The 56,081-nt window shown below is 42.0% G+C and carries 63 protein-coding genes and 1 tRNA gene (2 of these 64 running past the window's edge); 27 read left to right on the forward strand and 37 right to left on the reverse strand.

Annotation, left to right across the window (positions count from 1 at the left end):
- Window positions 1-142: the 3' portion of a sulfate/molybdate ABC transporter ATP-binding protein gene (locus BMX50_RS09315; RefSeq protein ID WP_091210215.1), read on the forward strand. It extends 485 nt beyond the left edge of the window; 142 of the gene's 627 nt are visible here — the last part of the coding sequence; its start codon lies beyond the left edge, outside the window; it ends in the stop codon at window positions 140-142.
- Between the two features lie 311 nt (window positions 143-453).
- Here the strand turns inward: BMX50_RS09315 and BMX50_RS09320 are convergent, their stop codons facing one another.
- The 3 genes from BMX50_RS09320 to BMX50_RS09330 all read right to left on the reverse strand — a co-directional run bounded on the left by BMX50_RS09320 (window position 454) and on the right by BMX50_RS09330 (window position 2,605).
- Complete coding sequence (locus BMX50_RS09320) at window positions 454-1,086, reverse strand: hypothetical protein (RefSeq protein WP_091210216.1); 633 nt, start codon at window positions 1,084-1,086, stop codon at window positions 454-456.
- 120 nt (window positions 1,087-1,206) lie between these two features.
- Window positions 1,207-1,485, reverse strand: coding sequence for a NifU family protein (locus BMX50_RS09325; RefSeq protein ID WP_091210217.1), 279 nt, complete (start codon window positions 1,483-1,485; stop codon window positions 1,207-1,209).
- Between the two features lie 31 nt (window positions 1,486-1,516).
- Complete coding sequence (locus BMX50_RS09330; RefSeq protein ID WP_091210218.1) at window positions 1,517-2,605, reverse strand: Mrp/NBP35 family ATP-binding protein; 1,089 nt, start codon at window positions 2,603-2,605, stop codon at window positions 1,517-1,519.
- A 115-nt stretch (window positions 2,606-2,720) separates the two neighbouring features.
- Here BMX50_RS09330 and BMX50_RS09335 point away from each other — a divergent pair, with 115 nt between their 5' ends.
- Window positions 2,721-4,976 carry a transglycosylase domain-containing protein gene (locus BMX50_RS09335; RefSeq protein ID WP_091210219.1) on the forward strand — a complete coding sequence of 752 codons (2,256 nt, stop codon included), beginning with the start codon at window positions 2,721-2,723 and terminating at the stop codon, window positions 4,974-4,976.
- Between the two features lie 393 nt (window positions 4,977-5,369).
- A complete protein-coding gene (locus BMX50_RS09340) occupies window positions 5,370-5,999 on the forward strand; it encodes an NAD(P)H-dependent oxidoreductase (protein WP_091210220.1) in 630 nt (209 codons plus the stop codon).
- 83 nt (window positions 6,000-6,082) lie between these two features.
- Here the strand turns inward: BMX50_RS09340 and BMX50_RS09345 are convergent, their stop codons facing one another.
- Entirely contained in the window at window positions 6,083-7,093 is a 1,011-nt protein-coding gene (locus BMX50_RS09345; protein ID WP_091210221.1) for a LacI family DNA-binding transcriptional regulator, read from the reverse strand.
- Window positions 7,094-7,302: 209 nt separating this feature from the next.
- On the opposite strand from BMX50_RS09345, the gene BMX50_RS09350 reads away from it, so the two are divergent.
- Together BMX50_RS09350 and BMX50_RS09355 are read left to right on the forward strand one after the other, a co-directional pair.
- Window positions 7,303-7,668: a response regulator gene (locus tag BMX50_RS09350; protein ID WP_091210222.1), complete on the forward strand. Its 366-nt coding sequence runs from the start codon at window positions 7,303-7,305 to the stop codon at window positions 7,666-7,668.
- A gap of 94 nt (window positions 7,669-7,762) precedes the next feature.
- On the forward strand, window positions 7,763-8,017 hold the full coding sequence (locus BMX50_RS09355) for a hypothetical protein (protein WP_244280909.1): 255 nt from the start codon (window positions 7,763-7,765) through the stop codon (window positions 8,015-8,017).
- Window positions 8,018-8,022: 5 nt separating this feature from the next.
- Here BMX50_RS09355 and BMX50_RS09360 read toward each other — a convergent pair whose 3' ends face one another.
- The 4 genes from BMX50_RS09360 to BMX50_RS09375 form a co-directional block, all read right to left on the reverse strand.
- Complete coding sequence (locus tag BMX50_RS09360; protein ID WP_091210223.1) at window positions 8,023-8,307, reverse strand: hypothetical protein; 285 nt, start codon at window positions 8,305-8,307, stop codon at window positions 8,023-8,025.
- 80 nt (window positions 8,308-8,387) lie between these two features.
- Window positions 8,388-9,119, reverse strand: coding sequence for a heavy-metal-associated domain-containing protein (locus tag BMX50_RS09365; RefSeq protein ID WP_091210224.1), 732 nt, complete (start codon window positions 9,117-9,119; stop codon window positions 8,388-8,390).
- 192 nt (window positions 9,120-9,311) lie between these two features.
- Window positions 9,312-9,872 carry an AraC family transcriptional regulator gene (locus BMX50_RS09370; RefSeq protein ID WP_091210225.1) on the reverse strand — a complete coding sequence of 187 codons (561 nt, stop codon included), beginning with the start codon at window positions 9,870-9,872 and terminating at the stop codon, window positions 9,312-9,314.
- A gap of 10 nt (window positions 9,873-9,882) precedes the next feature.
- On the reverse strand, window positions 9,883-10,956 hold the full coding sequence (locus BMX50_RS09375; RefSeq protein ID WP_091210226.1) for a serine hydrolase domain-containing protein: 1,074 nt from the start codon (window positions 10,954-10,956) through the stop codon (window positions 9,883-9,885).
- A gap of 210 nt (window positions 10,957-11,166) precedes the next feature.
- On the opposite strand from BMX50_RS09375, the gene BMX50_RS09380 reads away from it, so the two are divergent.
- Both BMX50_RS09380 and BMX50_RS09385 read left to right on the forward strand, forming a co-directional pair.
- Window positions 11,167-12,129 (forward strand): heme-binding domain-containing protein, encoded by a 963-nt coding sequence (locus tag BMX50_RS09380; protein WP_091210227.1) that lies wholly within the window; start codon window positions 11,167-11,169, stop codon window positions 12,127-12,129.
- 4 nt (window positions 12,130-12,133) lie between these two features.
- Window positions 12,134-12,610 (forward strand): hypothetical protein, encoded by a 477-nt coding sequence (locus BMX50_RS09385; RefSeq protein ID WP_091210228.1) that lies wholly within the window; start codon window positions 12,134-12,136, stop codon window positions 12,608-12,610.
- 188 nt (window positions 12,611-12,798) lie between these two features.
- Here the strand turns inward: BMX50_RS09385 and BMX50_RS09390 are convergent, their stop codons facing one another.
- The gene (locus BMX50_RS09390) at window positions 12,799-14,292 is read right to left on the reverse strand and encodes a nicotinate-nucleotide adenylyltransferase (RefSeq protein WP_091210229.1); all 1,494 of its coding nucleotides are present in this window, start codon (window positions 14,290-14,292) and stop codon (window positions 12,799-12,801) included.
- 340 nt (window positions 14,293-14,632) lie between these two features.
- On the opposite strand from BMX50_RS09390, the gene BMX50_RS09395 reads away from it, so the two are divergent.
- From BMX50_RS09395 to BMX50_RS09420, 6 genes are all read left to right on the forward strand, one after another.
- Window positions 14,633-14,887 (forward strand): hypothetical protein, encoded by a 255-nt coding sequence (locus BMX50_RS09395; protein WP_143065132.1) that lies wholly within the window; start codon window positions 14,633-14,635, stop codon window positions 14,885-14,887.
- Window positions 14,888-14,985: 98 nt separating this feature from the next.
- Window positions 14,986-15,306 (forward strand): ArsR/SmtB family transcription factor, encoded by a 321-nt coding sequence (locus tag BMX50_RS09400; protein ID WP_091210231.1) that lies wholly within the window; start codon window positions 14,986-14,988, stop codon window positions 15,304-15,306.
- A gap of 1 nt (window position 15,307) precedes the next feature.
- The gene (locus tag BMX50_RS09405; protein ID WP_091210232.1) at window positions 15,308-15,775 is read left to right on the forward strand and encodes an SRPBCC family protein; all 468 of its coding nucleotides are present in this window, start codon (window positions 15,308-15,310) and stop codon (window positions 15,773-15,775) included.
- A 9-nt stretch (window positions 15,776-15,784) separates the two neighbouring features.
- The gene (locus tag BMX50_RS09410) at window positions 15,785-16,174 is read left to right on the forward strand and encodes a DoxX family protein (RefSeq protein ID WP_091210233.1); all 390 of its coding nucleotides are present in this window, start codon (window positions 15,785-15,787) and stop codon (window positions 16,172-16,174) included.
- Between the two features lie 8 nt (window positions 16,175-16,182).
- Entirely contained in the window at window positions 16,183-16,761 is a 579-nt protein-coding gene (locus BMX50_RS09415; protein ID WP_208864669.1) for a YdeI/OmpD-associated family protein, read from the forward strand.
- Window positions 16,762-16,966: 205 nt separating this feature from the next.
- Window positions 16,967-17,518, forward strand: a complete 552-nt coding sequence (locus tag BMX50_RS09420; protein WP_091210235.1) for a DUF4256 domain-containing protein — start codon at window positions 16,967-16,969, stop codon at window positions 17,516-17,518.
- Window positions 17,519-17,577: 59 nt separating this feature from the next.
- Here BMX50_RS09420 and BMX50_RS09425 read toward each other — a convergent pair whose 3' ends face one another.
- Together BMX50_RS09425 and BMX50_RS09430 are read right to left on the reverse strand one after the other, a co-directional pair.
- Window positions 17,578-18,087 (reverse strand): DUF695 domain-containing protein, encoded by a 510-nt coding sequence (locus BMX50_RS09425; RefSeq protein ID WP_091210236.1) that lies wholly within the window; start codon window positions 18,085-18,087, stop codon window positions 17,578-17,580.
- A 126-nt stretch (window positions 18,088-18,213) separates the two neighbouring features.
- Complete coding sequence (locus tag BMX50_RS09430) at window positions 18,214-18,417, reverse strand: hypothetical protein (protein ID WP_091210237.1); 204 nt, start codon at window positions 18,415-18,417, stop codon at window positions 18,214-18,216.
- 299 nt (window positions 18,418-18,716) lie between these two features.
- Here BMX50_RS09430 and BMX50_RS09435 point away from each other — a divergent pair, with 299 nt between their 5' ends.
- On the forward strand, window positions 18,717-19,010 hold the full coding sequence (locus tag BMX50_RS09435) for a hypothetical protein (RefSeq protein ID WP_091210238.1): 294 nt from the start codon (window positions 18,717-18,719) through the stop codon (window positions 19,008-19,010).
- A gap of 7 nt (window positions 19,011-19,017) precedes the next feature.
- On the opposite strand, the gene BMX50_RS09440 is transcribed toward BMX50_RS09435, so the two are convergent.
- From BMX50_RS09440 to BMX50_RS09500, 13 genes are all read right to left on the reverse strand, one after another.
- The gene (locus BMX50_RS09440; RefSeq protein WP_208864670.1) at window positions 19,018-19,518 is read right to left on the reverse strand and encodes a GNAT family N-acetyltransferase; all 501 of its coding nucleotides are present in this window, start codon (window positions 19,516-19,518) and stop codon (window positions 19,018-19,020) included.
- 810 nt (window positions 19,519-20,328) lie between these two features.
- The gene (locus BMX50_RS09450; protein ID WP_091210240.1) at window positions 20,329-20,904 is read right to left on the reverse strand and encodes a DUF6680 family protein; all 576 of its coding nucleotides are present in this window, start codon (window positions 20,902-20,904) and stop codon (window positions 20,329-20,331) included.
- 137 nt (window positions 20,905-21,041) lie between these two features.
- Window positions 21,042-21,530, reverse strand: a complete 489-nt coding sequence (locus BMX50_RS09455; RefSeq protein ID WP_091210241.1) for a hypothetical protein — start codon at window positions 21,528-21,530, stop codon at window positions 21,042-21,044.
- 28 nt (window positions 21,531-21,558) lie between these two features.
- A complete protein-coding gene (locus BMX50_RS09460) occupies window positions 21,559-21,819 on the reverse strand; it encodes a hypothetical protein (protein WP_143065133.1) in 261 nt (86 codons plus the stop codon).
- Between the two features lie 192 nt (window positions 21,820-22,011).
- Window positions 22,012-22,620 carry a HEPN domain-containing protein gene (locus BMX50_RS09465; protein ID WP_091210243.1) on the reverse strand — a complete coding sequence of 203 codons (609 nt, stop codon included), beginning with the start codon at window positions 22,618-22,620 and terminating at the stop codon, window positions 22,012-22,014.
- A complete protein-coding gene (locus BMX50_RS09470; RefSeq protein ID WP_091210244.1) occupies window positions 22,613-23,641 on the reverse strand; it encodes a ParA family protein in 1,029 nt (342 codons plus the stop codon). Before BMX50_RS09470 ends, BMX50_RS09465 begins: the two co-directional genes overlap by 8 nt.
- 612 nt (window positions 23,642-24,253) lie before the next feature.
- Window positions 24,254-24,880, reverse strand: coding sequence for a competence protein CoiA family protein (locus BMX50_RS09475; protein WP_091210245.1), 627 nt, complete (start codon window positions 24,878-24,880; stop codon window positions 24,254-24,256).
- 337 nt (window positions 24,881-25,217) lie between these two features.
- The gene (locus tag BMX50_RS09480; protein ID WP_091210246.1) at window positions 25,218-25,448 is read right to left on the reverse strand and encodes a hypothetical protein; all 231 of its coding nucleotides are present in this window, start codon (window positions 25,446-25,448) and stop codon (window positions 25,218-25,220) included.
- A gap of 11 nt (window positions 25,449-25,459) precedes the next feature.
- Window positions 25,460-25,990, reverse strand: a complete 531-nt coding sequence (locus BMX50_RS09485) for a hypothetical protein (protein ID WP_091210247.1) — start codon at window positions 25,988-25,990, stop codon at window positions 25,460-25,462.
- Window positions 25,991-26,012: 22 nt separating this feature from the next.
- Window positions 26,013-26,282 carry a hypothetical protein gene (locus BMX50_RS34250; protein ID WP_143065134.1) on the reverse strand — a complete coding sequence of 90 codons (270 nt, stop codon included), beginning with the start codon at window positions 26,280-26,282 and terminating at the stop codon, window positions 26,013-26,015.
- A 309-nt stretch (window positions 26,283-26,591) separates the two neighbouring features.
- Complete coding sequence (locus BMX50_RS09490; RefSeq protein ID WP_091210248.1) at window positions 26,592-27,095, reverse strand: hypothetical protein; 504 nt, start codon at window positions 27,093-27,095, stop codon at window positions 26,592-26,594.
- An 83-nt stretch (window positions 27,096-27,178) separates the two neighbouring features.
- A complete protein-coding gene (locus BMX50_RS09495) occupies window positions 27,179-27,697 on the reverse strand; it encodes a hypothetical protein (protein ID WP_143065135.1) in 519 nt (172 codons plus the stop codon).
- A 534-nt stretch (window positions 27,698-28,231) separates the two neighbouring features.
- Entirely contained in the window at window positions 28,232-29,710 is a 1,479-nt protein-coding gene (locus BMX50_RS09500) for a hypothetical protein (RefSeq protein WP_091210250.1), read from the reverse strand.
- Window positions 29,711-30,574: 864 nt separating this feature from the next.
- Between BMX50_RS09500 and BMX50_RS09505 the strand changes: the two genes are divergently transcribed.
- On the forward strand, window positions 30,575-31,078 hold the full coding sequence (locus BMX50_RS09505) for a hypothetical protein (RefSeq protein WP_143065136.1): 504 nt from the start codon (window positions 30,575-30,577) through the stop codon (window positions 31,076-31,078).
- Between the two features lie 88 nt (window positions 31,079-31,166).
- Here the strand turns inward: BMX50_RS09505 and BMX50_RS09510 are convergent, their stop codons facing one another.
- The 3 genes from BMX50_RS09510 to BMX50_RS09520 form a co-directional block, all read right to left on the reverse strand.
- Window positions 31,167-32,483, reverse strand: coding sequence for a site-specific integrase (locus BMX50_RS09510; protein ID WP_091210252.1), 1,317 nt, complete (start codon window positions 32,481-32,483; stop codon window positions 31,167-31,169).
- A gap of 148 nt (window positions 32,484-32,631) precedes the next feature.
- Window positions 32,632-32,705 (reverse strand) — tRNA-Pro (locus tag BMX50_RS09515).
- Window positions 32,706-32,809: 104 nt separating this feature from the next.
- Window positions 32,810-33,523, reverse strand: a complete 714-nt coding sequence (locus BMX50_RS09520; protein ID WP_091210253.1) for a hypothetical protein — start codon at window positions 33,521-33,523, stop codon at window positions 32,810-32,812.
- 446 nt (window positions 33,524-33,969) lie between these two features.
- Here BMX50_RS09520 and BMX50_RS09525 point away from each other — a divergent pair, with 446 nt between their 5' ends.
- The 7 genes from BMX50_RS09525 to BMX50_RS09555 all read left to right on the forward strand — a co-directional run bounded on the left by BMX50_RS09525 (window position 33,970) and on the right by BMX50_RS09555 (window position 40,937).
- Window positions 33,970-34,410, forward strand: a complete 441-nt coding sequence (locus tag BMX50_RS09525) for a hypothetical protein (RefSeq protein ID WP_091210254.1) — start codon at window positions 33,970-33,972, stop codon at window positions 34,408-34,410.
- 205 nt (window positions 34,411-34,615) lie between these two features.
- Window positions 34,616-37,945, forward strand: a complete 3,330-nt coding sequence (locus BMX50_RS09530; protein ID WP_091210255.1) for a DUF4175 family protein — start codon at window positions 34,616-34,618, stop codon at window positions 37,943-37,945.
- Between the two features lies 1 nt (window position 37,946).
- The gene (locus tag BMX50_RS09535; RefSeq protein WP_091210256.1) at window positions 37,947-38,369 is read left to right on the forward strand and encodes an ATP-binding protein; all 423 of its coding nucleotides are present in this window, start codon (window positions 37,947-37,949) and stop codon (window positions 38,367-38,369) included.
- Window positions 38,369-38,794, forward strand: a complete 426-nt coding sequence (ybeY, locus tag BMX50_RS09540; RefSeq protein WP_091210257.1) for an rRNA maturation RNase YbeY — start codon at window positions 38,369-38,371, stop codon at window positions 38,792-38,794. The genes BMX50_RS09535 and ybeY overlap by 1 nt, the downstream gene beginning before the upstream one ends.
- A 45-nt stretch (window positions 38,795-38,839) precedes the next feature.
- On the forward strand, window positions 38,840-39,355 hold the full coding sequence (locus BMX50_RS09545; protein WP_091210258.1) for a glutathione peroxidase: 516 nt from the start codon (window positions 38,840-38,842) through the stop codon (window positions 39,353-39,355).
- A 66-nt stretch (window positions 39,356-39,421) separates the two neighbouring features.
- Window positions 39,422-39,757, forward strand: coding sequence for a hypothetical protein (locus BMX50_RS09550; RefSeq protein WP_091210259.1), 336 nt, complete (start codon window positions 39,422-39,424; stop codon window positions 39,755-39,757).
- 298 nt (window positions 39,758-40,055) lie between these two features.
- On the forward strand, window positions 40,056-40,937 hold the full coding sequence (locus BMX50_RS09555) for a DMT family transporter (RefSeq protein WP_091210260.1): 882 nt from the start codon (window positions 40,056-40,058) through the stop codon (window positions 40,935-40,937).
- A 142-nt stretch (window positions 40,938-41,079) separates the two neighbouring features.
- Here BMX50_RS09555 and BMX50_RS09560 read toward each other — a convergent pair whose 3' ends face one another.
- Window positions 41,080-41,520, reverse strand: a complete 441-nt coding sequence (locus tag BMX50_RS09560; RefSeq protein WP_091210261.1) for a nuclear transport factor 2 family protein — start codon at window positions 41,518-41,520, stop codon at window positions 41,080-41,082.
- Window positions 41,521-41,645: 125 nt separating this feature from the next.
- On the opposite strand from BMX50_RS09560, the gene epsC reads away from it, so the two are divergent.
- From epsC to BMX50_RS09575, 3 genes are read left to right on the forward strand one after another with little or no spacing between them, the layout of a single operon-like run.
- On the forward strand, window positions 41,646-42,476 hold the full coding sequence (gene epsC, locus BMX50_RS09565; RefSeq protein ID WP_091210262.1) for a serine O-acetyltransferase EpsC: 831 nt from the start codon (window positions 41,646-41,648) through the stop codon (window positions 42,474-42,476).
- A gap of 25 nt (window positions 42,477-42,501) precedes the next feature.
- Complete coding sequence (gene cysM / locus BMX50_RS09570; RefSeq protein WP_091210263.1) at window positions 42,502-43,374, forward strand: cysteine synthase CysM; 873 nt, start codon at window positions 42,502-42,504, stop codon at window positions 43,372-43,374.
- Between the two features lie 28 nt (window positions 43,375-43,402).
- Window positions 43,403-43,600, forward strand: coding sequence for a DUF5808 domain-containing protein (locus BMX50_RS09575; protein ID WP_091210366.1), 198 nt, complete (start codon window positions 43,403-43,405; stop codon window positions 43,598-43,600).
- Window positions 43,601-43,772: 172 nt separating this feature from the next.
- On the opposite strand, the gene BMX50_RS09580 is transcribed toward BMX50_RS09575, so the two are convergent.
- From BMX50_RS09580 to thrA, 5 genes are all read right to left on the reverse strand, one after another.
- Window positions 43,773-44,378 (reverse strand): HAD family hydrolase, encoded by a 606-nt coding sequence (locus tag BMX50_RS09580; RefSeq protein ID WP_091210264.1) that lies wholly within the window; start codon window positions 44,376-44,378, stop codon window positions 43,773-43,775.
- Window positions 44,375-44,731, reverse strand: a complete 357-nt coding sequence (locus BMX50_RS09585) for a hypothetical protein (RefSeq protein WP_091210265.1) — start codon at window positions 44,729-44,731, stop codon at window positions 44,375-44,377. Before BMX50_RS09585 ends, BMX50_RS09580 begins: the two co-directional genes overlap by 4 nt.
- Before the next feature lie 187 nt (window positions 44,732-44,918).
- Complete coding sequence (gene thrC, locus BMX50_RS09590) at window positions 44,919-46,229, reverse strand: threonine synthase (RefSeq protein ID WP_091210266.1); 1,311 nt, start codon at window positions 46,227-46,229, stop codon at window positions 44,919-44,921.
- A 173-nt stretch (window positions 46,230-46,402) separates the two neighbouring features.
- A complete protein-coding gene (locus tag BMX50_RS09595) occupies window positions 46,403-47,401 on the reverse strand; it encodes a homoserine kinase (protein WP_091210267.1) in 999 nt (332 codons plus the stop codon).
- Between the two features lie 172 nt (window positions 47,402-47,573).
- Window positions 47,574-50,024 (reverse strand): bifunctional aspartate kinase/homoserine dehydrogenase I, encoded by a 2,451-nt coding sequence (gene thrA / locus BMX50_RS09600; RefSeq protein ID WP_091210268.1) that lies wholly within the window; start codon window positions 50,022-50,024, stop codon window positions 47,574-47,576.
- Window positions 50,025-50,644: 620 nt separating this feature from the next.
- Here thrA and rsgA point away from each other — a divergent pair.
- Window positions 50,645-51,565 carry a ribosome small subunit-dependent GTPase A gene (rsgA, locus tag BMX50_RS09605; RefSeq protein WP_091210269.1) on the forward strand — a complete coding sequence of 307 codons (921 nt, stop codon included), beginning with the start codon at window positions 50,645-50,647 and terminating at the stop codon, window positions 51,563-51,565.
- A gap of 196 nt (window positions 51,566-51,761) precedes the next feature.
- Here the strand turns inward: rsgA and BMX50_RS09610 are convergent, their stop codons facing one another.
- Window positions 51,762-52,955 carry a serine hydrolase domain-containing protein gene (locus tag BMX50_RS09610; RefSeq protein WP_091210270.1) on the reverse strand — a complete coding sequence of 398 codons (1,194 nt, stop codon included), beginning with the start codon at window positions 52,953-52,955 and terminating at the stop codon, window positions 51,762-51,764.
- Window positions 52,956-53,088: 133 nt separating this feature from the next.
- Window positions 53,089-54,327, reverse strand: coding sequence for a cystathionine gamma-synthase family protein (locus tag BMX50_RS09615; protein WP_091210271.1), 1,239 nt, complete (start codon window positions 54,325-54,327; stop codon window positions 53,089-53,091).
- 232 nt (window positions 54,328-54,559) lie between these two features.
- Here BMX50_RS09615 and dtd point away from each other — a divergent pair, with 232 nt between their 5' ends.
- Entirely contained in the window at window positions 54,560-55,018 is a 459-nt protein-coding gene (dtd, locus tag BMX50_RS09620; RefSeq protein ID WP_091210272.1) for a D-aminoacyl-tRNA deacylase, read from the forward strand.
- A 279-nt stretch (window positions 55,019-55,297) separates the two neighbouring features.
- Here dtd and BMX50_RS09625 read toward each other — a convergent pair whose 3' ends face one another.
- Entirely contained in the window at window positions 55,298-55,573 is a 276-nt protein-coding gene (locus BMX50_RS09625) for a hypothetical protein (RefSeq protein WP_091210273.1), read from the reverse strand.
- A gap of 1 nt (window position 55,574) precedes the next feature.
- Window positions 55,575-56,081: the 3' portion of a sigma-70 family RNA polymerase sigma factor gene (locus BMX50_RS09630; RefSeq protein ID WP_091210274.1), read on the reverse strand. The gene runs 69 nt beyond the window's last position; the window shows 507 of its 576 coding nt (coding positions 70-576); the start codon falls outside the window, past its right edge — the gene reads right to left on this strand; the stop codon is at window positions 55,575-55,577.

Raw genomic sequence — 56,081 nt, forward strand, 5'->3', positions numbered from 1 at the left:
TAGTAAAATAAAAACTACATTGATTGCCGAACTTAAGCTTTTACTTACGCAATTAGGAATAACTACCATCATAGTAAGTCATAATTTAAAGGAGCTGGAAATGTTTGGTGGGGAGGTGATTGATTTTGAAGGGTTGATTTAAGCATTTTATAAATACCCCGCCGCCCGGCTCCGGCAAACACAAACTAAATATTTTTCGACTTGCGCTCGTTTTTAACGAGCGCTTAATGTGGATTGGCGTTTGTAACGCCATTTACGAGGCGCTTACGTTACAAACGTAAGCCCATTTTAAGCACTCATCACAGATGAGCGCAAGTTGTCTTCACATCTATAAGGTAGTAAAAAACGGATGTCATGCTGAGCTTGTCGAAGCATGGTGGATAGGGCCTCTGCGCGCGACCCTTCGACAAGCTCAGGGTGACAGGCCCTCTTTGCGGCAACAAAAAATCTTAATTATTTACTATTGCTCTTATCCCCGTCAGATATCGACTTGATGAGGCTGCCCCACGCAAGCGGGTTTAACAGCGGATTTGGGGTAAGGGAGTGCGAGTTCAGGATAGTGGTATGCATGTTTTGTGCATTGGCCGATTGTATTTCCTGGGCATCGCGGGGTAACGTATTGTAAAGGGCAGATAGGGTGGCTTTGCTGATGTTTTTGCGGGCTATTTCCAGGTCATCATCAGCAAGTTTTATAGCCAGGAAATCTTTTTTAAACTCATCGGTGGTTGCCCACGGAAATACGTGAAATGTAGGCAGATTGATGATCTGCGCTTTTAGGGAAACCTGGGTAGTATAGCTTTCATTTGGCAGGTTTGATGGAATAACCACGGTAACAGGTGCGTAGCCCACGCAGGTAAAACGAAGCGTATCGCGTTCATGCACTACAAAAGAAAAGTAACCCTTATAGTTGGATACGTTAACGATATTATGTGCCGTAGTATTGGTAATGGTTACGTACGGAATAGTGATCTTGATGCTATCCGCATTATGTGTGATGCCTGTAAACTGCACAACGGGGCGATCTTTGCTTTGCGCAAAAGCACCCAGTGATACAAACATAAACAACAGGCCAACTAAATATTTCATAAAACCATTAACTACTTAACTCAACATATATTACGCTGTCAAAGTCAAAATAGTTTTTAAACTTCATCAAAAGTAAGTCATATCCCCAAATTGATCCGGGGATTTAACATTACTTAACAATTACCTTAAGTTTTCGGGAAGCACGGCATTAGGGTCATCAATGTCCGTTAGATTTATGGCCTCAATGGCGGTAACTTCGGGCACAGCTTTTTTAATAGCCTGCTCAATACCGGCTTTAAGGGTCATGATGCTCATTGGGCATGATCCGCATGAGCCCAGCAGCTTTAACTTAACTACATTTTCAGGAGTTATCTCCTCAACAGAAACATTCCCCCCATCAGCCTCCAAATACGGACGGATAGTATCTAAAGCTGCTTCAACCTGATTTAATAAACTCATTTTTATTAATTTATAACGTTATGTAAAGTTATTAATTATTTACAATATTTTCTGCACTTAGTGCTTTGGCATTTGATATGGCCACCTGCTGTGCAACACGCTCGGCCATCTGAACAAAAGCGGTAGTCATTGGGCCGTCTTCTTCAAGCACGGTAGGTTTGCCGGCATCGCCCGAATCGCTGATACCTTTAATCAATGGGATTTCGCCTAAAAAGGGCACTTCCAATATATCGGCCAGTTTGTGGCCACCACCTTTACCGAATATATAATATTTGTTTTCGGGCAGTTCGGCAGGGGTAAAGTACGACATATTTTCAACCACACCCAATATTGGCACATTGATAGCAGGCATCATAAACATACCAATGCCTTTTTTAGCATCGGCAAGTGCTACGTTTTGCGGGGTAGTAACAATTACGGCTCCTGTTACCGGGAAGCTTTGCGTTACTGTGATGTGGATATCGCCCGTACCCGGAGGCAGGTCGATCACCAGGTAATCCAGATCACCCCAGTCGGCATCATTGAATAATTGTTTTACTGCGGTAGATACCATCGGTCCGCGCCATGGCACCGGCTGGTTAGGATCGGTGAAGAAACCTATCGACAGTAACTTGATACCATATTTCTCTATCGGCTCAATTCGGGTTTTTCCGTCAACCTGGCTGGCCATAGGGCGGGCACCTTCCAGGCCAAACATGATTGGTACCGATGGGCCATAAATATCAGCATCTATCAATCCCACCTTAGCACCTGATTTTGCCAAACCTAAAGCAAGGTTGGCCGCAACGGTTGATTTACCAACGCCACCTTTGCCCGATGCTACCGCGATGATATTTTTAACACCCGGTACGCCGGTGTTTTTTTGAGTGGTAACCCGCGAGGTCATGTTGATATTGATAATAGCATCCTTGCTTACAAAATGCAGGATAGCGTTGCGGCAGGCATTTTCAATCATCGCCTTCAACGGGCACGCCGGAGTGGTAAGCACAACCGAGAAGCTAACGTTGTTGCCATCAATATGAATATCCTGGATCATGTTGAGGGTAACCAGGTCTTTTTTTAAGTCTGGTTCTTCAACATTACCCAATGCTTGTAATACTTGTTCTTTAGTAATTGTCATAATATGAGGCAAATTTATGAAAACGGGGCATTGATTAAGTTTATCAGGAAACAATTTGCAAAAACAACCGTTTGCAGGGGATAAGATTTAGTTTAGTTTTGGATAAAATTAACAAATGAAGCGCCTTAATCCTAAATACATACGCATAGCCGCATATATTCTTGTTCCCTTAATTCTTATTCTGCTTATCGGCGGATATGTTGCCTACTCAAAACGTGGAGCCCTGCTCGAAAAAGCCATTGACAAAGCTAAATTAAAAGCGAAGAGAGATTATAATTTAGATGTAAAAATAGGATCGGCCCAGTTTACCGGCCTAAGCACGATTGCATTCTCTGATATCAGCATTGTACCGGACGGACGGGATAGCTTGCTGAACATCAAAAATTTCTCGGTAAGTGTACGCGTTATGCCCTTGTTACTGGGCGAAGTAAAATTATCAGATGTGGTGCTGCAGGATGGTTTTATCAGCCTTGTTGATAAAAATGGCGTTAAAAATTTCGACTTCCTGTTTAAAAAGAAAAAGGATTCGACAGCAACCGATAATAAGGCCGATTTAAGCAATATTGCCCATAACCTGATCAACGAGGTACTTTATAAAATTCCGGATAATTTATCGCTCAATAATTTTAATATCAGTTTTAAAAGCGATAGCGCACAGCTTAAGCTATTAGCCCAAACCGCGCTGATCAAAGACGGGCAGTTGACTTCGACAATAAAGGTAAACGATGGGGAGGCTACCTGGCATTTTGCCGGTAAAATGCATCCGTCGGATAAGGACATCGATGTGATGCTTTATGCCGATAATCACCAGAAGGTAGAATTGCCAATCATCGAAAAGAAATTTAACCTGAAACTTAATTTCGATACGCTGCAAACTAAATTAAGTAAAGAGGATCATAGCAGCGGTGAAACCACCATTTCAGGTTCATGGTCGGTTAAAAACCTGCTGATCCGGCATCCGGGTATTTCTTCTACAGATATTGTGTTTCCGGAGGCGGCTATTGATGCTGATGTTAAGGTGGGTACCAATTATGTATCGATTGACAGTACTTCTACTATCCACATAAAAAAACTAACCGCGCATCCTTATATCAAGTACACACTAAACCCGGTAAAGATTTATGAACTGAAGCTGAATACCGGATGGCTTAATGCGGCCGATATTTTTGATTCGTTCCCTACCGGGATGTTTGATGCGCTCGACGGGATCCAGGTTGCCGGTAAACTGAACTATCACATGAACTTTTTCATGGATACATCAAAACCTGATGATTTGATATTTGATTCGGGAATGGATAAAGACAACTTCCGGATCCTTAAATTTGGACGTACCGATTTAAGTAAACTTAATAGTCCGTTTATATATACGCCTTATGAAAAAGGCAAACCGATGGCGCCACACCTCATTGGCCCGGAAAATCCGGAGTTTACTCCGCTGCAGCAAATCTCACCTAATTTAAGGAATGCGGTTATGACTGCCGAAGACCCTTCATTTTACACCAACCATGGTTTTGTGATGGAGGCTATCCGTAAATCGATAGCTACCGATTTTAAAACTAAAAAATATAAACGCGGCGGCAGCGGGATATCACAGCAACTGGTGAAAAACGCCTATCTGAGCCGGGAGAAAACGCTATCTCGCAAAATAGAAGAGATCCTGATAGTATGGCTTATTGAAAATAACCGCATCATGACCAAAGACAGGATGCTGGAGGTTTATTTTAACATTATTGAATGGGGGCGCAATATTTATGGAATATCAGAAGCCTCGCACTATTATTTCGGCAAAGCGCCATCTGAACTTAGCCTTGGCGAAAGTATTTACCTGGCCAGCATCGTGCCTTATCCTAAGGGAGGATTGTATGCATTTCAGCCGGATGGTACCTTACGACCGGGACTGCATGGCTATTTTAACCTGATAGGCAAGCTGATGGCCATGAAAGGATATACCGCCCGTGATACCAACGCTTATGGCTTTTATGAGGTGCGTTTAAGGGAAAGCCTGCGCCGCCAGATTGCCCCTGTTGATACCGCAACTGCTGATAGCCTCATGAAACAAGGTGGTGCGGATGACGATAGCATTTTGCCTGTAGTTGAAGAGCCGGTAAAAAGGCCAAACTTTTTCCAGCGTCTTTTTGGTAAAAAGGATACTACCGAACAAAAGGCCGAAGAAAAGCAGAAACAAAAAGAGCAAACTGTAAAGGAACAGATCAAAGCCCAGATAGAAGCGCTTAAGGCAGAATATAAACTCAAGATTGACGCCGTAGATACCACAGGCGGCCGAACGCGAAAAGAAGTACGGCAGGAAAAACGGCGCTTAAGGAATGAAGAGGATGAAAAGGAAAAGGAGTTGAAGGATAAGATGCCGTAATCGAGAATAAAAAGGATGTCATAAGATATGAAAACGGACATTCTGCCAAGCAGAATGTCCGTTTTGTATTTATGCACTGCCGCGAGTTTAGCGTAGCGTAACTCGTGGTTGGCATCTTGTAAGCTTTCAGCTTACTTAGGTTCAGCTGAAAGCTGAAACCATGGTTGACCACGGGTTGAAAACCCGCGGCAGCTTGAATGAAGAGGATGAAAAGGAAAAGGAGTTGAAAGATAAGATGCCGTAAGATTACGATGATGTAAATAGTAACGGGTATTCTGGTTAACGGAATGCCCGTTTTTTATTTAATAAGCCAAGGAAAATTATCTAATTACAATTACATGGCCAAACTTATATGTTTAAACATATATATTTGTTTCAACAATTGAGATAATCATGTCATTAGTAGAAAAATTACAATGGAGATCGGCTGTTAAGAAATTCGATCCCAGCAAAAAAATAAGTACACAGCAATTAGAGGCTTTAAAAACCGCTATCCAGTTAGCACCGTCATCATTAGGCCTGCAGTCATATAAAGTGATTGTTGTGCAGGATGCTGAAACCAAACAAAAATTACGCGCAGTAGGATATGACCAGGCGCAGATCACCGATTCGTCGGCTTTGTTTGTATTTGCCTCATTAACAAACCTTGATGAAGATTTTGGGAAAAAATTCATCGACCTTGTTGCTTCAACCCGTAGCATTGACCGCGAAAGCCTTGCCGGTTATGAGCAAATGGTATTAGGTACGCTTGCAAGCCGTACAGACGCGCAAAAAGTAGAATGGTCGCACAAACAAGCCTATATTGCTTTAGGTGTTTTATTAGCCGAAGCTGCCGAGCTTGGCGTTGATGCTGCTCCGATGGAAGGTTTTGATGCTGCAAAATTTGATGAGATCCTTGGTCTGAAAGAAAAAGGATTAACTACAACTGTAATTGCTGCAGTAGGTTTCCGTGCCGAAGACGATGCTTACAGCAAAATGATAAAAGTTCGCCGTCCGCAAAGCGAGTTATTTATTGAAGCATAATTTAGGTTGATTGAGTGAATGGTTGATTAAGTGAGTAGTTGTTGGTATGCTGAAATTCAACCACTCACTTAATCAACTATTCACTACTCTCCAATCGAAGATTTCCGGATAAACAACTTCGATTTTAATACATGCTCCTTTTTAGGAGTATTGCCATTATTTTCGAGTACATCAAATAATAATGTTGCAGCCTTTACGCCCATTTCATAGGCCGGCTGTGTTATGGTTGAAAGTGGGGGAGAAAGCAAGGGGGCTACTCTAAGGCTCGAAAAACTGATCACTTTAAGATCGTTAGGGATAGAGATACCGATATCATTACAAACATAATAGGTAGCGAAAGCCAAACGTTCAACAGAGCTGAAAATCCCATCGGGCCTGATTTCCTGTAGCGCTTTTTTCAGGATCTTATAGTTTACTTTCTCATCGTTACTACAATCAATCACCAGGTTATCATCAAACGCTATCTTGTGCCTGGCCAAGGCGTCCATATAGCCCTGCATCCTCACTTTACCTATCGAAATGCTTTTGTTAACCACCAGGTAAGCCACTTTTTTGCAGCCCGTTTTAATAAGGTGCTCGGTTGCTGCAAAGCTGCTGTCATAGTCGTTGGTGGTGACTTTGGCAGCCTCAATATCTTCGTAAACACGGTCGAAAAATACCACAGGCACATGCTTTTTCTCCAATTGGCGCAGGTAGTTGTGATCGTTGGCTTCGCCGGATACCGACATGATGATACCATCGGCTTTGCCATTGTTAAGGTAGTTTACAAATGATACTTCCTTTTCAAAAACATCATCTGTACGGTAAAGTAAAATGTAGAAACCTTTTTTGCGGGCAACCTCTTCAATGCCGTTTATAGCCTGCGAAAAAAAGTCGTTTGCTATTTCAGGAACAATAACGGCCAGGGTATTGGACTTTTTATCGCGGAGGTTGCTGGCATAATGATTGGGCAAATAGTTATGCTGTTTGGCATAAGCCAGGATCCGTTCTTTGGTATCCTTATTAATATCAGTATTTCCGTTAAAAGCCCTCGATATAGTTGATGTGGATATATTGAGTTCCTTTGCCAGTTTCTTGATATTGATATTGTCCATTTTTGCCCGCTAAATCTATTTACTATGTGCCAAATGTAATAAAACAGATCAATTGTGTTTAATAATCAAGGCTATAAATGTTAAAATAGCATTAGAAAAATAGCAAAATCAGGACACTGTTTCGGCTCAGGCTTTCATGACTTAACTGTAAGTTAATCAGTGGCATGCACTTTGTATAATTCAGGGTATAGCATTCACGGATACGGTTTATGGCAAAACGGGTTTTGATAGTTGATGATAACGAGCTGATGATAGAGGTAATGACCTATATTTTGCTCGGCAACGGGTACGAAGTAGCCGCGTTAAGTCGTATCCATGAAATTTTTAAGATTATTAAAGCATGCCGTCCCGACCTGGTGATCCTGGATATTGCCGATAAAAGTATGGATGGCCGGGAGCTATGCCGGCTTATTAAACTAAACCGGGCTACCAAAAACCTGCGGGTAATTGTGTGTTCGGAAAATGAAGAAATGGAGCCGCTTACATCACAAAAAGGAGCTCCTGATGATGTTTTGCATAAGCCATTTGGCATGAACAGCCTGATCCGCAAGGTTGAACTACAGCTGGCTGCATAACTAAATTTTAAAATAATAAATTGTAAATTAACGTGTTATGTTAAAAAATAGTAATGCTTTCACCCTGCTGTTGCTTTTGTAACATGGGATATGTATGTTTACCGAAGAGAAGATAAAGATGGGATTGCCACTAAGAATAACTTTTAATGATACCGATCACGTGTATCAAATTAACACCTCGCCAATTACACCAACCACCAGCGAACTTGAGATCCTGTTAAACGGCGAGAAGATAATCCTCCAAAAAGATGCCCGCCGTGTATGGGTACAAAAAGGTGAAGGCCCGGTAATTGACCCTGAGTTTGCACAGGCATTGGGACGTTCGGTTGCTTTGCGGTTTAGGATGTAAGCGAATTAGTTTACGGTTGTTAACGTTAGTACAAATAAATTTTTCCCCTTTAATTTGTTGAGGGATGGTACTACATCGCTTTGATCTTTTATATCCAGGATCAGACCAATAAAAAAATCACAGGGGCTTTTGTCGCCAATTTCTACGCTTTTTATTTTGATGAGGTCATCATTTAAGCAAACAAAATCCCCGCATGCAATTTGCCCCGGGGTAATTTGACCTGCTATCACCAACCCGCGACCGGTAAGGTTAAACCAATCCTGAAGTAGAAATTGAGCGGTATTTTGCATAGAGAGGTAAAGTAACAAAAAGTAGCCCATTCAATGAATAAGAAATACACTCTTATTCATTGAATGGGCGTTATTAAATCTTATACCAAAACCAGCATCACAATCCCCATCAAAATCATCAAGCCATCTTCAATAATGGTAACGGTGCTCATGGGCAGGTTAAACACAGCGCCAAGGCAGGCACACCGGATCTTCCTTTTGTTGAAAACGCTTTGCAGTACACCAACCAGGCTTACAGTCATTACTACAACCATGATAGCATTAACGGTTACCGGGGCTATGTTTAGGGCAAAAGCGAGCCCTAAACCTAATTCAACAAAAACATAAGCGTAACCCCATCCGCGCCAGCGTTTGGCCACTATATCGTACATACTGTAGCTCTCGGCAAAACCGCCGAGATCCAACAGTTTAAAAAAAGAAAACACCAGGAAAAAGCCGCTCATGAAAATACGCATCATGGTCATGATGTTAAAAGAGCTGCTGTAACCTGCAATTAATGAAGCAGCCAACAAATAACCGAATATGAGCAGGATGGGCTTGTAAGTTTGGAGCCATGTGCGGGTTTCGGCATCATCGGCCACACTCATGACATGATGATTTGGTTCTGCTTCGCTAAGCTGATATTTGGGGTAAGCAGCAAGGGCTTGCTGAAGATCGGTTGTTGATACATGCTTTTTCATAGTGATATCAGCAGTGCCTTCGGCTAATGAGATATCAACTTTTTCGATATTGGGAACCTGCTGCAACAGGCTTTGTACTTTGGCAAGGCAGCCCGTGCAGGTCATGCCGGTGATATTATAGGTATGTGTCATGATAATTTGTATTTGTTGATACAAAATTACCAAGGGACTGCCGGCCGTTGTTACAGTATTATAGTTATGATTTATAAGATTTACAGTTTAGCACGAATACCTGGCGAGCGTGTTAGATTTAACCGAATTACACAAATCGTCAGCGACAAACTTCCGCATTAACAATTCGTTTTAATTCGAAAAATTCGTGCTTTATATATCCTCCAGATTTTGACGCTTCCTTCCCTGCAATGCTTTAAAAGCCGAAGGCGTCATGCCGGTTACTTGCTTAAACTGGCTGGATAGGTAGGCTACGCTGCTGTAGCCCAGTTGAAAAGCAATCTCCGAAAGGCTAAGTTCATTATAAACCAACAGCTCCTTTACCTTTTCAATTCGCTGCGCTATGTAGTATTTTTCAATTGTTGAGCCCTCCACTGCCGAAAACAGATTGCTCAAATAGCCGTAATCGTAATTAAGTTTTGATGAAAGCAGGGCCGAAAGCTTTAACGGCGATTGTGCTTCTGTATAGTGCACATGCTCAATGATGAGCGTTTTGATCTGTTCGATGAGGCGGCTTTTTTGATCATCAATCAATTCAAAGCCGAGGTCATTCAGCGAACTTTCCAGTTGCTTGAGCTGCGATGGGGTAGGCGCCTCCTTAATTTCTACCTCGCCAAGGTCCACCACAGTGGGCTGCAGGCCCGCTTTTTCAAGCTCGGTTTTTACCATCATTTTGCAGCGGCTGCAAACCATGTTTTTTATATACAGCTTCATGGCGGCAAAACTACTGTTTTAAAGCCTCATCCACCAGTTGTTTCAGTTCCTTGTAGCGCTGCTGCCTGTTATCATTTTTAATATAGAAAGTCATCATAAAGGCGGCATATTTCTTATCCTTATCTATCCACGGAAAACTCCCAAATAGCCCCGGGCTGCTTACCGTATGGGCATCAAATACCCACTCGCCATAACCATAGCCCAATCCGCCGGCTTCGGCAGGGGAATAGGCTACCTTCACATCGGGGGTGAGCCTGTTTACCTGCATCTCAGCTATGCTGCCTTCGCTCAGGATACGTTTACCATTAAAAGTACCCCGGTTCATGATCATCGTCAAAAAGGCGAGGTAATCTTCGGATGTACTGTAGGCCCCGCCAGCAGGTAAAGCCACTTTAGCGTTGCCGAAATCGGTGTGCTGCATGTTGAGTGGGCGGGCAATGCGCTCGGCAAAAAGGGTTTCAAAATTTTTGCCGCTGATCTTCTCAATAATTGCACCGGCAATCTGCAGGCCGGCATTACTGTAATGAAAAACTTTACCCGGTGTACCTTCCATGGGCAAGGCGGCAATATCAGCAATAGCATCGTTCATAGAGTTTTCCTGGCGCATTTCTTCCAGACTTTCTTTTAAAGGCGGAGTTTTGATGCCAGTTTGGTGCGACAGGCATTGGCCAATGGTTATCCCTCCCTTGCCATGTTGTGAAAGTACGGGGAGGTATTTACCAACGGTATCGCTGAGGTTTAATTTCCCTTCATCAACAAAGGTCATTACCAAAGCGGCACTAAGCCATTTGCTGCAGCTGGCAATAGCTACCCGGGAGGTAGAGGTATAATCGTCGAGGTCGGCCTTTTTGCCCTGCTTGCGCGCAATCATCCGGTTAACAATCTTTTGCCTCATGTTCATATCATTAACGGCATGATTGTAAACAAGCTTACCGTTTTGATAAACAACAAGCACCACCCGGCCGCCCATTTCTGAAGCATGGTCGTTTAACCAATTATCAACCTTGCTGAAGTTATATTGCGCATTGGCTTTGATGTTACAAATCAGTAATAAGCATAGGATAAGGGATAGTTTGGGTTTCATATTTAAATGATTTATAAGCCTGTTTGACAGCTAAGCTAATTTAAGGTTTATTCGGATAGGCTGTTTTAGGCAGGTTGGCACAAAAACGGATTGTTTTGTAGTCTCAACTTCCTTTTTTACCCGTTTAACGATTGTTTTTCCTCTCCCAACTAATTGTAATACCCATTATTGGGGATTGTACTTTTCTTTGTATTGCAAAACCGAAAGGCTATGAAAACCAAAAAGAAACCTTTGTATCAACGAAAAGCATTTATCATTATCCTTATTTTATTTGTGGGCTTTGTGGGCATCCAGTTTGTACGTCCGGATGTACCTAATCTTCCGGTAACCGGCGACCTGGAAGCTCCGGCCGATGTTAAGGCCATTATTCAGCGGGCCTGTTATGATTGTCACTCTAACAACGCCAATTTGCGCTGGTACGATAAGATAGTCCCTGTTTACTGGGGCGTTGCATCGCATATCAAGGATGGCAGGGCCGATCTTAATTTTTCGGAATGGAACAAACTCGCCCCAGCCGATCAGAAAGGAAAACTCTGGGAATCGATCAACCAGATCATTGCCGGGGCCATGCCTTTGCCAAGTTATACCGCTGTTCATACGGAAGCAAAAGTATCACCGGCTGATCTGGCCGTGTTGAAAAACTATCTTGCAAGTATGGTTCATAGCAAACCTGCCGATACCGCTGCTATCAATGCGGCAGATAAGCAATATCTGCATTGGGAAAAAAATGAAACAGCGATCACCAAATTGTCGACAGCCGCAAATGGCATTTCCTACATTCCCGACTATAAAAACTGGCAGCCCATCAGCACTACCGAGCGTTTTGATAACAACACGCTGCGCGTGATTTTTGGTAACGACATCGCGGTTAAAGCTATCAAAGAAAACAAAATTCACCCATGGCCAAACGGCGCAATATTTGCCAAAGTAGCCTGGGCGCAGCTACAGGATAAGGACGGAACCACTCATACCGGCGAATTCAAGCAAGTGGAATACATGATTAAAGACGACAAAAAGTATGCATCTACCTACGGATGGGGCTGGGCAAGGTTTAAAACACCAAAGATGGTTCCTTATGGCGGTGCCAATGTATTATTTACCAAAGAGTGTATGAATTGCCACAAACCAATGGCTGCCGAAGATTTTGTATTTACACTACCCATTAAACACTAAGCCCATGAAAACAGTATATAGTTTAATTATAGCATGCACGTTAATGCTGGCGGCCTGCTCTGACAATAAACAGGTTGAGTTATACAACACTAAAGCCGCCCTTCCGGCATCGGCAAAATATAACCTCGGTGGCCTAAAAGTAATTACCTCGTTTGTTAATAAAACGAAAGGAACGGCTTCAACACTTTATGGTAATGATTTGGCATTAAAAGCTGCCATAGAAGGGAATAAGATAATTGCCGGAAATGAGATTTTTACATTGGTAACCTGGAAACAGCAGGATGATGATCACTGGTTTGGCGCTAAGATCCCATCGGATGTTGAATCGGTGGAAGTGATTAAAACCGCTTCATCGGGCAATAATGTCGCTATTAATTATCAGCAACTAAATGGTAAACCCCTCGATTTAAAAACGGATACATCAGGCCAGGCCGAAAGAATTAAATATATCCTCGGTCAAAAGCCGTCAGTTTTGCCGTAGTTAATGAAAAGGGATTATTAACTTGAAAAAAGCGCAGGGCTATGGGATTCCCCTCTTGAGAGGGGTGGAGGGGTGTGTTTCTGCTTTGATAAACCTATCGCTTAAACACCCCCCTGCTATCGCTCATGCCTACGCGCCCCCTCTCAAGAGGGGATTTAAGAAAAGCTCATCAATCTGCCTTTAGCTTTTTAGGCAATATCTATTTCCGTCCGGTCACCATCCGCCGGAGGTACATCAAGCGTTTTTACCGGTTCTAACCCTGAAGCATACCCAAACAAGCGACGCTCTTTGATTATTGTAGCTACCTCGGCTGGTACAAATTCTTCCCAGCCATCAGCACCCAGTTTTATCAGCTCCAGTACATTGTCGGTTTCAACGTTGAGGTTGTTTTCGTTATAATGCCTGATATCTTCTATTTTATTGTTGGCTATCAGGTAGCGGTACAAATCTATCAGGTGAGGCGGCAGGTAAAAACGCAGGCAATTCCAGATTACGCCATCGCGCAAGGTTGGGTATATAAACAGCTTTACCTTACGGCTAAACAGTGTGGCGAATGATTCCAAAATGCCGCCCGGTAAATCTTTATAGTGCTCTTCAGAGAAGATATACTCAAGGTTAGGGAAACCAAGTACTACGCCCATTTTAAGCTTGGTGATTTTTGACAGGTAGGCCACCAGCTTATAATACTCGTGGAAGTTGGAGATCATTACCGTTTGCCCTAAAGAGCCAAGAATATCTACGCGGTCAAGGAAATCCTTTTCGTCTATATCGGCATTGATATCGGCATTACGTTCTTTAAGGGCCTGGAGCGTAAGCTCGGTAACAACCACAACGTTTTCTCTGTCAACATCTGACTCCTGGAGAAACTGCTTAACGCCCGTGTTTAACATGTCCATATGTACATTGATAACCGGACGGAAACGGCCTCGCACCATTACGATGTGTTTTTTGTATAGCACTTCAGAAGGCTGCAGGTTTTTACCATCGGGCCCAAACAACGCTGCATCCGAAAAACCATATTTTACCAGGTGAAGGCTCATCAGGCGGTTATCGACCTTGGTGAAGTTGGGGCCTTCAAAACGGATCATATCAATCTGGATCCTGTCGCGCGATAGATTGTCCATCAGCGAAAGCAGGAATACGGGAGGGATTTCGTTGTAATAGAAACAGGCGTACATCAGGTTTACACCCAATATACCTACGGCCTGCTGCTGCAGGTTATTATCGTTATCCAGCAGCTTAACGTGAATTACCACATCATTGTACTGCCCGTTGGGTTCCAACTGAAAGCGAACGCCCATCCAGCCGTGGCCTTCATTGGTTTTATTGTAATTGAGGGCCGATATCGTATCTGCGAAGGCAAAAAAGGTTGATGTATCACCTCGTTGCGCGCCAAGGCGCTCAATGATGAGGCCGTATTCATGACTAAGCATGGCCATCAACCGGGGTTCGCTCACATAACGGCGGCTTTGCTGTACCCCATAAATAGCATCTGAAAAAAGCATGTCATAAGCCGACATGGTTTTGGCTATAGTACCGGATGATGCTCCGGCTTTAAAAAAGTTTGCTGCTACGTCCTGTCCGGCTCCAATTTCGGCAAATGAGCCATAAATTTCGGGGTTAAGATTAATGGCCAGTGCTTTTTGCTTGGTTCCAATATCTTTATTGTGAATGGCATTCATACCCATAAATTATTATAGTTTACTGTTACCAGTAGTATAACCTAAGAAGGCCTAAAATTACACTTTTTTAAGCGAAGGCGTGTTAAGAATGTATTACAAAATAAGTAAAGCCCCATTTTATTACTTTCAGAAAATAAATTAATGTGTTTTTGACAGGTTATAGAACCGCGGCAACGCGTTGATAGTCATAATATTCAAACAACGTACGGGCCTGCTGAATAAGAAGACTTGGCTGATATAAAACTGAACAATCTGAACAGGCCTGTTTTACCGTTGGAGTGTTTAAATTTATATGAATGCAAAAGGTTTAAACTACAAGTTATTCAAATCCCTTTCAGAAATGGATTTAAAAAACACACAGATCGACGTTTCGTTCATGCCGTTGTCCAGCCGGTATGGCTCGGCCATAATTGAAAATAAGGTTACTAAGCAGGTGTATTACTGTAAATTTGTTGCAATTGATTCAAAATACCGGATAACGGCAGTAATGACAAAAGGGAGGTCCTGGTTTGGTCCCGAAAGTCACCTGATGGCCGTCAGGATGCTTGCCGCTCCATCAAGTGAAGTATCTGTATTAAAGGTTGTCAGCAATTAGATTCCTTTTCCCGATTAAATAAACCGATCAAAAAAATAATTAAAAACATTTGCGTAGTTAAATGGCTACATTTATATTTGTAGTCAAATAGCTACACGATGAATTTACGACGAGATGTATTTCAAGCCATTGCCGATCCAACCCGGCGGGCTATCCTTTTGCTTGTGGCCACACAAGCTATGACGGCCGGTGTAATAGCGTCAAATTTTGATACCGCCAGGCCTACCGTTTCCAAACACCTGCAAATACTTACCGAGTGCGAATTGCTTAAACAGGAGCAAAACGGCAGGGAGATCTATTATCATATCAACGCAGAAAGAATGAAAGACGTAGCCGACTTTATCGAGCCATTCCGCGCTATGTGGGAAGACAGGTTCAACAAATTAGAAGACATCATGAAAAACTACAAAGGCAAATAACATGGAAAAGAAAACAAAAATAGACGCCGAAAACGGCAAACAGGACTTAACCATAACCCGCGTGTTTGACCTGCCGGTCGAACTGCTTTTTAAAGCCTATATAGAACCCGAAATTGTGGAGCAATGGATGGGAACAAAAGTGCTGAAGCTTGAAAACAAAAAGCACGGCAGCTGGCAGTTTGAAACAAAAGACCCCCATGGTAATGTAGTTTTCAAAGCCAACGGAACAATTCATGAGTTTATTCCCGGCCAAAAAATCACCCGCACATTTGAAATGGACAATGCACCGTTTGACGTACAGCTGGAGTTCCTGGAATTTGAAAAGCTTACCGACGATACCAGCAGGCTCAATATGCACGTGGTGTACAGAACGCCCGAACTCAGGGATCAGATGTTGAAGCTTCCTTTTGAATACGGTATAAACATGGCGCACAACCGCCTGCAGGAAGTACTAAACAAATTGAAATAATAGCCTGTTATGAAAAGAAATAAAATTATTTACTGGATTGCTACCCTTTGGCTTGCCTTAGGGATGATATCAACCGGAGTTGTACAGTTAATGAAAATGAAATCAGGGGCCGGCGGTGCCGACAGTATTGCTCATTTAGGCTATCCTGCGTATTTTCTGACTATATTGGGAATTTGGAAAGTTTTGGGTGTTATTGCAGTATTGATGCCTAAGTCTCCGGTAGTAAAGGAATGGGCATATGCAGGTTTTTTCTTTGCCATGTCGGGAGCGATATTTTCGCATCTTGCAGCAGGTAATGCGGTGAACGAGATTTTTCCTGCTTTGCTTTTACTGGTACTAACAGTAATTTCGTGGTATTTCAGACCGGCCGATAGAAAGATGAGCCCGGTTAACCAATAATAAACAACATGAACCCAAAGGTTGATTTTTATTTTAACGAAGCCGAAAAGTGGCGGGAAGAAATAGAGCAATTGAGATTGATTGCGCTTGATTGCGGATTGACCGAAGAATTAAAATGGGGCTGCCCATGTTATACTTACCGCGAAAGTAACATCGTTTTAATACACATATTTAAAGAATACTGCGCGTTTTTATTTTTCAAAGGCGCGCTGTTGAGCGATGCACATAAAATACTGATCCAGCAATCGGAGAATGTGCAGGCGGCCCGCCAGATCAGGTTTACCAACGTTGAAGAGGTAACGGATCAAAGAAGTATCCTGAAAGCCTACATTTTTGAAGCCATTGAGGTTGAAAAAGCCGGGTTGAAAGTAATCTTGAAAAAAACGGAAGATTTTGCCGTAGCCGACGAGTTTCAACGCAAATTAAACTCGATTCCGGCGCTGAGAACCGCATTTGAAGCCCTGACGCCGGGACGCCAAAAAGCCTATCTGCTGCATTTTTCGCAACCCAAACAATCATCCACCCGCGAGGCGAGGGTTGAAAAGTGGATGCCGCAGATTTTAAATGGCAAAGGATTGAATGATTAAAGGATATTCCGTTTGGCAAAAGAAAAAAACGCAGGGTTGTGCGATTCCCTCCCCGGGGGAGGGTGTAGGGAGGGGTTTCATCAGTTGGTTTCTTACCCCCCCCAATGGAGTATTAACCCCTCCCTGCCACTGCACATTCCAATCACACCCCTCCCACGGGGAGGGAATTTGAAACCAAACACCAATTAAACCATAACCACCAACAATGAAACTATCACCAGAACAGCGGAATGAACTCATAGGTATATTAAAAATCCGTTTTGAAAAAAACATGAACCGCCATAAGGATATCGAATGGGTCAACGTACAGGCAAAGCTGGAGGCCGGTGCCGAAAAACTATGGTCGCTCAATGAAATGGAAATAACCGGCGGCGAACCCGATGTTGTTGCTTACGATAAAAATACCGGAGAATACGTTTTTTATGATTGTGTTGCCGAAAGTCCCAAAGGCAGGCGTAGTGTTTGTTATGACCATGAAGCCCTGGAGGCCCGGAAAGAATATAAACCGGCAAACAGCGCAGTTGCTATGGCAGCCGATATGGGTATTGAACTTTTAAACGAAGAACAATACCGCGAACTGCATAAGCTGGGAAAGTTTGATACCAAAACATCAAGCTGGATAAAAACGCCTGCCGGAATCAGGAAGCTTGGCGGCGCCATTTTTGCCGATTACCGTTATGAAACTATCTTCATTTACCATAACGGAGCCGAATCATACTATGCCGCCAGAGGGTTCAGGGGAGCGTTGAGGGTTTGATTTTTCACTTGTGCGCAATTAGCTTGACTTGGGAAATTAAATATAAAGCGGCCTTGTATTTACTTTAAAAACGGAGCAACCTCCGCCCAGTCTTTATCCTGCTTTATTTCATATGAAAACTCACGCTTTACATCAGGTGCTTTTGTTTTTTTCTGAAGATATTCGTTTGCTTTCTCGGGTTGATCGATATAAGCATAAACATCTAAGAAAGAGTCGTTATAGATATGACCAATGTAATGCAGGGTTACCACTTTGCCTATTTCGTTGGTTAATTCGTCCTGAAGTTTATTAGCAACGTCTATTTCTGATTCAAGCGGTAGCCCGTTTTTCATAACACTATCCTGCTTAAGTGCAATTTGAATTTGCAGGCTCCACGGATAACTTTTCTTTTCACCGTAACTTTTATAAGCGGTGTTGACAGATCCAATAACAGGCCTTCCGTCTGGTAGTTTTGCTTCAATAACTGAAAAACTTTCGGGAGGGAAAACGGGATGCTTGTTCTGGGCCTTACAACCTAATATCAGTAATTGTAGTAAAATAACAATGATAAGGCAGCAGTGGCGTAGCATGGATAAGGTTAGTATTACGTGATGCTAAAGTAGATATTCAATGCGGCTAAAACAAGAAGTATTGAATTTGAAGCCCGTTACAGCTTGTATGCAAATTAATGTGGTAAGACTATGTCGTGTAATTTATTAAATATTTGGCTTGAATTTTCCGTCGATGTGATCACTGACATGAACTACAGACATGGAGCATTTTGTGAGCGCTTCACGAACCCTTTCAAGCTCTGCTTTCATACCATCTAAATGGAAATTATACTCTGCTTCTAACTGTTGAATTGCTTCTAAAATGCGTTGTTCGCCTGCTAATAATATATCGTATTCTGTTGGCTTCATAATGATTTGTGCTCAAAAACTACGGGTCACCAACACATGATATCCGCAATTTACAGGTTGTTGTAATAGGTTAAATCGCACATGTTATCTGCCACGGGGCGATGGGTATGGTAAACATGTTCAGCAAATGACACCTTTTAGCTCTAAACATCAAAACAGAATCGACCATTAGCATAAATGTATCGACGAATGTGAAAATTGAGGATTCAATAACTATTGCATTAAAAAGATACAGCAAACACAACCCAGAGCAAATAAAATCGTAATAGGCTTGAAATCAGTAAAGAACGAGAGGGTGAATGTTTAAATATTCAAAAGCAGAAATTGAGTTATTAAAGAAACAGGTTTTGATCAATGCCAATTTATCATCAGTTAGCGAGGCAGAGATAGTAGTTTTAGCAAACAAGATTAAAAACATAACGCATAAGGAGCTAAGTCAAATTACGTTATGCAGGTTATATGGGCTCAAAGAATCGAAATTTGGGCCTTCATTGTTCGCACTTCAGGTGCTGGCAACTTTTTGCGGATCTGAAAGCTGGGAGGAGTTTTGTGAGGCAACATCCGCCCGAGAAAAAGAAGATATTCGCGGTTAATTAACGCTTAACCGACTCTTTTTCCCAGGATTTTTAATCCTCTTTCCTTGCCATCCAGTACGGCTATATCAGGCAGGTTTCCCCATTCTTCGAAACCAAAGCTTTTGAATAATTTCAGACTGGGATCGTTATGCGCAAAAATAAAGCCGACCAACGTTTTTATTTGAATTGTTGGCGCTGCAGCGATGCTGTACTCAAGCATTTTCTTCCCGATCCCCTTACCCCGGTGGTTGGCGTCAATATAAATACTGATCTCAACAGTGGCATTGTAAGCCGGTCGCCCGTAGAATGATTGAAAACTAACCCAACCAACAACGTTGTTATCGCTGTCCTCCGCTATCCATAATGGCCTAAAGTGATTGTGTTCATCAAACCACTTCTTCCTGCTCTCAACAGAAACAGGTTCGGTATCGGCCGTTGACATCCGTGATGCAACGGTTGAATTATATATTTCAACTATTTTATCTAAATCAGCTTCAGCTGCATCTCTGAATTTTATCGGCTCCATAGTTTAAGACTTCGTTTATCCAAAGGTAGGGGGATATTATATGCTAAAAAATGCTGATTTGTTATCTATTGATGCGCAAGGTGCATTAATGGGATTGAGCCTCGGTGTTATCACTGTGCCATTATTTACTAAAAACGAAGAGCCTTTAGAACATCTAAAGGCTCTCTGTAAAAGTCGGGATGGCGGGATTCGAACCCACGACCTCCAGCACCCCATGAATGCCGTATTTCGTCTTAAGTGCTTGAAAATCTGTTAATAAGTCTTCTATTGGAGCATACAGTTCATTAACCGTATACTAAACCGTATAGTGGATATTATCACCTTCTAAAGATAAGTATATCGCTTTGTTTTTAATAGAGTGGTTGTAATCATAAAGCTTGTTTAAGTGAATAAATGAATTATGATGCCCATGCACGCTTATAGCAATCAAGTGCAAGATGGCAAACGAATAAATAGGTTGTGCGCTGGGTTGAGGGTTTATGCGGGAAGCTCTTGCACGCTTCAGCAGCTATAAGCGTAACTTTGCCTAATAATTCATTACCTCACCCTAAACCTTCCTCTGCTTCCTTAGCCTATAAAAAATGAGTGGGACAGTATCTCTACTACTCTTCCTACACATCCAATACTAACTTAAGAATCCAAGAAATCTACGATTTTCCTGTTTTAAGAGGGAGTGAAAATTCGTGGACAGGGAAATCGATTGGTGTATTTGATTTTAGAACTTTCAGAACAATGTTCTTAATCATTTATAGGTGCAATAGTTTCGCAATGAGCGGGTATATCTCAAGAAAGACCGGTGATGTTAATTTGTTAATCAGGCTTGTTGCTTTCTATGATGTCAGTATCCGCTGGCTTAAAGGTCGCTGACTGAATCATAGCCTCGTACACTTCTGTTCCTTTTGTGAAGAAATCGAACGCTGCTTGACGAAGCTCCCATTCAGATCGGTTTTGATTCTCATGCCCTTCAGGATAATAGTTTCGAGATATATCAACTTGTTTAAGAGAACCGTAACCCAAACTTATAGCCATTTGAGAAAGTAAATCAACACGTAACAAAGTGCGAGTTTCATCAAGATTGATTTGATTTGTAGTGTGTAATGAGTCGTAGTATTTTTGCCATGCCACTAACACCGGTGGGGTATCATGAAAAACGACATCAATTGTATTTAGGCCATTTACAAAAGGGTAGCTTACAGGAGACCCTCTGTGCGCAAATAACGTAAGAAACAAATTACGTTTAGCGTTGTCTTTGTTCTGTTCATCATTAAGATCCCTTCCAACTTTAACCGCCTTAATAGGTGCATAGTAAATATAGTAAACAGTAGCCATTAATATGGCAAGGCTGGTTACCCAATAAGCGATCTCAATATTGTCTTTAGTTGTCATAACTATAAAGATAATGATAGTTCGTGATGCAACAAATATGACCCATAATGTCAAGTTGTGCCGATATTGAACAATAGTTTACGACAACGCCAAGCTATTAAGCCTGGCGTTTGTGTTTAGATGTATCTATGTTTAATTTAATTGTTCCCGCTATCGATTGTTTCTAAAGAATGGATCAACAGCGACTCAGTTAATTCAGAGGTCAAAACCCTGTTGTCTAAATTAGGATGCTTTATAATTAGATATGATCCTACTGTATCAATCAGATGGACTTTATCAGTTACCAATGTTAAATCTAAATGAAATACTCCTCCATAGATATCTAAATGTTTGATAGATAGGATTACGTCTGCCAATTCAAATTCAAATCCATCTAAGGATTTAAAGAGTTTAAGTTTATCTAACTCACGCATTATATCTTGGTGAAAAGCTATTAATGGTCGTTTGGTCACTTCAGCTAATAATGATGGAGTTATCCCGACAGTGTTTCTTATCTGCCTAAAATGACATTCTTGCAAAATTTCTTGAAAGAGAGCTTCATAACTGGAGAGAAGGTTGTAGTTAGACGCGTCTGAGCCATCTTTTATCTTTACCGTTGTTGATAATGAAATGATTTTGTTGTTCATTTAAATAAGGTTTATTACTCAAATGTAATCAATATGAATAGATTAAAACAAGCTTGTTTGCATCCCATTGATTGGCTGAAAGGTCGCCAATGAGTGTAATGAGGGTTATTAATTGTTGTACTTTGGGGTGTGATCGATACTTTTCATGTGCGGTGTTTTGCGATTCTGCATTATCCCATTTCCTAAAAGGTAACAGCGCCCAATCTAAAAGTTCAACGTAGGCAGAGTGTAAAGATTGTCCATAAGCAAAGCGTTCTAATGCATTTAATAGCTGTTTAAAATCTGTCATAGCAGTAAGTTTTATGTCGAGTGAATTCTCGAACGACTCACTGCTGATCAGCAGCACTAAGGCAAGGTGGATATTGAGTAATTGTGGAGGGTCACGAGAAACGAGGGATACCCAATTGCGAGGTACTACCTTGAAGTGAAACGACTGTGTGCTGATGTATCAGCTAACTTTGTGATAAGAATAGAAATTCTATTAAGCAACTAGGGAGAAGATTGTGTTCCCAAGCAATACAATGAATTGTACAATATCTCGAACATCTGTCTGTGAAATCGGTTGAATATCGCCTGTGGATAGGTCTAAGTCAGATTCATGAACTATCTGATTTCGCCTTATGACAATGTTTTTAAGCTTGGTCTTTACGTCGGCCTCAGTTAGCCCCATTGCTAATGCAATTGTTTGCCATTTATGAGGTTCTGCCCAAATCAATGGCAATATGCTTGATATTTTATCGGGGTCTTGAAAAGATAGATGTCTATGAGATTCGGAAATGTGTCGGGCAAAGACCAATTCTGGAGGTATCACGCCTAAGTTAATATTATTTACAATATCTAATGTCAGGGGAAATTTAGAGTAAGCACTAGTCCGAGGCCGACGTAATAAAAATATTTCTACCATGCCTTCCTTTACAAGTTCGTGAATAAGTTTGTCGAGAGCTGAAACCGAATATACGACCTCACTTCGTAATAAATCACTAATGCTCGCGGATGGAAATCTTAAGGTAGTGTTTAAATGCGTAAATAATGAATCCAGCTCATTTACCCGACTCATGCTTTCATCAAACTGCCTTTTAGCACTAAGCATTTGCTTTCACTGTTTCAATGATTCTTGCAAAGTCATTGAACATCCCATTAAATGCATCCCGTTTTTCAACCATTTGTGCTAATACAGTCCCTGTTCGCCCGATTTCATTGTCCAACAAAGCGTAAACCGGTACTCCAATTGAGTGAGATTGTGGTAATAGGCTTTGAAAATCAGGTATTTCCGCCATTCCATAGTTGTGCGGAATGCCTGCTGCTTCATACACTGTGTTAGGGTATGTCATACTGGCTCGCGCCAAACTTGGCGCTAATGTAGTTTCAATTGCAGTTAATATTTCATCCATATTGTTCCTAAATGGCGCAGCCGGACGGCCATTTCTTATATTGAATCGCTGCATGACAGCGCCGCCAAACTTTGGATTTCTATCAGGGAAAGGATATGAAGAATTCTGAAATGCATCCTTCATTTGTGCAGCACTTCTTGACCATCTCGGTAAAACGTTCGCTAAAGTATTAATTGCCATTAAGGAAAAGGGATCAGGGTTCGTTGGTATTATGAACATGTCCGAAATGGAAAAAAGGTTTTGATTAATGGCGCTTAAGCCTGGGTTTAAGTCAATTAGCACATAGTCAATCTCATAAACCTCACACGTGTTTTCTATTAGTGCATTGAATGCTCCTGGTAGATTTTGCATCGTGGCAAAAGCATTTTGAGTAGTTTGCGTGAAACTTAATTGAGGCTCTAACTCTGTCAAGTTCGGGTGACCGGGCAAAAGAAAAAGGTTTGGATTACGATCGATAGCAAAGCAATTAATATGTCTGATAGGCTCAGGTCGTCCCTGAAAGGCAGGGTCAACACCCTCCATCAAATTGTTGCGGCGCGTTGCTGGCTCGGTATAGTAACGTTCGAAGTCGTCCTTCATTATTAAACCTGTCAAGTTACATTGTGGATCAGCATCTACTAAAAGAACTCGGCTACCTCTTTCCGCCAATTTCCAGCCCAAATGAAATGTAGTAGTTGTCTTGCTGACACCGCCTTTGTGATTAAAGAATACTATTCGCATTGCTAAAGATAATATTATTATAATATATAAAACAAGTTAAGCGAAACAATCAACATAACATAGTGTAAGCTTTGGGATGATATAGAAAACAACAAACCGCTGCGAGTTTGAGCGAAGGTCTGTGAAGAGAGAGCCGATAGGCGACTTCACAGAATGCTTCACAAGGTTACTGGCGCTGCATTTGAGCATAGGGGCAAAGCGTTGGACATTTCAAATGCTGTGACAGTACCGAAGCCTGAGCGAAAGAAAGCAGGCGAGCCAAACAATATGAGCGACTGGATGAGTTAAGCTTGAAACGTTGCAAGCGTTACCTGGTTGCCAAACCAAGTATAAGCGCGCATAAGTGAAAGGTTGATGAAGACAGAGAAAGCTCATGTTCTGAACGACTTTGCTACCTCAACAAGCATGACAGGCAAGCGATAGCCGATGTAGTTCAATGTGCTGCAAGCTTATTGAACGGAATGAAGCCTGGCGTGATTGTATGTGTAGCTTATGAGAGAAGAACACCGATGGACCTGGAGGGGTGGCCTATTCGCGGGATAGGCATAAGCAGAGCTTGCCTTTCTCGGTCTAAGCAACCAAAAGCGGGAAAGGCAAGTGAAGGCTTATGTATCAATATCGTTTCTTTGATTTTGATGGAAATAAGATATTTTTTATAAGCAACATTGCAATCGCGACTACGCCAGCGATCAAAGCATACGCGATATTGTCGGGCTTGCTTTTAGAAACAAACTGCTCTTTTGGATAGAATGTCCTATTGTTAGGATTTGATAGAACTTGATCTGTGAGGGTCTCAATGCTTAGATTCTTTTCTAAGGATCGTAAGTCTATTTCTAAAACATTGAGATTGTCATAATCTTTCAGCTTTTGATCTGTTAAAGGATTGGTCACAGTTATTTCTATGATCAAATTCCCATACTCAACCGAATCAACAACAGCATCAGCTCTCCGATTATTTATCATGGCCTCCTTAAGAGGGTTCACATAGTTTATAACCGAATCTTCGACAATGATGTTAGAGTTTTCGATTATTACCTGTTCAGCCAAAGCATGTATGATTAAATCATAAGTACATTCGCCTCGTTTGTGAGCGAAGTGTTTTGCCTTAATCTTTCCATCTTTAAGGGTCAGAGTTTCGTTACAAAGAGGGCAAAAGTATTGTTGCTCCTTATCCGCTAAAGCGGAAGCGACAAGCGCATTGGTTTCATTCTGTCTGCCAAAAGGTACCTTAAAGTCCATGAGTGTTTAGGGATGAAAATTTTTACGCCTTGTGTATGATTCGCTTATATCTTCGATACACTATTTATAGGCAATTTGTTATTGGCTGAACCTTAATGAGTTGTATATTTACAAATAAAGGAGCCCGAAAGCTCCTCAATTCTATCTAAAGATTAGGCCAGCAAGCCTAATTGAAGTACAGACTAAACATAGCATCAGCAAATGTTATGGTCAATCTGGGAGCCCTGAAGTTCGCCGCTTCGGGGCTTTTCGTTTAACAAATCTACGACCATTCAAGAGCTTATCCAAGATTACTTAGACTTTATTATTGCCGATCCTCCTTGTGGAACTGGAGGCTTTATGAATGGGGCTTAAATCGATTATAGATACCAATTAATATGGTGTAAGGCAGCTTAATGATTGCCCATAGTAATGTAAGTACTATAAGCAGATAGAAAAGGTACTTCTTGCCTTTTGGTTGAGTCGCTTGTTCTCTTGCTATGAACTCATTCATAGTAAAGTTTTCAGGGTGCTGTACTCCTTTAGGGGCGTTGCCTTTAGCAAGTTTGAATTTTTCCTTTGTATTCATGTTAAGCCTCGCTATTTAGTGTTATTTACCATGATGCTAACTTCATAAGAGCGATCTGTTCCCATTACGCCCGGTGGAAAATCAGTAAGGACAAAAGCTATGTCATTCACCGTGTAAATAGTCTGTACACCTCCTTGACTCGGGCCAGAACCAAGCTTATCGGCATTCATCAATTGCATTTGCTTGTTGTATTCGTTCCAAGTATCAACTTCAGTAAAACCATAAACGATGGATTTCTTATTAGGTTGCCCGAGTTCAAGTGATACCATCAGAAGACATGCATCCGGCTGATACCATGATTTACCATCTTTAGAGTAGCCAAGTATCATAGTAAAGCCCGTTTTATCAGTCTTGGGTTTAGTCCGCAACGCCCAATTGGTATCAACTGTCATTAAGTAATCATAGGTGTTTTTGTCGCAATGAGGATCATTCATTTGCCAAAGCTTGTGCATTTGAATAAGATCTTTAGGAGCAATGTGTTGGGCTTGTGCCAGCGTTGTTATAAGACAAAACAATAGCGCCAGTGAGTATTTATTTAGCATGATGTTAATAATGGTTTTGGGGTTATCTTCTTTCAATTACTAAGTCCGGCACACGACTGCCTCTGTCAACTTGATATAGCGCATCGTAATGAAAATAGAAGTATAAAGGTTGTTCACCACCGGTTCTATATACTGTCCACTCTGTAGATTGCTTAATTAAGTGGAACTGCCCCGTGTGTCCTTTATTCAGTTTAAAGAAGTCGCTTGTTGATTGGCCGATTTGCCAGTGAAAAGTGGTACAGCTTGTAAAAAATAATGTAGTGATAGCAAGCAATAGGAATAGCTTTTTCATGTGTTAGGTTTGAACACCGAGCAGCCTCTTCGGTAGGATTATAAAACACGAAAGCGCAGGACTGAACTTAGTCTGAGCTTTAGAGGCACCTAGGAGAGCCCGCACGGCCACAAAACAAGTCTTCGCCCTACGCTTGCGCGTGGGCGTTCAACTCATTTGTTTTGACTGTGCTATGAAATTTCCTAGGTTTCCTAAAAGCTAAACAAACAAAGCTTAACGCTTATATTTTCTATAAAATACTATGTCTATGTAATGGTATGTTTGCGGTTTCCTCCTGTTTTTATGCGAAGTTAATAAACTGTTGTGACACTACGCCACAGCTTTCATTTGTTTTCTTTTGCTCATTGTTTGTTTATAGGGTACTATTTCTAACGAGTGATTCTTAAATTGGCTTTCTTCCACCGCTTCGTATAGTGCAGAGCAATCAGTTATTATATAAGCGGTGTTTATACAATCGTCTATGTTTATGGTGGTTTGTTCAACACTCGTTAACCTGTAAAGTATGCGGAGAAATTTTGCAGTCAACATTGAGTATTCACATTCCTGTTGAAATTGCTCTATGCCAAAGTGTATCGAATAGTTTTCCCAAGCATCACATTCGAGCGAAAGGTAGATGATTGGGTTTACCAGTTCATGTATTGTTGTGTTTAATGTGTTCTCGCCAGATTGGCCTTTCCTAATTAGCGTACAGCGCAGTTCGTGGCGTTCGACAGTTGATAAGAGCGTTTTCGCTGCTTTAACGATTTTAAAGTAAGCAGTTTTCACCGCTTGATTATACGGTGAAAGCAGTTTGGTTTTCGTGGTTTTTTTCATGGGAGTGTTGTTAATTAGGTTAAATAAAAAGCCAAGCATGTTGATGCCTGGCTTAGTTGATTTTTAGATGGTAATGAGCCTGCCTATTGTTCTTTTAAAAGGTAGGTGTACTTAGGGTCTTGTATAGCCAAAACTGCCTTATAGAAGATAGGGAAGCTTGGTTGAAGCGCGACCTCTTTGATTTGTTTATTGAGTTGAAATCGGCTAAGTAAGTCCCTGAATTTTGACTCATAAGCACAATCATGAAAGGCAAACTCAATTTTGTAGTGAAAGACAAAATCACATTCAAGGTAGAAATAAAACGAGTTTGAAATAAACGCATGCATAGCGTGTGCGTTTTCACGGTTGTCATGCCTGTAATCCCGTTCAAACACAATTTGCGGTTGCTGGGCAAGGTAAAACTTCACCTCATTTAAAACGCTCATGAAGTTTTCCTCAATGCAGGTGTTGATGCGTTTCTGTAGCTGGTCTTTCAATCTATATTTAGCAAGCAAGCATGATTTATGCAGTCTTTGGTTGTGAGGTAGTGGCTGAATGCCTGTTGAAGCATCGCCCTTTGTTATCAGGCCTGTTTTACCTCCGCGCTTAATGTTTTCGGTCATGATTTTGTTGTGGTTAGTGTGTAATTGGGTGAGATTTACATTGGATTTTGTAATCAAGCGTGCTTGCCACACTACTTTTAAAAAGACTATCAGAACTCCCGAACACCGTTGAAGCAGGATCATTAGTGAATTACCGATGCCGTAAATTGAAACGGGAGTTGTCTTTTTAAAAGGCTGAAAGGGTGTGGCAGAGGTCGCTTGAAATATATTACGCTTCTATCAAGATGATGGCCGGGGTTTATGTCAAGACTGGTCGTCTCCGCGCTTAATAGTTTCGTTTTGAGAAAATGATCTAAAAACAAAGCCCCCATACCTTGATAGAGGGCGGGGGGCTGTTTTATAATAGGTTTAGCTAAAAAATAAAGCTTAAACAATACCTGTGCACATTGTATCTTTTAGAGCTCAAACGATCATTTGGACAGTTTTTAGCCTAAGTGAAGAAAATAGATGCTTGAAAGCTTCTTTTTTTCTATGACGATTGATGTTCTCCCTATATATAGGTGTTGAATGGAAAAAATAAGAAATAGGAACTGCTTAAGCCGCTTTTTTCAAGGTATAGCAGAGCTTATCTATGATAAACCCGTTCTCAGTTTTGTTCACTTTGCACTCTCTCATTTCAAATAATCCCATGCTATTGAGGTCTTCAGCTTTAGCTTTTTTAATATTGCCAGTGTGGGCTTGGATATTAAATTGGTTATACAGCCTTTGCAGCGTTTGTTTGATTTCTTTTTTACTATATCTGTTGTTTAGCTTGAATGTATCAATAAGCATTAGCCGTAGCTTAGCCTCCTGATTCTTGTTGCTCTTCTCTATGAGTGCGTTTTTCATGGCTTTGTCGTCGTAGTTTAATGTTATAATTTCATTTACACCAAGAATTTCTATGGCTTGAAAAAGCAATTCGAAGTCAGCTTTATATTTAACCATAGTTGCATTGGCCGCTTGGAAGTTGTATTTAGCAGGGTGTTCTCGCCATTCGATTACTTGATCGATAATCTGTTTATTTATTTCAGCTGAGGTTTTCTTCGTGGTTATTATTGGTGTAAAGTCAAACATCTGAATGTCTACATCGTAGTTCAACGACTTCCATGTAGCTTCGATGGTTGCTAAGCTATTGTAATGTTGCTTACAAAACTTGGTACAGATGATCTGATCGTGTTTATATGTGTTAATAGAAGCAACGTTATCTGCGTCAAATTTCGAAAACGGCGTTATCATGGCTTTCAACAATCCATCAGCTTCCATTCCATCTGTTTTACAATCTTCAATATACCTGTTGTAAGCAACGATATATTTGTTTGCACTGTAAATACAGTTTGCCTGAACCTCTTTAAAGCTTTGCATTCCGTTTGCACCAAAGTTGTTTGTTATATGATATATTTTGTGGGGAGATACTTTTAACCGACCTACTGCCTGATATCCCTTGAATGGTATACCGATGAGAGAATGTGGAATGCTAACGTCTGTCACCAATATCAACGTGGCCATTTCATCGTCTTTCAAATCCCATCCCTCGTTATATCTACAACTGAAGAAGTTGAATTTTTTGTATTCAGATTCTATTGGGTGAGCTTGGAAATATTTACTCTCTTCGCCAAGGTTAACCATGTTTCGTTCTTCGTCTCTGCAGTATATGTTAACGTCACTAATTCCAGAGGCCCTAATTGCTTCTCCACTTTCAGTTACGGTGTTGAAAAAAATGTATACCCTGCCTGGAAACATTTCAGGATGGGTAAGCATATAGTTTAAAACAGATCTCGGTTTGCTGTCATTTACGATTGTAATCTTTCCGAAAGTTTCACTATATCTTAGCTTGTAATGCTGCTCATTTGCAAATCGCGGATCGCTATATTCAAAGGGTGTAGCTGAACCAAACGCCCTATTCTTGAATTTCCAAACCCAATCACCGCGAAAAGGAATCAATATATCATTTCGAAATGGCTCTGTTGCAAAGCAATGATGTTCGTCTACGTAAAGAAAAAAGTAGTCGAGGAGCCATTTAAGCTTCTTAATCATTATAGCGGCCTTAATGACTTTTCCAAAGCTTTCAGGGGTAGTTAGAATTCGTTTATATGGTTCGTCTGATTGGAGATATACCGCAACGTCATCAGCGGTAACGCCCTCCTTAACAGCAAATAGATTAAGATAGGGGTAATTTAATGTGGCGTCGTCTATAATAGATGTCCCTGGTAGGATATTAATGCTGTGTCTTTCATCATGAAAACTCGTATATGTAATACCTACTCTTGTTTTTGTTTTATCTATGACTCCGTTGGGGATGCGTTTATCTTAGAATGCGACATTAAATTTGTCGCCTAATTTTAGGTCTTTGTAAGTTACTTTGCTTGACATTTCAGGTATTAATTAAAGCTGCTCTATCTTTAATTAGGTAGTATCTGTAAGATGGTGGATGTATCTGTAAGCCGGTCGAGAATTTTAGGAAATCGAGAGCAAAATAAAAGATCAGTGGTTAAACTGACCCTTTGAGCCTTAATCGTGAATAGATGTCGACCTGTGAAATGTTATATAAAGATACGAAAAAAAAAGTGCCCTTCAAAATGCAATGTCATAGCACTGAGAGTTTTACAGTGCTATAAATTCGAGTAAAACGTTATGTGAAATAAACTACAGCATGATACGACGGTCTTTAAGATGACATGTTGGCATTCGATAACGTACTTTAGTTTATAAAATTGGGCTTGGCAAGCCAATTGATAAATGCCAGTTGGTTTAAAGGCATATTGATGCGATTTTAGATCTGTTCTTTGACTTAACGGGAATCGCCAGCACCAGTTTGCTGTATAAATATGTTTGACAGTTGCACTTATAATCTCTAACTGGAAAGTGGGGCTTCATTTAATGGCGATAGCCAAAAAATATATGAAAACAAATTTAAATCCAGAGGGGTTAGAGCCCTCAATAGAACAAAATGTTGTTAATGCTGAAGCTATTACTTATGATAGTTTAACAGTTCTGCAAAAGCAGAGAGTAGATTATCTAAAGCCCATGATTGGAGATCATGCTATTAAAGTTGTTTATAACTTGGATAAGCGTGGCCCTAACTCATGGATTGTTGTTTACGAGAAAGTTGCCAAAATTCACAAAGCAACTTACGATGAGCAACGCTATCAGGATGCTGTCATTGAAAACATTGAAGTAGGTAATGAATATTTACATGCTGACTTGATAGGAATATTTAGCCAAGTGAGAGGTGATCTCAAATTACAGCCCTACCTAACAAATCTGAAACGTAATTGCGAAAACGATTTGTACGGGTTGTTTCTTGTAAAAGAAACATACTCGATTGAAACAATCGATGGCAAAGAGAAGAAGACAGCAATTGGTTATAAAATTATTGCTTGTCTCAAGCCTGATAGTGAATAACAATTAATTGAAAGATTCCCATTAAGTTATTGATCAAGGCAAGCCAACAAAACGTTGGCTTGCTTCTTTTACAATCGTCTTATTACTATTACACATCGAACATCTTATTCTCCCATGTTTCAATTACTCCCCTTTCAAATTCATCGAGGTAGGTTTGGGTTTGCTCTTGCGTCGCATGCCCCAATGCTTCTGTAATGTATGCTGTATTAGCACCAGATCGTTTTAATCCTGTTGCATAAGTGTGTCGCCCTACGTTCGTTGTGAGTTTCAATGAGGGTTCATCGATTTGTTCAGCAAGCTTTTTCAGTGCGTGATTCACAGCACTAAGCGCTGTTTTCTTCCTTGTGTATTGCTGCTTTAAGGTAATATGAATTGTAGTGTCCAAAATGGGGAATACAAAGCCACCAGGAACTTTATAGTTCGCTTTAAAGTAGTTGAGTATAGCGCCGTTGTGTTCATTAATCGGTATTTCAAACTGACCTCGGGTTTTGCGACGGACATAAGTTATATGCGTATCTGAAATATCGCTCCATTTGAGGTAACTGATATCAACGAAGTTCATACCTCTGCTATAGTAGCTGAAAAGGAAGTATTGTTGAGCGAAGTAGAGCCATGAACCAGGTACAAGGCTGAGAGCTTTGAGTTTAGTTATCTTGTCCAATGTGATAGCTATCTTCTTCGTTTTGCTATCAAGCCGTTTGTTGACTGAGTACTTCTTTTCACCGAAAGGATAATCTTCCGGCTTTAACAGTTTATCTTCAATAGCTTGGTTAATAACCCGTTGAATGTTGCGCATCTTGACACTGATGGTTGTGTCCTTATTCTTTCGCTCATTCCTTGACCAGTATTCAAGGCTCTCTAAGAAACGAACATTAACGTCCTTAAGTAACGCATCTGGCCTGAACTTCTTAAGCATACGTTGAACCTCGTATGTCAAGCCCGACAAACCAACCCGGCCTTGTTCATCAAGTAATTTAATTTGTTGATCATAGTAGGTCTGCACCGTTATTTGTAAAGGTTGCTCTATTACATTTATAGGTTCAAGATATTCTTTCCTTACTTCTTTTTGTTTTAGATCGGCTTCAAAGTACTCAAAACTAAATGGAAGGTTTTTTTCATCGTACCGTTTAAGAATATTGCGGGCATCATTTAGCTTCGCCCTTAAAGTCTCATTGCATTCTTTATATAGTGTAAAGCTCTTCCGAAACTTACCCAATCCATTGTCTTCAGGTTTAGCTGCAATCCAGTCTTCTGCTGTACATTTAAAAGGCAGTGACTGATCGGTGATCAATGTAGAGATAGAAAAGTACTTTTGTTTTTTTCCTTGGGATACTCTTAGGGCAATCGCATATTCGCCGTTGTTGAGTTTGTAGGTTGTGTTTAATACGATAGCTACTGTAGCCATAACTGTTGAATGTTATGACGATTTACAGCATATCAAAGGGGAAAAGCTACCGTATACTGAACCGTATACCTGGTGCTTCAAAAGCAAAAGAAGCATACTCAAATGGTTTAAAATCCATTAAATATGCTTCCTATTACTTCTCTTCAAGTCGGGATGGCGGGATTCGAACCCACGACCTCCAGCACCCCATGCTGGCGCGATACCGGGCTACGCTACATCCCGATTAATGTTTAGCCGGGTTACAAATATAATTGTTGTTGGTATAATTCAAAATCCGGAGATCAAAAAGCAACAGGCGGTTTTATGCTAAAAAGAAAGCCAAACAGTTACTTTTTTACTAACGGCGGGGTATAAGTAAGCGCAAACGTCCCGAAAAGCCTTATTGGTGCTCCGTGTTCGTTATATTGAACCCGGCCAGCCGACTTAATTTCTTTGGGTTGGCTACCGTCTAAAGGATTAATAACATAGGTCATTGAAAATTCTGCACCTGTTTTAAATGATTTTTCAATTGCATCAATAACAGCCTGGCGGTAACGCACATCAATAACCGTGACTGCTTCATCAAAAACTGGTTTTGCGTTTGCCGGGAAACCGCGAAGCCGCAAACCATATTCTGAAAGCGTAACCACCCGGCTACTAAAATCCAGCGACCAGTCCCACAGCGTATGGTCATACTCAATGGTTAACTCAAGACTATCCAATATTTCTGATAACTGGTCGTTAAGCCTGTCCGATTTCATATACGAAAGCTCTAACTCTTCGCCCAATGTTAAAAGTTCATTTTTCAATACCTCTATTTCATTGTTTAAATCGGCGTTTGTTTTAGGCTCGTTGCTATCTGCAGCTGGCAGCATGGCCCCATCTTTTTCACCTGGTAATCCCAACGCGGGCTGTATCTTATAGGTCTTTTTTCGGCGGGTTAAAAAAATATTGATATATATAAGACCAAATATGCTGGTGTAAAATAAAATATTTTGCCAAATGCTGCCTACGCTTAAATAGTTCAATATGTGGGTATTGAGGTGGATCGGAACGGTCATGATAGGGCAGCGGTTAAATTAATGCAAGATAATAATTAACTATACGCTTAACAACCCGTTAAAACACCTATTTTATATTAATTTATTTTATGACAATTAACTTACGATTAATGAATTGGAAACGGAGAGGCATAACTTCGCCGCAAGTTAGTGCGCTAATCCCGGCCCTTTTTGAGGAGTTCAAAGCTCTGATATTGCCTGCCCGACAGCAAAAAATTCTACTGCTCCGGATATAATTTTTATACAAAAAAACAGTTCTATATTTTATCTGTAAACCTGTTTTAATATCCGCTGGTATAATCATTCATTTATAATACAAATGGGCGTTTGCAATAGTTATGCTATTGTAATTAACGTGCTAACCGGCTATTATTCAACGTTTATAAGCAAAAGCCTATTGTTATTTTATTAACAGCTATGTATCTTGTTTGCTCCCTTAATAAATTATGAACAGGTCATTTACATATAGCTTAAAAGTTTGGTTGCTGATGGTGATCATAGCTCCGTTGCTGCACCTTGTGCTATCCTGGTTTATGATCGAAAGCCCCGAAATAAGCCTTATTGATGAAATAAAAAAGGATTATATCATTTTTGCAGATATGATCCTCCTGGTTACTATTCCCTTTGCCTTTGTATTTTGGATAGCGGTATACTCCTTGTCAAAGAAAAAGGATCCGTTTTACATAAAGCAGTTTTTAACCACGGCTATCCTCATAATTACCATGTTACCCTTTTTTGAGTTGCTTTTCGAAAAAAATGTTTCGGCAGTAACTTCAATCGCAGTAATTATATTCCCTTATTCAATTACAGGTATAGCCGGAATTTGGCTGCATAAATTGGAGCCTGCCGGGGCAGACGAAGAAGAAGCGGTTGAAGAGGTTGAATAGTTTGGTCCCCTAAATTTTTCTCCATGACATTGTTAAATGTTATGCATTATCAACAAAGCAGCACAATCAACTTTTATTTGTCATAAACAGTTAACATTTTATTATTATTGCTTTAATTTTTAACTTAAACCAACGCGTATTATATATAATACATAGCTTTCGCGTTTAATAAAGCGTGTGTAGTTAACGTTTTTTCACCCGTAGTATGGCCTCGACAGAAAATTATGAACTTTTGCTTGGCAAAATCAATACTTTCACCCGGAAGTATTACTTCAATAACTTTCTGCGCGGATTAATATTTTTAGGTGCCGGTCTGTTCTCCGCTTATGTGGTTATTACCCTGAGCGAATATTTTGGCAATTTCAGTATCCTGTTGCGTACCATCCTTTTTTACTTTTTTATCCTGCTCAATACAGTACTGGTTTGCTGGCTGGTTTTACCATCATTGCTGGCCTGGCTTAAATTGGGCAAAACGTTAACGCATGATGAAGCGGCCGAAATTATAGGCAGGCATTTTAACGATGTACATGACAAACTGCTCAACACCCTGCAACTTAAAAAGCTTGCTGCCGAAGATGAAAGCCACCGTGCATTGATTGAAGCCAGTATCGATCAAAAAATAGAGGCGCTTAAACCGGTAAGTTTTCCCTCGGCCATTAATCTTAAAGAGAATACAAAATATTTAAAATGGGCGCTCGGTCCGCTGGGGGTAATTATCATCATTGCATTTGCTGCGCCATCGGTACTAACCGAAAGTACAAAAAGACTGATCAGGCATAACGAGTATTTTGTGCCAGCCGCTCCGTTCAAATTTATTGTGCTGAATAAAACACTGTCGGTTGTTCAGGGAAACGATTTAAAACTCGACCTAAAACTGGAAGGAGATAAGCTCCCTGCCGATGTTTATGTTGAAACAGGTGAAAACACTTTTAAATTGGATAAAGACAACATCAGCCGTTTTCATTATCAGTTTAGTAATCTGCAGCAAAACACGCGTTTTAAATTTTCGGGCAACGGGTTCAGCTCGGCGGTTTACGAAATTAAAGTAAACCAGAGGCCGGCGCTGTTGCATTTTGATGTTGAACTGAACTATCCGGGCTATCTCCATAAAAAAAATGAAAGATTGCTAAACGCTGGTGATTTGACAATACCTGCCGGTACAACAGTAAGCTGGCAATTGCATACCCAATATGCAAGTGCGCTCATGTTTGATATGAACGGGCAAAGTCACCCAGCCGTGCAAAACGGAGCCGACTTATTTGAACACCGCGAACGGGTATTGAAAAATTCGATCTATAAGCTTTTGCCGGTTAATGCACTGGTGAACCAAAGTGATTCGGCCATATACCGCATCAATGTTGTTACTGACGAAGCTCCAGCTATCTCGGTTGATGAAAAGCCCGATTCGGTAAGTATGAAAGCGTTTTACTTTAACGGTAAAATCCAGGATGATCATGGTTTTTCATCGCTAACGTTTCATTATACAATCGAAGCAGCAGGCAACAACAAGGCAAAAGAATTTACCAAAAAAGTTAATGCAGACCTGGCCCAAACCCAAACCGATTTCTTTTACTATTGGAACCTGAAGGAGATGGGCATTAATCCCGGCGACCATGTAAGCTACTTTTTTGAGGTTGCTGATAATGACGAAGTGACCGGACACAAAACAGCGCGTACAGCAAAACATACACTAAATGTCCCTGATAACAAGGAGATTAACCAACAGTTAAATGCCGGGACAAAAGCGATAAAAGAAAAAATGCAATCTGCCATTAAGCTGGCCGGGCAGGTTGAACGCGATGCGCAAAAGCTAAATCAGACCCTGCTCAATAAAAATGCACTGTCGTTTGATGAGAAAAAGCAGGTGGAAGACCTGATGCAAAAACGGAAAGACCTGGAAGATTTAGTAAAAGATATCCAGGCAGATAACAAGAAGAATTTATACAACCGCCAGGAAAACCAGCAGCAAACAGAAGAGATCATGGCAAAGCAAAAACAGATAGAAGACCTGTTTAATAATGTGCTTGATCAAAAAACAAAAGAGTTGCTTCAAAACCTGCAGCAATTGTTAAATGAACAACAGAAAGATGCTACACGCGACGAATTATCCAAAATGCAGATGGATAATAAATCGTTAAAAAAGGAATTGGACAGGGTATTGGAGCTTTATAAAAAGCTTGAATTTGAACAAAAGCTCAACCAAAACCTCGATCAGCTGAACAAGCTGGCCGATGAGCAGCAAAAGTTATCGGAACAAACCAAGCAACCCGGGGCCGATCAAAAGAGTCTGCAGCAACAGCAGGATAAGCTGAGGCAGGATTTTCAGGATGTGAAAAAGGGCTTTGATGAATTACAGAAAACCAACGACCAGGCCGAACGTAAATCCGACTTTCAAAACCCCGAAAAAGAAACAAAAGATATCGAACAGCAGATGGATCAAAGCTCCGGCGATCTGCAAAAAAAGGATAACTCAAAGGCTTCAAAATCACAGCAGCAGGCAGCAAAACAAATGAAAGAGCTTGTCGCTAAAATGCAGAAAGACAGCGACGAAGGCGAATCGAAAGAGAATGCTGTTGATGCCCAGCAACTGAGGGAGTTGTTAAAGAGCCTGGTTAACAGTTCATTTAATCAGGAAAAACTGATGCAGACGCTAAAAAACACTAACCCTACAGATCCATCATATGTTACGCTGTCGCAAAGTCAAAAGGATATTAAAGACAACCTGAAAACGGCTGAAGACAGCCTGTATGCCATCAGCAGAAGGGTGCCGCAGATCCAGTCGACAGTGAATAAGGAGATCACGAGTATCAATGAGCATATTGACCAGGCGCTCGAGTTTCTGGGCGACAGGCGCACGCTTGAGGCAAACCGCAACCAGCAATACGCCATGACATCCATGAACAACCTGGCCCTCATGCTGAGCGAAGCGCTTGAGCAAATGCAAAAAATGATGAATAAAGGTGGTAAAGGAGGAAAGGGGAAACAACAGTCAATCTCGCAATTGGCAAAAATGCAGCAGCAGCTAAATCAGAATATGCAAAAGGCCCGCGAACAGATGCAGCAGCAAGGCAACCAGGGGAAAGGCCAGCAGGGAAATAGCGGCAATATGAGCGAGCAGTTTGCTAAAATGGCACGTCAGCAGCAGGTGATACGTCAGGCTTTGCAACAAATTGACAGGGACGAAAACAAAGACGGGACCGGAGGATTGGGCAATTTGGATAAAATTTCGAAAGAAATGGAACAAACCGAACGTGATCTCGTAAACAGGAAGATAACAGATGACGCGCTAAAAAGGCAGCAGCAAATACAAACCCGGTTATTGGAGGCCGAAAAGGCCGAGCAGCAACGAGATCAGGATCAGCAAAGAGAGAGCAACGCGGGGAAGGATTTGCCACCGGGATATATAAAGGCACTGCAGGGGTACCAACAACAAAAAGCAAAGCAGACGGAGCAGATCAGAACGGTATCTCCGGCACTTAATTTGTATTATAAACAAAAAATAAAATCTTACTTTGATCAACTTAATGCCAAATAATATGGAAGAGGCAAATGTTCAAACCAGCGAGCTATACACGTTGCAGCTGCCGTCAAAACCGGAGAGCATAACGTTGCTTGAGCAGCTGATAGAAGAAATTGCTGATAAATATCATGTTGCAGAAGATACTTTTGCTAACATGATGACCTGCCTTAATGAAGCGGTTATTAACGCCATCATGCATGGTAACAAACAGGACGAGACTAAAAAAGTGATTGTTAATGCCGAAGTTGACCCTAAGCGTATTATCTGGACAGTTACCGATGAAGGCCCGGGGTTTGACTATAATAACCTTGCCGATCCTACAGCCCCCGAAAACCTCGAGAACCTGACTGGTCGCGGAGTGTTTATCATTAAACACCTTGCCGATCAGTGCATCTTTAACGCATCTGGTAATGAAATTGAACTTCACTTTAAGATCTGATGCCCGCTATTAATTTTTTTGAAGAAGACACTACTTTTAAGCCGAAACAAAAAGCGCAATTAAGGCAATGGATAAAGGAAACAGTAATTGCTGAGGGCTTTAAACTGAAGGAGCTTAACTACATTTTTTGCTCAGACGCATACCTGTTGCAAATAAACCAGCAATATCTTGATCATGATACTTTTACCGATATCGTAACTTTTGATAATTCGGAAGTTGAGGGGGATATTGTTGGTGATATTTTTATTTCGATAGATCGCATCCGCGAAAACGGAGACAAATTTAAAACCGGCGAAACCAACGAATTGCACCGTGTTATCATCCATGGGGCACTGCACCTGTTGGGTTACACGGATAAAAGTGTTGTTACAAAGCAAAAAATGACACAAAAAGAAGATGAGTACTTAGCTAAAAGAAATTTTTAGCCTTACTTTTATGCTGGATTATTAACAATCAATTGTAAAAAAACCATGAAAACACTGGCACTCATCATCGCCCTGTTATTTGCTGCCGCACCATCATCAGTATATGATTTTAAACTGAAAACAATCGACGGCAAAGATTTTAGCCTGGCTAAATACAAAGGCAAAAAAGTATTAATCGTAAACACCGCCTCAAAATGTGGTTTTACCAAACAATACGCCGATCTGGAAAAACTATCTGAGCAATACAAAGGCAAGCTGGTTGTAGTAGGTTTCCCTGCCAATAACTTTGGCGGCCAGGAGCCAGGTACTAACCAGGACATTAAAACCTTTTGCAAAGAAAATTTCAACGTAAAATTTCCGATGAGCGGTAAGGTAAGCGTTTTAGGTTTGGATATCGATCCGTTGTTCCAATACCTTACAACAGCTCCAAACCCTGATTTTACCGGCGACATTAAATGGAACTTTGAAAAATTCCTGATAGATGAAAACGGTAAACTGATCCACCGTTTCAGGTCACAAACAACTCCATTATCTGAGGATATTACCAAGTATCTGAATTAAGCATTTGAGTTATCTAAGAAGTACAGGCCCCGGCAATTGCCGGGGCTTTTGTTTTATATTAGTGATATGGATGTTAATAAGATCAAGCTAATTCCTTTATTGTGTATAATTATCTTATTTGCAGTATGGGATACTTATGTTGAAATAGATTTACACTACCTTGAATCATATAATGGCATCGTGCTTAAAAAGTTACAAATACCCCCTAAAAAAATGCCTGATTTAGTGATTCGGGGGGCCAGGGAAACCTTTCCGTGCTGGAAATGGGAAGGAATTGATTTTGACTCTGTAAAGCTTGGCGACTCTATAGTCAAGAAAAAGTATGACTATTTCGCCTATTATTATAGAAGAACCAATAAAGGTAAATACATTAAAGTTAAACTTAGCTATTGGACTCGATAGTAATATCATTATTTGGCGGCAGAGATTAAATAAAACTTTTCCCTATCTTTGGCTCATCAACAAATGATCACAGCAAACATTAAATATGGAACCGCAGGGACTTCGAAATCCCTTATCCGCAACATCCTTGCGTCGGAGCCGTTTTTCAATGATTCGCCACCAGCTCTTTTTTGCTAACAGATTATCGATAATTCTATCGGGTCTGGATTTTCAACACCATTTTCAAAACAATTTATTCAATGCGGGCAATTGCGGGTATTGTTATGCTTTGCCCAACCTATTCTTAATTTAGCAAAAAATGAAAAAAACATTTGTTCTGTTGCATATAGCTGTAATACTGGCTGGTTTTACCGGGGTATTCGGGAAACTTATTTCTTTAAATGAATACCTGCTTACCTGTTACCGCACCCTGTTTTCTTTTTTATTCCTGGTAATTATCGTTTGGATCAAAAGGCCGCAATTTAAATATTCATGGAGCAACATCACGGAAATGGGTAAGGCCGGACTATTGATAGCCTTTCACTGGGTGTTCTTTTATGCAAGCATCAAATACTCCAATGTTTCTGTGGGCGTAGTTTGTTATTGCCTTACCAGTTTTTTTACTGCGTTTTTGGCCCCGTTGATAAACAGGAAGCCATTTAATATAACCGAATTGTTGTTAAGCACACTCACGCTGGCTGGCATTGGTTTAATCTTCCATTTCGATACCTCATTCCGTACAGGCATTGTGCTTGGGGTTATATCGTCTTTTCTGGCGTCGTTGTATACAATCTTTAATGAGCGGCTGGTTAAAAAGTACGATGCAACTGCTATGAACCTTTACCAAATGCTGGCCGGAACTATTGCGTTGGTAATAGCATCGCCGCTATATCTTCATTTCTTTCCTTCAAAAGCGATACTACCTGGCACATTAGATATAATTTATTTGCTGCTTTTATCGCTTTTTTGCACGGTTGGGCTTTATGTTATGGTAGCCGAGGTTTTAAAGAAGATGTCTGCCTTTACAGTTAATCTGACGTTTAACCTCGAGCCAGTTTATAGTATTTTACTGGCGATGATTTTATTCAACGAATCCCGGCAACTCAATGTATCGTTTTATGCAGGCCTGTTGATCATTATAATCTCGGTAGTTTTACAGGCCGGGTTAAGCCGACGAAAAAGCCGGGAGCAGGCGATGTAATCAAAAACTATGTCATTGCGAGCGCAGCGTGGCAATCTCGTCGGACGCAGAGCGGATTTGCAAGTATTTATGCCGGGCTACGAGATTGCCGCGTCGCCCGGCGCTCTATCCTTGCCGCTCCTCGCAATGACATAATTTATTATTACCCTCGCTCAGAAACCCTTGCCGCCGCCTGTGCGGGTAAATCCATATTGCCATCCTGCTTAATGAGGTTAAGTTTATGTTTGGTAACGATCCATTTGTCATCGGTTTCAATAAGTTCGGTATCGTAGGTGCCTTCAACAGTCCAAAGCTCATCGCCAATAAAATGATCGGCTTTGCCATAATAATGAACAAGCGCTGCCGATCCGTTTTGCATTACATAGAAATCGGCCAGCTGGTGATGCGTTTTATCAAAACCGGGCAAAAAACCACGCCACGCCGTAATGATACCTTCGGCAGGTACAATGCCTGCCGGGTTGCCGGTCATAGAACCATAGTCAAGCTCTACATTTTCGGCAAGGGCATTTTTAACTTTGCCCCAGTCGCGCTCGTCGGCCCCGGCAAATAAGGCTGTTATGGTTTCAATTATTTGATCTTTCATGGTTTTGCATAGGTTAAATTCACTCAAATATCAATTATCCGGCTCATTTTACATATTAACAACAATCTTTTATATAAACTTGTACTGTTAATGGTTGTTTTCCCAAAACAGCCCCACCATAAAACATGAGTCAGGATTTTTACCAACATATATTTGCTAAGCAGCAAAAACTGGAGGCTGTACCTTCAAACAGGGAAATTACGGCCTGGGCACTAAAAGTTATTCATTTGCTGTACCCCGAACAAACCGGGCAGCAATATGCTTCGGTTGAAGAGCTGAAGGATGAGTTTTTAAGGCTTGAGAATGAACTGTGCGAAATTATGCACGCCACCAAAGCATGCAGTAACTGCGATACCTCAAAGCTGGCCAAAAAGTTTTTTGAAGGCCTTCCAGAGTTGTTCCGGGTTTTGAATACCGATATCCAGGCCATTTTTAACGGTGACCCTGCTGCGTGCAGCGAGTTTGAGGTGATCCGTACCTATCCGGGCTTTTACGCCATTTCGCTTTACCGGCTGGCGCATAGTCTTTATGTTGATGATATTCCGCTGTTACCAAGGATCCTTACGGAATATGCGCATTCTAAAACGGGGATAGATATCCATCCTGCCGCCCAGATAGACGAGTATTTCTATATAGATCATGGTACCGGTATTGTTATCGGCGAAAGCTGTAAAATAGGCAAGCATGTAAAGCTGTATCAGGGTGTTACCCTGGGGGCCTTAAGTGTAGATAAAAGCATGGCCAACACCAAACGGCACCCTACAGTGCAGGATAATGTAGTAATTTACTCCGGCGCTACTATTTTAGGTGGCGAAACCGTTATAGGCCACAACAGTGTGGTAGGGGGGAACGTTTGGCTCACCAAAAGCCTGCCACCCAATTCAAGGGTTTATCATACACCAAATCACAGGGTACTGAAAAGATTGAGTATTAAATTGTTCGGGCATAAGAAATAAAACATTTACCTAATAAAAATATATAATGGCCGCATTGATAGATCTGATAGGCAACACGCCTATGGTAGAAATTAAAAAGCTGAACCCTAATCCTAAAGTGCGCATCTTCGCCAAGCTGGAGGGTAATAACCCCGGTGGCAGCGTAAAAGACAGGGCATCGCTTAATATGATCAGGAGCGCCATTGAGCGTGGTGATATCAAACCAGGTACTAAGCTTATTGAAGCTACCAGCGGTAATACCGGGATTGCACTGGCTATGATTGCAAGGTTGTTTGATTTGGAGATAGAATTGGTAATGCCATCCAACTCCACCCGCGAACGTACGCTTACTATGGAGGCCTTTGGAGCCAAGGTCACCCTGCTGGAAGGCATAGAGCTTTGTCGCGATTATGCCGAAGAAAAAGCCGCCACTGGCGAATATTTTCTGCTGAACCAATTTGCCAACCCGGATAACTACATGGCGCACGTAAAAACCACAGGCCCCGAAATTTGGCGCGATACTGAGGGAAAGATCACACACTTTGTAAGCGCTATGGGTACAACAGGTACCATCATGGGCTGTTCAAGGTATTTGAAAGAGCAAAATGCCAATGTGCAGATCGTAGGCTGTCAGCCGGTTGAAGGTTCTTCAATTCCGGGTATTCGCAGGTGGCCGGAGGAGTACCTGCCCAAGATCTTCGATGCTAAGCGGGTAGATAGGGTAATGGATATTTCGCAGGAAGATGCTACTCAAATGGCCCGCCAGATGGCTAAGGTTGAAGGCGTATTTGCCGGCATGAGCAGCGGCGGTGCGTTATCTGCGGCAATAAAATTGGCTCAGGAGCTTGAAGAGGGCGTGATTGTGTTTATTTGCTGCGACCGGGGCGACAGGTATTTGAGTAGTGAGTTGTTTGGATAATGGACATTTGATAGGTAATCAAAACAAAATGGAGCCAACGGAAGATGACAATAATTACAAATACGGTGTGTTTTATTACAATGAGGATGATGCGAGGATCATAGTGCCCAAAAGAATAAAATACCTGGGCTGGACACTAAATTTTGCCCATCCTGTTAGTTACTTGATCATGGGCGGGATATTGGCAATAGTAATCGGAGCGATTATATTTGCGCCGGCGAAATAACCTAACTACGGGTTATAAACTTGCGCTCGTTTGTAACGAGTGCTTAACATTGGTTGGCGTTTGTAACGCCATTGACAGCACTTACGTTACAAACGTAAGCCCATTTTAAGCCCACATCACGGATGTGCGCAAGACGGAGAGGCCGTGTCTCCACGGCCGATCTGCAATGTTTTTATAAAATCTCCAATCCCTTCAACTCCACTTCTAAAGCATCTGATGATGTGAAGTGAATACATTTGATCCCCATTTTTTCGGCTGCTAAGATATTGCGATAGTTATCGTCAATAAACAATGCCTCGCCGGCTTTTACATTGTAGCGATCGAGCAGGATCTGGTAAAAGGCCGGTGTTGGTTTCCGCATTTTTTCGGTACCCGATACCACAATACCATCAAACCAGCCTAAAAAATCGAAACGCTCCTGCGCCATCGGAAAAGTTTCGGCCGACCAGTTGGTCAATGCGTAGATTTTGTATTTGCCACTTTCCTTTAGCTGCTTGAAAATCTCTACGGTGCCATGAAATGGCTCGCCCAACATTTCTATCCAACGCGAATAGAAAGCGCGGATATTGGCTTCATGTTCGGGGAATTGGGCGACAAGCAGATCGGTACCTTCCTGCAGGGAACGGCCGGCATCCTGTTCCTCATTCCAGTCGGAAGTGCAGATATTGGCCAAAAAATCTATCATTTCCTGTTCGTTGGCAAACAAGGTGCGGTACATATAATGCGGGTTCCAGTCAATTAAAACGGCCCCTAAATCGAATATTATGGTGTTGATCATTTCTTTTTTGCGTGGGTTTCGTGAACCTCGGCTTTGGTAACCACCGAATCTTTCAGGAAAACGACAAGCGTTTGGGTATAAAGTAAGACACCCTTATTGTATTGCCTGTCGAGATCATACACCATGCTATCCTTGCTGCTTAACTGCGGGCGGTGGAGCAGATGGATCACCTTTTGGTATTTAAGGCCATTAAGTTGCTTGCTGGCGATAAGATCTTCAACCATGCCGGGGCGGTAGGCAAAGGTAATGCCGTCTCCATCATCCCATTTATCACGATCAAATTTTTGTTTACGGCTGCAGGCGGTCAGGCAAACTGCCAGAAGGCAGGTAAATATCAGGGTTTTGTTAAGCATTTTTGTTTCGGTATTGAATCAGGTGCCGGCGGTGTTTACCCAACCATGTCATTGCGAGCGGTAGCGTGGCAATCGCATGCTGTACAGAGCAGATCTGCATAGTTACGAGATTGCTTCGTTCCTCGCAATGACATGTTGGTGGCTGCTTTCTTTTGAAAGCTTTTTCCAGCAGCTAAAAATACTGAAATTAATCAACCCCTAAAAGGTAGCCTTTAAAATCAGCAAAATCTTTACTGATGGCTATTGCCAGTTTGGTTTTTGACTCCAATTCTTTTACCTGTTCCGGCACATCAATTTTAGCGGCTACTTCTTCGCTGAAAACATCCGGGAACTTACACGGATGTGCCGTAGAAAGGAATACGCCCGCAGTATCAACAGCGGCATGGTCCTGCTTGTAGTCGGTTAATGCCTGCCATGCAATAGCGGTATGCGGGCAAACTACGTAACCATAGTTGTCAAATACCCAGTTGATGGCTTTTACGGTTTCTTCATCATCATATTTAAAACCAACTACTAATTCTTTAAGCGCTTCTGTATCGTTTTTAAACAGATCGGAAATACGTACCCAGTTGCTTGGGTTGCCAACGTCCATCGCGTTTGAAAGCGTAGCTACCGACGGTTTGGGCTGATAAACACCGGTTTTTAAAAACGCGGGAACTGTATCATTAACATTGGTGGCTGCAATAAATTTTTCGACAGGTAAGCCCATTTTCCAGGCTAATAAGCCGGCGCCGATGTTGCCGAAGTTGCCGCTCGGTACCGAGAACACTACTTTTTTAATGCCTTGCCTTAACAACTGCGCATAAGCATTGAAGTAATAAAAAGTCTGCGGAACCAAACGCGCTATATTGATAGAATTGGCCGATGTAAGGCGGAACCTCTCGTTTAGTTCATCATCAACAAACGCTTGCTTTACCAAGGCCTGGCAATCATCAAAAGTGCCGTCAACCTCCAATGCGCGGATATTTTGGCCATTGGTGGTTAGCTGTTGTTCCTGCACGCCACTCACTTTGCCTTTTGGATAAAGGATGGTAACACGGGTATTGGGAACGCCTAAAAAGCCAAGGGCAACAGCGCCGCCTGTATCACCACTGGTGGCAACCAGTACGTCCAGTTGTTTTTCGCCGGGCTCAAGGAAATAGCTCATCACACGGCTCATAAAACGTGCGCCAAAATCTTTGAATGCCAGTGATGGGCCGTGGAAAAGTTCGAGGACATAAACATTGTCTTCCAGCTTTACAATTGGAGCAGGGAAGTTAATGGCATCATCGATCAGGGCTTTCAGATCTGCTTCAGGAATAGAATCGCCAAGCAGGTTTTGAGCTACTTTGAATGCAATTTCGGGCAGAGTGTATTTATCAAGGTTATTGATAAACTCATCATCCAAACGCGGGATACTGTAAGGCATATATAAACCTTTGTCCTGCGGCATGCTGTTAAAAACCGCATCTTTAAAAGATACTTCAGATAGGGTATTATTGGTACTGTAGAGTTTCATTTTTTGATTTCGGAATTCGGATGTTTCACATCATGTCATTGCGAGCGTAGCGTGGCAATCGCGAGCTGTACAGGGCGGACCTGCTTATCGGAGATTGCTTCGTACCTCGCAATGACATGGCTTTTTATGGTTTTGACTTAAAACTTGCGACTTTGAGCTCAGGACTTTGACACTTATCCCAAAACCTTCGGCCCCGCGTCATTGATAGTTGATACGTAACTGTTTGAGCCGATCTTTAAGCCGGTTAAATGCTGTTGTAACTTTTGGGTGATGGCACGGGCGGTTGCTTCATCTTTAGTAAAAGCAAAAACCGACGGGCCTGAGCCTGATATACCAAAGCTTACCGCGCCAAGCTCCATCGCCATTTCGCGCATTTTATAAAAATCAGGGATCAGCATGGAGCGTACCGGTTCAACCAGTACATCTTTCATACTGCGACCAATCAGGTCGATATCCTGCATAAATAAACCACTCACTAAGCCTGCAATATTACCCCATTGGGTTACGGCATCCTTCATCTGGATGTTTTTGCGGATGATCTGGCGGGCTTCACGCGTAGGTACGTCCACATCCGGGAATACGATAGCGCACCACAGGTTTTTAGGGTGCGGCAGCCTTACCACATCAAGCGGCTCATAACTGCGGATGAGCACAAAACCGCCAAACAGGGCCGGGGCAACGTTATCTGCATGACCATGACCGCAGGCCATTTCTTCACCTTTCATGGCAAAAGGCAACAATTTTATCGGGTCGGCATCGTCGCCTAATAAGGTTTTAATAGCAAACAAACCGGCTACGGTACTGGCCGAGCTTGAACCCAAACCGCTGCCAATAGGCATTTTTTTGTGCAGCTCGATATCCAAACCAATATCGGTACGGCCAACGCTTTGTAAATAATGTTGAACACTAACGCTAACCGTGTTTTTCGCCGGATCAAGCGGCAGGCGACCGTCATCGCCGGTAATTTTGCTAAGGGTGATGCCTGGTTTGCCGGTCAAACGCATGATCACCTCGTCGCCTGGCTCATCAACCGCAAAGCCCAGCACATCAAAACCGCAAACCACGTTGGCCACGGTTGCCGGGGCAAAAACGTGGATGCTGTCGCGTCCCCCGTTTCCCGAAAGGGGAGCCAAAGTTGTAGGGGCTAATTCTTGTAACTTATTATCTTCCATTATTCAAAATATCAAACTATCATTCGTCGCTTTTAAGCGGGGGCTGTGCGATTCCCCTCTTTAGAGGGGCGGAGGGGTGTGTTTCTGCTTTTTGCCTATCGCCTGGATAGCACACCCCTGCTTTCGCTCATTTCCTGCGCGCCCCCTCTCAAGAGGGGATTTAAAACTGCTCTTAATTAGCGCCCACGTTTATTAAATCAGCAAATACGCCTGCAGCGGTTACTTCAGCACCTGCGCCGGGGCCTTTTACAACCAGCGGGCGCTCACGGTACCTGTCGGTTGTGAAGGATATGATGTTATCACTGCCCGACAGCATGTAGAACGGATGATTTTCATCAACCATTTGTAGGGTGATGCTTACCTTACTGTCTTCCAGTTTACCAATGTAACGCAAAACTTTACCGTCTTTTTCGGCGGTGTCTTTTAGTTTGGCAAAATGAGCGTCTTCTGTTTTTAGTGTCGCATAAAAATCCTCAACGGTTTTAGCCTCAAGGCTTGCTTTTGGCAGTACGCTTTCTATTTCCACATCGGCTTCTTCCATAGCGTAACCGGCGTCGCGGGCAAGGATGAGCATTTTGCGCATAAAGTCCTTACCGCTCAGGTCATCGCGTGGATCTGGTTCGGTATAACCTTTTTCCTGTGCTTCTTTTACCACATCGTGGAAATTGGCATCACCTTTAAAGTTATTAAAGATGAACGATATAGTACCCGAAAGTATAGCCTCGATGCGCTGCACCCTGTCGCCGCTGTTCATCAGGTTTTTAAGGGTATTGATGATTGGCAGACCGGCGCCAACGTTGGTTTCGTAAAAGAAATCGACACCATGGGCACGGGCGGTATCTTTAAAGGTGCGGTATTGTTTGTAGCTACCCGAATTACCTATTTTATTACAAGTGATCACCGAGATATTGGCTTTAAAGATCTCTTCATAAAAACCGATAGGCACAGGGCTTGCGGTATTGTCAATAAACACACAGTTTGGCAGGTTCATTTCTATCATCCGGTTGATGAACGATTGCAGATCGGCTTCGTATGGCGATGCCTGCAGGTCATTTTGCCAGGTATCTAATGAAATGCCATCACTGTTGAAAGTCATTTTGCGGGTATTGCTGATACCGGCTATTTTAACCTGGATGCCGTTGTTATCTTTTAAATATTCGCTATGGGCATTCAATTGGTTAAACAACGTTTTGCCGATGTTACCTGTACCAAGACAAAACGCATGCAGGGTTTTGGTAAGCTGAACAAAGAATGCATCGTGTACAGCATTCAAAGCTTTTGAAAGATCATTAGCTGAGATGATCACCGAAATATTATATTCTGATGATCCCTGGGCTATAGCCCTTACGTTAACCCCATTACGGCCAAGCGCATGGAACAGCTTGCCCGACATGCCCGGCGTTTGTTTCATGTTTTCGCCAACTACAGCCAATATGGCAAGGTTTTTTTCGATGACGAGGTGCTCCAGTTTTTTGGCGGCAAGCTCCAGTTCAAACTCCTGCTCTATAACTTGTTTGGCTCTTTCAGTATCCTGTGGCTGCACCGCAAAAGTGATGCTATGCTCAGATGACGACTGTGTGATCAGGATCACATTGATCTGCTCGCGGGCAAGCAACGAGAATAAACGGCCGCTAAAACCCGATTTGCCTACCATGCCGCTGCCCTCTAAGTTGAGGATGCTGATATTGTTGATAGATGAAATGCCTTTGATTGGCAGGACGGAGGCTTTGCAATCATGGCGGATCACGGTGCCTGCAAACTCCGGCTCAAAAGTATTTTTGATAACGATAGGGATCTTCTTTAAAAATGCCGGGATCATGGTTGGCGGATAGATCACCTTGGCGCCAAAGTACGAAAGCTCCATAGCTTCGGTATAGGTAAGCTCGGTTAGGGAGAACGCTTTTTTCACCATGCGCGGATCGGCTGTCATCATACCGTTAACATCTGTCCAGATCTGAATTTCCTGTGCATTTAATGCCGCACCGAAGATAGCAGCAGTATAATCAGAACCTCCGCGGCCCAATGTTGTAGTTTGGCCAGCATCATTTGAGGCGATAAAGCCGGTAACGATCAAGGTTTTGCCTTTGTTTTCGGCATACAGGCCTTGCACCAATCTTTCGGTAAGCTCGGTGTTTACTTTGGCGTTTCCGAAAGCGCTATCAGTTTTGATCACATCGGCCGCATCAACAAAAAGTACATCGCCAAAATGTTGCGCTGCAATTTTGCTCACCATCAGGGTTGAGCAGCGCTCACCGAAGGCAAGCACCTGGTCGCGGGTTTTCGGGGTAAGTTCGCGAAGGGTAAGCACGCCCTGTAAAAGTTCTTCCAGCTGGTTGAAGTGAATTTTTAAACGGGTAAGTGCCGGGTTTTGGTTTTGTACGTCCAAAAGGGCTTTTACCGTATCAAAGTGACGTTTTTCCAGTTCGGCCAAACCGGCGGTGAACTCTTTGCCATTTGCCGCATCTTCGGCCATGGCCGAAAGCAGGTTGGTTACACCGCCCATGGCTGATAATACCACCACTGGTTTTTCATCATTTTTTACTTCATCCTTCAGGATGCTTAACAGGGTTTGGATGCTGCTTACAGATCCAACGGAAGTACCTCCGAATTTTAAAACTTTCATTTATGGGTTAGTAATCGTTCTATACAAAAAAACCTTCCTCTTTGCGGAGGAAGGTTTTTCTTTTGGTTTTCATTTTATGTTTTTACACCATACGATTATCTTCCTCCGAGGTTTATGCCGGTGGTAATAATAATTGTAGTAATGGTGTTGTTAATTGTCATATATAATGTCTGTAAAGTAAGTAGATTATTTTCTGATTTGCAAGGAATATTTAACAAATTATGATTTTCGCAATAATTGTCAGGTAGTTGGCTGAGTAAATGATGGATTTGATAATGAGGAAGGTAAGTAAAAGGTTTTATCAAGGGTTGTGCGTTATTTAAGAATTACACGGGGTGATTAAGAGATACGAGGTTTCTGAACTTCATATGTCTGGGTTTCAATTACACGTGGCTCCTATGGAGCCTATACTCGCTGGGACATAGAGCTATAAACACGATACTCCTACGGAGTTCGCTGTCGGTTTACCACTCCGTAGGAGTGTCGTGTTTATAGGAAATAAAAAAGTCAGATCCGGCTCCGTAGGTGCCTCGTGTTTCTGAACGCGATTTTCGTGCGATTATCACCCAGTTTCAAAAAATCTTCAATAAATTTAATTTGCTACTTTTGAACCTCGATATATGCAGGGACTAATAACAAAATCAACAGGAAGCTGGTACCAGGTACAAACCCCCGATGGGCAAAAGATAGATTGCCGCATCAAGGGCAAGTTCCGTATTAAGGGTATCACTACTACCAATCCTATTGCTGTTGGCGATGTAGTTGATTTTGAAATGGAGCCCGACCGCGAAGACGGTGTGATCACCAATTTGCATCAACGCAAAAACTACATCATTCGTAAGGCCATTAACCTGAGCAAGCAGGCGCAGATCATTGCCGCCAATCTTGATCAGGCTATTTTGGTAGTTACGCTGGCCTCTCCGCGTACCTCTCTTGGCTTTATCGATCGCTTTTTGGTAACTGCCGAGGCTTACGATATTCCTGCAAGATTAGTATTTAATAAACTTGACCTTTTCAGCGACGAAGGCCTGGAAGTATTGGCCGATTATAAAGCTATTTATGAAGATATCGGCTATCCCTGCTTTGAAGTATCAGCCATTCAGGGTACTAATATCAGCCAGGTACAGGATCTGTTGAAAGATAAGGTTACCTTGTTTTCGGGCCACTCGGGGGTGGGCAAATCAAGCCTGATCAATGCGCTGTTGCCCGAACTGGAACTGCGCACCAATATGGTATCCGACTGGAGCGATAAGGGTATGCACACCACCACCTTTGCCGAAATGTTTGAACTGCCACAGGGCGGTTTTATCATCGATACTCCCGGCATCCGCGAATTGGGAGTTATCGACATAGAAAAACAGGAGCTCAGTCATTTCTTTCCCGAAATGCGTGAGCGGATGCACGACTGCCGTTTTAATAATTGCCGTCATATCAACGAACCCGGCTGCGCTGTGCTTGAAGCTTTGGAAGAGGGAGAGATAACCCTATCGAGGTATGAAAGCTACCTGAGCATTTATCATGGTAATGATACAAGGGCTTAGGGAAAGGGGCAAGACTTTTAGAGTCAAGAGGCAAGAAAACAAGTATAGTTTTTTAGAGAGAAGTCCGTTAAAAATATGTCATTGCGAGGAGGAACGACGTGGCAATCGCATGCTATACAGGGCCGCTATGCTTCCGTGCGATTGCTTCGTTCCTCGCAATGACATTTTTTTCAGCTGATGCAGTATTATAGCAACATCATCTCTTCGCTGCTTCTTTCACCAGCACATCCACAATAGCCTGTTTATTGGGAAAATACTTATTAGTTAAAAACAAACCTCCTTTACCGGTTGACGGGTTAAAGAATAAATAAGTGCCTACGCCGGGATCATCGCCGTCATGGCCTATGGTACCGTTGGTGTATAAATTCCAGAAGATGCCTTTATTGCGATAAGTTAAATTGATGTTTTTGGGCGGATGTTCTTTGCTGAACTGTGCGGTAAACATGGTTTGGTAAGAAGCTTCGGTAAGTAGCTTTTTATCATGCATGGCAATAGCCATCAGATATTTGCTCAGGTCTTCGGGCGAGGTTTTGAGGCCTCCGTCCGGGTAGGTAACCAGGTCATACAGTGGGAAGCGGTTCTTTTGATCAAGATATAATATGGCGTGATTTTTTAAATCCATATCAGGTATATGCCAGCCCGAATGATCCATTTTTAAAGGTTTCAGGATATACTTCTTAGTAAAATCTGCGTAAGAAAGCCCTGATTTAAGTTCGATAAGATAAGCCACCAACGCCGAGCCAATGTTGCTATATGAAGATGTGCCCCCTGCCGGGCCTTCGCCAAAGTTAGCTTTGCTGTAATGTTGGCCCTGTGGCGATAAATAGTTGTAAACGAATTGCGTCAGGGTAGTGTCCTTTAATTTATCACCATAACCCATTTGGTTGAGTGTGCTTATTGAAACACTGTCATAAGCCCTTAGTTTGGGGTAAAAATGATAGATGTAATGGTATACCTCCGGATTGTCGACAATGCCCGACGTATGATTGGTTAATTCTCTGATAGTTATTTTTCCGTTTGGATCGTTAGGGTTAGTTACCCTAAAAGGCAGTACATCATTAATATCTGTTTCCAGCGTAAAATACTTTAGTTCGATGGCTTTCATCAACGCAATGGCAATAAATGTTTTGCTCACCGAGCCAATGTTTTGAACTGCATTTGCCGAATAGGGGATTTGATTGGCAATATCGGCATAACCAAAGCCTTGCTCATAGGTGATTTTATTGCCATCGGTCATGATCACATACATACCGGGGAGGCTTTCCTGCGTAAAGGCCTGTTGTAGTTTAATGGTTAAAGAATCTTGTTGGGCTTGTGCCTGGATACTGTTGGTTATCAGGACAAAGGTTAGCACACAAAGAAGTGTTTTCAAGGTTTTATAGGTTTTCATACGCCTATATTACAACAAACAGAATATAAACCCCTATTGGTTATTGAAAATTATTTTACGGGCTGATAAGAAAGGTGTCAGCAAATAATCTTTCAATAAAAAAGACCTTGTGGATAACACAAGGCCTTGATATTTATTCGCCTAAAGCGGTCTTAAAATCCTCAAGCAAATCCTCAAGGTCCTCAATACCAATAGATAGGCGGATCATACTTTCGGGGATGCCCATTTCAGCACGGCGTTCGGCTCCAAGCTCAAAGAAAATGGTTTGCGCAACCGGGATGGCCAGCGTGCGGGTATCACCAAGGTTGCTTGATTTTACAACCAGTTTTAACTTGTTTAAAAAGGCAAGACAATCGATACTTTCATCCAGTTCGATACTCATCAAACCACCGTAGCGGGCAAACAACTCGCCTGCTAAAGCATGTTGCGGGTGCGATTCAACGCCGGGATAAAATACTTTTTTAACTTTCGGGTGCTTATCGAAATATTGGGCTAATGCTAAAGCATTACTGCATGCACGGTCAAGGCGAAGGGCCAATGTTTCGGCGCCAACAGAGATGGAGTGAGCAGCTTCGGGCGATAAGGTACCACCGCTATCGCGCAAGCCTTTTTTACGGATCTGGGTCATGCCCAAATTCTCCGGCTTTACCGTTGTTTTGAAGCCTGGGAAAATGTTTGGATAGTTTGCCCAATCGAACAAGCCGGCGTTAGTTACCGCGCCACCAAGGGCGTTACCGTGACCGCCAATATATTTGGTTAGTGAATTGATCACCAGGCTGGCCTTAACGTTAACCGGGTTAAACAAGTATGGCGAGGTCATGGTATTATCAACCACATATAAAATGCCTTTTTCCTGGCACAGGTCGCCAATGTTTTTAAGGTCGGCAATTTGGGTGGCCGGGTTGGCAATGGTTTCAACAAACACCATGCGGGTGTTTTCTTTTATTGCTGCACGTACATTATCAACCAAGGTAGCATCAACAAAATCAATGCTGATACCCATATCAATAAAAGTCTGGAAAATACTGCGGCTGTTACCAAACAGGAACGAGCTGGCTACAATATGATCGGTACCTTTAATAAGCGCCATTACCGTTGCCGAAATAGCGGCCATACCCGTTGAGAAAGCAATGCTTGATACCCCATGTTCCATTTGGGTTACCTTTTGCTCTAACGCGGTGATGGTAGGGTTACCCTGTCGCGAATAAGCATAACCGCTTTTTTTATTCTGGAAAATATCAACCAAATCCTGCACATCCTCATGTCCGTAGGTTACCGAGGTGTGAATGGGTTTATGCAACGAACCATGCTCGGGTTTGCCAAGACGGTCGGCATGTAATATGGTGGTAGTGAAGCCTTTTTTGGTACTCATTTTTTTATCCTATTAATTAGATATACATAATAGCGGTTGCGAACTTAATTAATTACACCCTAATTACACGAATGGAATTGACACTAATTGTACGAATGATATCGAATTGACACGAATGCTTTTATGATGACTTGAATTTGACCGAATTACACGAATTACTTTATACAAGGTAGATGATTAGGGAAATTCGCCTAAATTGTGGCCGATATAAAGGAAATTCGTGTAAAAATATATGAGGGCTGTACTACAACGTGTTACCCAGGCAAGCTGTACTGTTGACGGAAAGATAACAGGTGAGATAAGTGCCGGATTTTTAGTTTTATTAGGAATTGAAGACGCTGATACCACCGAAGACCTGCAATGGCTGGCCGGTAAAATTACAGGTATGCGTGTTTTTGGCGATGAAAACGGCCTCATGAACAAAGCCCTTGCTGATGTTAACGGGGATATCCTGCTGATTTCCCAGTTTACCCTTTTCGCTCAAACCAAAAAGGGAAACCGCCCTTCATTTTTAAGGGCCGCTAAACCGGATAAGGCCATTCCGATGTATGAGCAAATGGTTCAAACGCTTGAAACACTGACAGGTAAAAAGATAGCAACGGGCATTTTTGGTGCAGATATGAAGATTAATCTGCTGAATGACGGCCCGGTAACTATCATAATGGATACGAAGGATAGGGATAATCATTAAAAAGACAAAGGACATGTTAAAAAGCCTGTCATTCTTCGCTCTCGCTACTTATAACAATTTAAAAAAACGGCGTCATCCCGAACTTGTTTCGGGAACCCGCAAGATAAGCCGCATGGAGCATCCTTAGCAACGGATGTGCGGAAACAAGTTCAGCATGACAGCGTGGAGATGTCATTTCATCTTCAGAATTCGCCGGATTTAAACACTCAGGGTGACAGCCCTCTTTACTGGATGTCATTTTGCCTTCAGAGGCCCAGGATTTAAACGTTTTTAACTTATTTAGTTATTGTCCAACGCCTCTTCAATCCTCGCCTGCAAGTCTGCTTTAAAAGCATCATCCAGTTTCAATTCGTTTTTAAGCGAACTATGAAAAAGCTGCTGCACCATATTATTAATAACGCGGCTTTGTTTATTATACAGTACGCACATGCCGCAACCCGCCAGGTGGATACGCAGCTCAATTTCTTCGCGGAAGCTAAGCCGCTTAAGCTGCTTCTTTTCAATCAGGAAAGTAGCTTGTTTGCAGTTATATATGACTTTTTTTAAGTAACTCATTTTAATTCCAGTTTTTTTGGATACAAGCCCTCAGGTTAACTTTAGCCCGGTGAATGATTACCCAAAAGTTGGCCTGGGTAACATGCAGCTCGGTACAAATATTTTCGGTGGGCGCGTCATCAATGTGTTTCATGATAAAAACCGCGTTCCACAGGGCCGGAAGCTTTTGCAGGCATTTTTGCAGGATGCTGTTCAGCTCTTTTTTTAATAAGGGATCTTGCTCATCCATTGCGGCAATAGGGTGCGGGGCGTATTCTGCTTTCCAGTGACCGTTATCTTCTTCAAAAAATTCATCCTGTTCCTGCGCCGCTCTATTGGCCGAAGCTATGGCAAGCCCCGACGACTTTTTGCGGTATACATCAATAATTTTATTTTTAAGGATGGCGGTAAGCCACGTTCGCTCGGTGCTTTTGCCTTCAAACCGATTAACCTTTTCAAGAGCTGCCAAAAAGGTTTCCTGTACCAGGTCTTTAGCCAAATCCTCGTCGTTGATCCGCACAATGGCATA

The sequence above is a fragment of the Mucilaginibacter gossypiicola genome (assembly GCF_900110105.1).
In the GTDB taxonomy this organism is placed as follows: Bacteria; Bacteroidota; Bacteroidia; order Sphingobacteriales; family Sphingobacteriaceae; genus Mucilaginibacter; species Mucilaginibacter gossypiicola.

Coding starts and splice junctions, on each gene's coding strand:
- BMX50_RS09480 (WP_091210246.1), bottom strand. CDS start 25,448: ATGAATACAAAGGAAAAATTCAAACTTGCTAAAGGCAACGCCCCTAAA.
- BMX50_RS09350 (WP_091210222.1), top strand. CDS start 7,303: ATGGCAAAACGGGTTTTGATAGTTGATGATAACGAGCTGATGATAGAG.
- thrC (WP_091210266.1), bottom strand. CDS start 46,229: ATGAAACTCTACAGTACCAATAATACCCTATCTGAAGTATCTTTTAAA.
- BMX50_RS09585 (WP_091210265.1), bottom strand. CDS start 44,731: ATGCTTAACAAAACCCTGATATTTACCTGCCTTCTGGCAGTTTGCCTG.
- BMX50_RS09550 (WP_091210259.1), top strand. CDS start 39,422: ATGGATGTTAATAAGATCAAGCTAATTCCTTTATTGTGTATAATTATC.
- BMX50_RS09340 (WP_091210220.1), top strand. CDS start 5,370: ATGTCATTAGTAGAAAAATTACAATGGAGATCGGCTGTTAAGAAATTC.
- BMX50_RS09595 (WP_091210267.1), bottom strand. CDS start 47,401: ATGGAAGATAATAAGTTACAAGAATTAGCCCCTACAACTTTGGCTCCC.
- BMX50_RS09330 (WP_091210218.1), bottom strand. CDS start 2,605: ATGACAATTACTAAAGAACAAGTATTACAAGCATTGGGTAATGTTGAA.
- BMX50_RS09575 (WP_091210366.1), top strand. CDS start 43,403: ATGGAGCCAACGGAAGATGACAATAATTACAAATACGGTGTGTTTTAT.
- BMX50_RS09390 (WP_091210229.1), bottom strand. CDS start 14,292: ATGAATGCCATTCACAATAAAGATATTGGAACCAAGCAAAAAGCACTG.
- BMX50_RS09455 (WP_091210241.1), bottom strand. CDS start 21,530: ATGAACAACAAAATCATTTCATTATCAACAACGGTAAAGATAAAAGAT.
- BMX50_RS09420 (WP_091210235.1), top strand. CDS start 16,967: ATGAAACTATCACCAGAACAGCGGAATGAACTCATAGGTATATTAAAA.
- BMX50_RS09375 (WP_091210226.1), bottom strand. CDS start 10,956: ATGAAACCCAAACTATCCCTTATCCTATGCTTATTACTGATTTGTAAC.
- BMX50_RS09385 (WP_091210228.1), top strand. CDS start 12,134: ATGAAAACAGTATATAGTTTAATTATAGCATGCACGTTAATGCTGGCG.
- BMX50_RS09460 (WP_143065133.1), bottom strand. CDS start 21,819: ATGACAGATTTTAAACAGCTATTAAATGCATTAGAACGCTTTGCTTAT.
- BMX50_RS09465 (WP_091210243.1), bottom strand. CDS start 22,620: ATGCTTAGTGCTAAAAGGCAGTTTGATGAAAGCATGAGTCGGGTAAAT.
- BMX50_RS09370 (WP_091210225.1), bottom strand. CDS start 9,872: ATGAAGCTGTATATAAAAAACATGGTTTGCAGCCGCTGCAAAATGATG.
- epsC (WP_091210262.1), top strand. CDS start 41,646: ATGAGTCAGGATTTTTACCAACATATATTTGCTAAGCAGCAAAAACTG.
- BMX50_RS09400 (WP_091210231.1), top strand. CDS start 14,986: ATGAATTTACGACGAGATGTATTTCAAGCCATTGCCGATCCAACCCGG.
- BMX50_RS34250 (WP_143065134.1), bottom strand. CDS start 26,282: ATGAAAAAGCTATTCCTATTGCTTGCTATCACTACATTATTTTTTACA.
- BMX50_RS09430 (WP_091210237.1), bottom strand. CDS start 18,417: ATGAAGCCAACAGAATACGATATATTATTAGCAGGCGAACAACGCATT.
- BMX50_RS09545 (WP_091210258.1), top strand. CDS start 38,840: ATGAAAACACTGGCACTCATCATCGCCCTGTTATTTGCTGCCGCACCA.
- BMX50_RS09450 (WP_091210240.1), bottom strand. CDS start 20,904: ATGACAACTAAAGACAATATTGAGATCGCTTATTGGGTAACCAGCCTT.
- BMX50_RS09425 (WP_091210236.1), bottom strand. CDS start 18,087: ATGCTACGCCACTGCTGCCTTATCATTGTTATTTTACTACAATTACTG.
- BMX50_RS09475 (WP_091210245.1), bottom strand. CDS start 24,880: ATGGACTTTAAGGTACCTTTTGGCAGACAGAATGAAACCAATGCGCTT.
- BMX50_RS09360 (WP_091210223.1), bottom strand. CDS start 8,307: ATGCAAAATACCGCTCAATTTCTACTTCAGGATTGGTTTAACCTTACC.
- rsgA (WP_091210269.1), top strand. CDS start 50,645: ATGCAGGGACTAATAACAAAATCAACAGGAAGCTGGTACCAGGTACAA.
- BMX50_RS09525 (WP_091210254.1), top strand. CDS start 33,970: ATGAACAGGTCATTTACATATAGCTTAAAAGTTTGGTTGCTGATGGTG.
- BMX50_RS09415 (WP_208864669.1), top strand. CDS start 16,183: ATGAACCCAAAGGTTGATTTTTATTTTAACGAAGCCGAAAAGTGGCGG.
- BMX50_RS09355 (WP_244280909.1), top strand. CDS start 7,763: ATGTTTACCGAAGAGAAGATAAAGATGGGATTGCCACTAAGAATAACT.
- BMX50_RS09510 (WP_091210252.1), bottom strand. CDS start 32,483: ATGGCTACAGTAGCTATCGTATTAAACACAACCTACAAACTCAACAAC.
- BMX50_RS09495 (WP_143065135.1), bottom strand. CDS start 27,697: ATGACCGAAAACATTAAGCGCGGAGGTAAAACAGGCCTGATAACAAAG.
- BMX50_RS09335 (WP_091210219.1), top strand. CDS start 2,721: ATGAAGCGCCTTAATCCTAAATACATACGCATAGCCGCATATATTCTT.
- BMX50_RS09500 (WP_091210250.1), bottom strand. CDS start 29,710: ATGATTAAGAAGCTTAAATGGCTCCTCGACTACTTTTTTCTTTACGTA.
- BMX50_RS09440 (WP_208864670.1), bottom strand. CDS start 19,518: ATGGAGCCGATAAAATTCAGAGATGCAGCTGAAGCTGATTTAGATAAA.
- BMX50_RS09555 (WP_091210260.1), top strand. CDS start 40,056: ATGAAAAAAACATTTGTTCTGTTGCATATAGCTGTAATACTGGCTGGT.
- BMX50_RS09410 (WP_091210233.1), top strand. CDS start 15,785: ATGAAAAGAAATAAAATTATTTACTGGATTGCTACCCTTTGGCTTGCC.
- BMX50_RS09345 (WP_091210221.1), bottom strand. CDS start 7,093: ATGGACAATATCAATATCAAGAAACTGGCAAAGGAACTCAATATATCC.
- dtd (WP_091210272.1), top strand. CDS start 54,560: ATGAGGGCTGTACTACAACGTGTTACCCAGGCAAGCTGTACTGTTGAC.
- BMX50_RS09560 (WP_091210261.1), bottom strand. CDS start 41,520: ATGAAAGATCAAATAATTGAAACCATAACAGCCTTATTTGCCGGGGCC.
- BMX50_RS09530 (WP_091210255.1), top strand. CDS start 34,616: ATGGCCTCGACAGAAAATTATGAACTTTTGCTTGGCAAAATCAATACT.
- BMX50_RS09395 (WP_143065132.1), top strand. CDS start 14,633: ATGGATTTAAAAAACACACAGATCGACGTTTCGTTCATGCCGTTGTCC.
- BMX50_RS09520 (WP_091210253.1), bottom strand. CDS start 33,523: ATGACCGTTCCGATCCACCTCAATACCCACATATTGAACTATTTAAGC.
- BMX50_RS09490 (WP_091210248.1), bottom strand. CDS start 27,095: ATGAAAAAAACCACGAAAACCAAACTGCTTTCACCGTATAATCAAGCG.
- BMX50_RS09380 (WP_091210227.1), top strand. CDS start 11,167: ATGAAAACCAAAAAGAAACCTTTGTATCAACGAAAAGCATTTATCATT.
- BMX50_RS09625 (WP_091210273.1), bottom strand. CDS start 55,573: ATGAGTTACTTAAAAAAAGTCATATATAACTGCAAACAAGCTACTTTC.
- BMX50_RS09325 (WP_091210217.1), bottom strand. CDS start 1,485: ATGAGTTTATTAAATCAGGTTGAAGCAGCTTTAGATACTATCCGTCCG.
- BMX50_RS09505 (WP_143065136.1), top strand. CDS start 30,575: ATGAAAACAAATTTAAATCCAGAGGGGTTAGAGCCCTCAATAGAACAA.
- ybeY (WP_091210257.1), top strand. CDS start 38,369: ATGCCCGCTATTAATTTTTTTGAAGAAGACACTACTTTTAAGCCGAAA.
- BMX50_RS09435 (WP_091210238.1), top strand. CDS start 18,717: ATGTTTAAATATTCAAAAGCAGAAATTGAGTTATTAAAGAAACAGGTT.
- thrA (WP_091210268.1), bottom strand. CDS start 50,024: ATGAAAGTTTTAAAATTCGGAGGTACTTCCGTTGGATCTGTAAGCAGC.
- BMX50_RS09405 (WP_091210232.1), top strand. CDS start 15,308: ATGGAAAAGAAAACAAAAATAGACGCCGAAAACGGCAAACAGGACTTA.
- BMX50_RS09580 (WP_091210264.1), bottom strand. CDS start 44,378: ATGATCAACACCATAATATTCGATTTAGGGGCCGTTTTAATTGACTGG.
- cysM (WP_091210263.1), top strand. CDS start 42,502: ATGGCCGCATTGATAGATCTGATAGGCAACACGCCTATGGTAGAAATT.
- BMX50_RS09485 (WP_091210247.1), bottom strand. CDS start 25,990: ATGCTAAATAAATACTCACTGGCGCTATTGTTTTGTCTTATAACAACG.
- BMX50_RS09535 (WP_091210256.1), top strand. CDS start 37,947: ATGGAAGAGGCAAATGTTCAAACCAGCGAGCTATACACGTTGCAGCTG.
- BMX50_RS09610 (WP_091210270.1), bottom strand. CDS start 52,955: ATGAAAACCTATAAAACCTTGAAAACACTTCTTTGTGTGCTAACCTTT.
- BMX50_RS09615 (WP_091210271.1), bottom strand. CDS start 54,327: ATGAGTACCAAAAAAGGCTTCACTACCACCATATTACATGCCGACCGT.
- BMX50_RS09320 (WP_091210216.1), bottom strand. CDS start 1,086: ATGAAATATTTAGTTGGCCTGTTGTTTATGTTTGTATCACTGGGTGCT.
- BMX50_RS09365 (WP_091210224.1), bottom strand. CDS start 9,119: ATGACACATACCTATAATATCACCGGCATGACCTGCACGGGCTGCCTT.
- BMX50_RS09470 (WP_091210244.1), bottom strand. CDS start 23,641: ATGCGAATAGTATTCTTTAATCACAAAGGCGGTGTCAGCAAGACAACT.